This is a genomic window from Arthrobacter sp. NPDC090010 (assembly GCF_044748305.1).
Lineage (GTDB): Bacteria > Actinomycetota > Actinomycetes > Actinomycetales > Micrococcaceae > Arthrobacter_E.
The window spans coordinates 1-56,350 of sequence record NZ_JBIVFT010000012.1; the positions used below are offsets into that span (position 1 = coordinate 1).

49 protein-coding genes and 3 tRNA genes (1 of these 52 cut by a window edge) are annotated in these 56,350 nt (G+C 65.9%); 26 read left to right on the forward strand and 26 right to left on the reverse strand.

Going from position 1 to position 56,350, the window contains the following annotated elements:
* Positions 1 to 205 precede the first annotated feature (205 nt).
* Positions 206 to 1,138, reverse strand: coding sequence for a LysR family transcriptional regulator (locus ACIPXZ_RS15395; RefSeq protein ID WP_400595879.1), 933 nt, complete (start codon positions 1,136 to 1,138; stop codon positions 206 to 208).
* Between the two features lie 72 nt (positions 1,139 to 1,210).
* Here ACIPXZ_RS15395 and ACIPXZ_RS15400 point away from each other — a divergent pair, with 72 nt between their 5' ends.
* Positions 1,211 to 2,191 carry an EamA family transporter gene (locus ACIPXZ_RS15400; protein WP_400595881.1) on the forward strand — a complete coding sequence of 327 codons (981 nt, stop codon included), beginning with the start codon at positions 1,211 to 1,213 and terminating at the stop codon, positions 2,189 to 2,191.
* 349 nt (positions 2,192 to 2,540) lie between these two features.
* Here ACIPXZ_RS15400 and ACIPXZ_RS15405 read toward each other — a convergent pair whose 3' ends face one another.
* Positions 2,541 to 3,137, reverse strand: coding sequence for a TetR/AcrR family transcriptional regulator (locus ACIPXZ_RS15405; protein WP_400595883.1), 597 nt, complete (start codon positions 3,135 to 3,137; stop codon positions 2,541 to 2,543).
* A gap of 148 nt (positions 3,138 to 3,285) precedes the next feature.
* Here ACIPXZ_RS15405 and poxB point away from each other — a divergent pair, with 148 nt between their 5' ends.
* Positions 3,286 to 5,010, forward strand: a complete 1,725-nt coding sequence (gene poxB / locus ACIPXZ_RS15410) for a ubiquinone-dependent pyruvate dehydrogenase (RefSeq protein WP_400595885.1) — start codon at positions 3,286 to 3,288, stop codon at positions 5,008 to 5,010.
* 15 nt (positions 5,011 to 5,025) lie between these two features.
* Here poxB and ACIPXZ_RS15415 read toward each other — a convergent pair whose 3' ends face one another.
* Positions 5,026 to 5,568: a CGNR zinc finger domain-containing protein gene (locus ACIPXZ_RS15415; protein ID WP_400595887.1), complete on the reverse strand. Its 543-nt coding sequence runs from the start codon at positions 5,566 to 5,568 to the stop codon at positions 5,026 to 5,028.
* A gap of 25 nt (positions 5,569 to 5,593) precedes the next feature.
* On the opposite strand from ACIPXZ_RS15415, the gene ACIPXZ_RS15420 reads away from it, so the two are divergent.
* Positions 5,594 to 5,794, forward strand: coding sequence for a hypothetical protein (locus ACIPXZ_RS15420; protein ID WP_400595889.1), 201 nt, complete (start codon positions 5,594 to 5,596; stop codon positions 5,792 to 5,794).
* Positions 5,795 to 5,848: 54 nt separating this feature from the next.
* Here the strand turns inward: ACIPXZ_RS15420 and ACIPXZ_RS15425 are convergent, their stop codons facing one another.
* Positions 5,849 to 6,457: an NAD(P)-dependent oxidoreductase gene (locus ACIPXZ_RS15425; protein ID WP_400595891.1), complete on the reverse strand. Its 609-nt coding sequence runs from the start codon at positions 6,455 to 6,457 to the stop codon at positions 5,849 to 5,851.
* An 89-nt stretch (positions 6,458 to 6,546) separates the two neighbouring features.
* On the opposite strand from ACIPXZ_RS15425, the gene ACIPXZ_RS15430 reads away from it, so the two are divergent.
* Positions 6,547 to 6,924, forward strand: a complete 378-nt coding sequence (locus tag ACIPXZ_RS15430) for a winged helix-turn-helix transcriptional regulator (protein WP_400595893.1) — start codon at positions 6,547 to 6,549, stop codon at positions 6,922 to 6,924.
* A 100-nt stretch (positions 6,925 to 7,024) separates the two neighbouring features.
* Here ACIPXZ_RS15430 and ACIPXZ_RS15435 read toward each other — a convergent pair whose 3' ends face one another.
* The 5 genes from ACIPXZ_RS15435 to ACIPXZ_RS15455 form a co-directional block, all read right to left on the reverse strand.
* The gene (locus ACIPXZ_RS15435) at positions 7,025 to 7,639 is read right to left on the reverse strand and encodes a dihydrofolate reductase family protein (RefSeq protein WP_400595895.1); all 615 of its coding nucleotides are present in this window, start codon (positions 7,637 to 7,639) and stop codon (positions 7,025 to 7,027) included.
* Between the two features lie 48 nt (positions 7,640 to 7,687).
* Entirely contained in the window at positions 7,688 to 8,875 is a 1,188-nt protein-coding gene (locus ACIPXZ_RS15440; protein WP_400595897.1) for a globin domain-containing protein, read from the reverse strand.
* A 208-nt stretch (positions 8,876 to 9,083) separates the two neighbouring features.
* The gene (locus ACIPXZ_RS15445) at positions 9,084 to 10,538 is read right to left on the reverse strand and encodes an amino acid permease (protein ID WP_400595899.1); all 1,455 of its coding nucleotides are present in this window, start codon (positions 10,536 to 10,538) and stop codon (positions 9,084 to 9,086) included.
* A 190-nt stretch (positions 10,539 to 10,728) separates the two neighbouring features.
* Positions 10,729 to 11,190 carry an RrF2 family transcriptional regulator gene (locus ACIPXZ_RS15450; RefSeq protein WP_400595901.1) on the reverse strand — a complete coding sequence of 154 codons (462 nt, stop codon included), beginning with the start codon at positions 11,188 to 11,190 and terminating at the stop codon, positions 10,729 to 10,731.
* A 9-nt stretch (positions 11,191 to 11,199) separates the two neighbouring features.
* Entirely contained in the window at positions 11,200 to 12,615 is a 1,416-nt protein-coding gene (locus tag ACIPXZ_RS15455; protein ID WP_400595903.1) for a phosphomannomutase/phosphoglucomutase, read from the reverse strand.
* Positions 12,616 to 12,745: 130 nt separating this feature from the next.
* Here ACIPXZ_RS15455 and ACIPXZ_RS15460 point away from each other — a divergent pair, with 130 nt between their 5' ends.
* Both ACIPXZ_RS15460 and ACIPXZ_RS15465 read left to right on the forward strand, forming a co-directional pair.
* Positions 12,746 to 14,908, forward strand: a complete 2,163-nt coding sequence (locus ACIPXZ_RS15460; protein WP_400595905.1) for a RecQ family ATP-dependent DNA helicase — start codon at positions 12,746 to 12,748, stop codon at positions 14,906 to 14,908.
* 64 nt (positions 14,909 to 14,972) lie between these two features.
* On the forward strand, positions 14,973 to 16,454 hold the full coding sequence (locus tag ACIPXZ_RS15465) for an alpha-L-fucosidase (protein ID WP_400595907.1): 1,482 nt from the start codon (positions 14,973 to 14,975) through the stop codon (positions 16,452 to 16,454).
* A gap of 21 nt (positions 16,455 to 16,475) precedes the next feature.
* Here ACIPXZ_RS15465 and ACIPXZ_RS15470 read toward each other — a convergent pair whose 3' ends face one another.
* Complete coding sequence (locus tag ACIPXZ_RS15470; RefSeq protein ID WP_400595909.1) at positions 16,476 to 16,868, reverse strand: ImmA/IrrE family metallo-endopeptidase; 393 nt, start codon at positions 16,866 to 16,868, stop codon at positions 16,476 to 16,478.
* A 63-nt stretch (positions 16,869 to 16,931) separates the two neighbouring features.
* A complete protein-coding gene (locus tag ACIPXZ_RS15475) occupies positions 16,932 to 17,351 on the reverse strand; it encodes a helix-turn-helix domain-containing protein (RefSeq protein WP_400595911.1) in 420 nt (139 codons plus the stop codon).
* A gap of 240 nt (positions 17,352 to 17,591) precedes the next feature.
* Between ACIPXZ_RS15475 and ACIPXZ_RS15480 the strand changes: the two genes are divergently transcribed.
* From ACIPXZ_RS15480 to ACIPXZ_RS15490, 3 genes are all read left to right on the forward strand, one after another.
* On the forward strand, positions 17,592 to 17,882 hold the full coding sequence (locus tag ACIPXZ_RS15480) for a hypothetical protein (RefSeq protein ID WP_400595913.1): 291 nt from the start codon (positions 17,592 to 17,594) through the stop codon (positions 17,880 to 17,882).
* A complete protein-coding gene (locus ACIPXZ_RS15485; protein WP_400595915.1) occupies positions 17,875 to 19,704 on the forward strand; it encodes a heparin lyase I family protein in 1,830 nt (609 codons plus the stop codon). Before ACIPXZ_RS15480 ends, ACIPXZ_RS15485 begins: the two co-directional genes overlap by 8 nt.
* A gap of 113 nt (positions 19,705 to 19,817) precedes the next feature.
* On the forward strand, positions 19,818 to 20,630 hold the full coding sequence (locus ACIPXZ_RS15490) for a GH25 family lysozyme (RefSeq protein WP_400595917.1): 813 nt from the start codon (positions 19,818 to 19,820) through the stop codon (positions 20,628 to 20,630).
* A 71-nt stretch (positions 20,631 to 20,701) separates the two neighbouring features.
* Here ACIPXZ_RS15490 and ACIPXZ_RS15495 read toward each other — a convergent pair.
* Together ACIPXZ_RS15495 and ACIPXZ_RS15500 are read right to left on the reverse strand one after the other, a co-directional pair.
* Positions 20,702 to 20,793: transfer RNA gene (locus ACIPXZ_RS15495), tRNA-Ser, on the reverse strand.
* Positions 20,794 to 20,940: 147 nt separating this feature from the next.
* Positions 20,941 to 23,016: a prolyl oligopeptidase family protein gene (locus ACIPXZ_RS15500; RefSeq protein WP_400595919.1), complete on the reverse strand. Its 2,076-nt coding sequence runs from the start codon at positions 23,014 to 23,016 to the stop codon at positions 20,941 to 20,943.
* Positions 23,017 to 23,134: 118 nt separating this feature from the next.
* Here ACIPXZ_RS15500 and ACIPXZ_RS15505 point away from each other — a divergent pair, with 118 nt between their 5' ends.
* Positions 23,135 to 25,114, forward strand: a complete 1,980-nt coding sequence (locus tag ACIPXZ_RS15505; RefSeq protein WP_400595921.1) for an FAD/NAD(P)-binding protein — start codon at positions 23,135 to 23,137, stop codon at positions 25,112 to 25,114.
* A 98-nt stretch (positions 25,115 to 25,212) separates the two neighbouring features.
* On the opposite strand, the gene ACIPXZ_RS15510 is transcribed toward ACIPXZ_RS15505, so the two are convergent.
* From ACIPXZ_RS15510 to ACIPXZ_RS15520, 3 genes are all read right to left on the reverse strand, one after another.
* The gene (locus ACIPXZ_RS15510) at positions 25,213 to 29,763 is read right to left on the reverse strand and encodes an ExeM/NucH family extracellular endonuclease (RefSeq protein WP_400595923.1); all 4,551 of its coding nucleotides are present in this window, start codon (positions 29,761 to 29,763) and stop codon (positions 25,213 to 25,215) included.
* Positions 29,764 to 30,012: 249 nt separating this feature from the next.
* Complete coding sequence (locus ACIPXZ_RS15515; protein WP_400595925.1) at positions 30,013 to 30,795, reverse strand: VOC family protein; 783 nt, start codon at positions 30,793 to 30,795, stop codon at positions 30,013 to 30,015.
* Between the two features lie 239 nt (positions 30,796 to 31,034).
* Positions 31,035 to 31,122 (reverse strand) — tRNA-Ser (locus tag ACIPXZ_RS15520).
* Between the two features lie 196 nt (positions 31,123 to 31,318).
* On the opposite strand from ACIPXZ_RS15520, the gene ACIPXZ_RS15525 reads away from it, so the two are divergent.
* The 7 genes from ACIPXZ_RS15525 to ACIPXZ_RS15555 all read left to right on the forward strand — a co-directional run bounded on the left by ACIPXZ_RS15525 (position 31,319) and on the right by ACIPXZ_RS15555 (position 38,324).
* Complete coding sequence (locus ACIPXZ_RS15525) at positions 31,319 to 32,512, forward strand: alpha-lytic protease prodomain-containing protein (RefSeq protein ID WP_400595927.1); 1,194 nt, start codon at positions 31,319 to 31,321, stop codon at positions 32,510 to 32,512.
* 191 nt (positions 32,513 to 32,703) lie between these two features.
* Positions 32,704 to 33,687, forward strand: a complete 984-nt coding sequence (locus tag ACIPXZ_RS15530; RefSeq protein ID WP_400595929.1) for an NAD(P)H-quinone oxidoreductase — start codon at positions 32,704 to 32,706, stop codon at positions 33,685 to 33,687.
* An 87-nt stretch (positions 33,688 to 33,774) separates the two neighbouring features.
* Entirely contained in the window at positions 33,775 to 36,042 is a 2,268-nt protein-coding gene (locus ACIPXZ_RS15535) for a carbon starvation CstA family protein (RefSeq protein WP_400595931.1), read from the forward strand.
* Positions 36,039 to 36,296, forward strand: coding sequence for a YbdD/YjiX family protein (locus ACIPXZ_RS15540; protein ID WP_400595933.1), 258 nt, complete (start codon positions 36,039 to 36,041; stop codon positions 36,294 to 36,296). The genes ACIPXZ_RS15535 and ACIPXZ_RS15540 overlap by 4 nt, the downstream gene beginning before the upstream one ends.
* A gap of 20 nt (positions 36,297 to 36,316) precedes the next feature.
* Positions 36,317 to 36,958, forward strand: a complete 642-nt coding sequence (locus tag ACIPXZ_RS15545) for a bacterial proteasome activator family protein (RefSeq protein ID WP_400595935.1) — start codon at positions 36,317 to 36,319, stop codon at positions 36,956 to 36,958.
* A 3-nt stretch (positions 36,959 to 36,961) separates the two neighbouring features.
* Positions 36,962 to 37,387: a hypothetical protein gene (locus tag ACIPXZ_RS15550; RefSeq protein ID WP_400595937.1), complete on the forward strand. Its 426-nt coding sequence runs from the start codon at positions 36,962 to 36,964 to the stop codon at positions 37,385 to 37,387.
* A gap of 97 nt (positions 37,388 to 37,484) precedes the next feature.
* On the forward strand, positions 37,485 to 38,324 hold the full coding sequence (locus ACIPXZ_RS15555) for an aldo/keto reductase (RefSeq protein WP_400595939.1): 840 nt from the start codon (positions 37,485 to 37,487) through the stop codon (positions 38,322 to 38,324).
* A gap of 72 nt (positions 38,325 to 38,396) precedes the next feature.
* On the opposite strand, the gene ACIPXZ_RS15560 is transcribed toward ACIPXZ_RS15555, so the two are convergent.
* Positions 38,397 to 38,469, reverse strand: a tRNA-Thr gene (locus ACIPXZ_RS15560).
* A 237-nt stretch (positions 38,470 to 38,706) separates the two neighbouring features.
* Here ACIPXZ_RS15560 and ACIPXZ_RS15565 point away from each other — a divergent pair.
* The gene (locus tag ACIPXZ_RS15565; protein WP_400595941.1) at positions 38,707 to 39,465 is read left to right on the forward strand and encodes an HAD-IA family hydrolase; all 759 of its coding nucleotides are present in this window, start codon (positions 38,707 to 38,709) and stop codon (positions 39,463 to 39,465) included.
* A 6-nt stretch (positions 39,466 to 39,471) separates the two neighbouring features.
* On the opposite strand, the gene ACIPXZ_RS15570 is transcribed toward ACIPXZ_RS15565, so the two are convergent.
* The 3 genes from ACIPXZ_RS15570 to tmk form a co-directional block, all read right to left on the reverse strand.
* Positions 39,472 to 41,070, reverse strand: a complete 1,599-nt coding sequence (locus tag ACIPXZ_RS15570) for an alpha/beta hydrolase (RefSeq protein WP_400595943.1) — start codon at positions 41,068 to 41,070, stop codon at positions 39,472 to 39,474.
* Positions 41,071 to 41,142: 72 nt separating this feature from the next.
* Positions 41,143 to 42,285, reverse strand: coding sequence for a DNA polymerase III subunit delta' (locus ACIPXZ_RS15575; protein ID WP_400595945.1), 1,143 nt, complete (start codon positions 42,283 to 42,285; stop codon positions 41,143 to 41,145).
* Entirely contained in the window at positions 42,282 to 42,953 is a 672-nt protein-coding gene (gene tmk, locus ACIPXZ_RS15580; protein ID WP_400596029.1) for a dTMP kinase, read from the reverse strand. The genes ACIPXZ_RS15575 and tmk overlap by 4 nt, the downstream gene beginning before the upstream one ends.
* Positions 42,954 to 43,086: 133 nt before the next feature.
* Between tmk and ACIPXZ_RS15585 the strand changes: the two genes are divergently transcribed.
* Positions 43,087 to 44,274, forward strand: a complete 1,188-nt coding sequence (locus ACIPXZ_RS15585; RefSeq protein ID WP_400595947.1) for a trans-sulfuration enzyme family protein — start codon at positions 43,087 to 43,089, stop codon at positions 44,272 to 44,274.
* A 9-nt stretch (positions 44,275 to 44,283) separates the two neighbouring features.
* A complete protein-coding gene (locus tag ACIPXZ_RS15590; RefSeq protein ID WP_400595949.1) occupies positions 44,284 to 44,607 on the forward strand; it encodes a DUF2516 family protein in 324 nt (107 codons plus the stop codon).
* Here the strand turns inward: ACIPXZ_RS15590 and ACIPXZ_RS15595 are convergent.
* On the reverse strand, positions 44,592 to 45,452 hold the full coding sequence (locus ACIPXZ_RS15595) for a class I SAM-dependent methyltransferase (RefSeq protein WP_400595951.1): 861 nt from the start codon (positions 45,450 to 45,452) through the stop codon (positions 44,592 to 44,594). The two genes, ACIPXZ_RS15590 and ACIPXZ_RS15595, sit on opposite strands and share 16 nt — an antisense overlap.
* A gap of 73 nt (positions 45,453 to 45,525) precedes the next feature.
* On the opposite strand from ACIPXZ_RS15595, the gene ACIPXZ_RS15600 reads away from it, so the two are divergent.
* Complete coding sequence (locus tag ACIPXZ_RS15600) at positions 45,526 to 46,272, forward strand: phosphoglyceromutase (protein WP_400595953.1); 747 nt, start codon at positions 45,526 to 45,528, stop codon at positions 46,270 to 46,272.
* Positions 46,273 to 46,368: 96 nt separating this feature from the next.
* Here the strand turns inward: ACIPXZ_RS15600 and phoU are convergent, their stop codons facing one another.
* The gene (gene phoU / locus ACIPXZ_RS15605; RefSeq protein ID WP_400595955.1) at positions 46,369 to 47,031 is read right to left on the reverse strand and encodes a phosphate signaling complex protein PhoU; all 663 of its coding nucleotides are present in this window, start codon (positions 47,029 to 47,031) and stop codon (positions 46,369 to 46,371) included.
* Between the two features lie 202 nt (positions 47,032 to 47,233).
* On the opposite strand from phoU, the gene ACIPXZ_RS15610 reads away from it, so the two are divergent.
* Positions 47,234 to 48,463 carry a sensor histidine kinase gene (locus tag ACIPXZ_RS15610; RefSeq protein ID WP_400595957.1) on the forward strand — a complete coding sequence of 410 codons (1,230 nt, stop codon included), beginning with the start codon at positions 47,234 to 47,236 and terminating at the stop codon, positions 48,461 to 48,463.
* Complete coding sequence (locus ACIPXZ_RS15615) at positions 48,460 to 49,140, forward strand: winged helix-turn-helix domain-containing protein (RefSeq protein WP_400595959.1); 681 nt, start codon at positions 48,460 to 48,462, stop codon at positions 49,138 to 49,140. The genes ACIPXZ_RS15610 and ACIPXZ_RS15615 overlap by 4 nt, the downstream gene beginning before the upstream one ends.
* 115 nt (positions 49,141 to 49,255) lie before the next feature.
* Here ACIPXZ_RS15615 and ACIPXZ_RS15620 read toward each other — a convergent pair whose 3' ends face one another.
* Entirely contained in the window at positions 49,256 to 49,525 is a 270-nt protein-coding gene (locus tag ACIPXZ_RS15620; RefSeq protein WP_400595961.1) for a hypothetical protein, read from the reverse strand.
* 215 nt (positions 49,526 to 49,740) lie between these two features.
* Complete coding sequence (locus ACIPXZ_RS15625) at positions 49,741 to 50,316, reverse strand: hypothetical protein (protein WP_400595963.1); 576 nt, start codon at positions 50,314 to 50,316, stop codon at positions 49,741 to 49,743.
* A 267-nt stretch (positions 50,317 to 50,583) separates the two neighbouring features.
* Between ACIPXZ_RS15625 and ACIPXZ_RS15630 the strand changes: the two genes are divergently transcribed.
* Positions 50,584 to 51,078 carry a CarD family transcriptional regulator gene (locus ACIPXZ_RS15630; RefSeq protein WP_400595965.1) on the forward strand — a complete coding sequence of 165 codons (495 nt, stop codon included), beginning with the start codon at positions 50,584 to 50,586 and terminating at the stop codon, positions 51,076 to 51,078.
* A 467-nt stretch (positions 51,079 to 51,545) separates the two neighbouring features.
* Positions 51,546 to 54,779, forward strand: a complete 3,234-nt coding sequence (locus ACIPXZ_RS15635; RefSeq protein WP_400595967.1) for a BNR repeat-containing protein — start codon at positions 51,546 to 51,548, stop codon at positions 54,777 to 54,779.
* On the opposite strand, the gene ACIPXZ_RS15640 is transcribed toward ACIPXZ_RS15635, so the two are convergent.
* Together ACIPXZ_RS15640 and ACIPXZ_RS15645 are read right to left on the reverse strand one after the other, a co-directional pair.
* Complete coding sequence (locus ACIPXZ_RS15640) at positions 54,764 to 55,468, reverse strand: VOC family protein (RefSeq protein ID WP_400595969.1); 705 nt, start codon at positions 55,466 to 55,468, stop codon at positions 54,764 to 54,766. The two genes, ACIPXZ_RS15635 and ACIPXZ_RS15640, sit on opposite strands and share 16 nt — an antisense overlap.
* 120 nt (positions 55,469 to 55,588) lie before the next feature.
* Positions 55,589 to 55,810: a hypothetical protein gene (locus ACIPXZ_RS15645; protein ID WP_400595971.1), complete on the reverse strand. Its 222-nt coding sequence runs from the start codon at positions 55,808 to 55,810 to the stop codon at positions 55,589 to 55,591.
* 103 nt (positions 55,811 to 55,913) lie between these two features.
* On the opposite strand from ACIPXZ_RS15645, the gene ACIPXZ_RS15650 reads away from it, so the two are divergent.
* Positions 55,914 to 56,350, forward strand: the 5' portion of a protein-coding gene (locus ACIPXZ_RS15650; RefSeq protein WP_400595973.1) for a TetR/AcrR family transcriptional regulator. Its footprint extends 160 nt past the window's final position; only the first 437 of its 597 coding nucleotides appear in the window; its start codon is at positions 55,914 to 55,916; the stop codon falls past the right edge of the window.

The window sequence follows — 56,350 nt, forward strand, 5'->3', positions numbered from 1 at the left end:
AGCCCTCGGACCAACCGCCCCGCCCGCGCGTCGCGGTGACGGATGTTCCCGTCGCCCCCCCCCCCCCCGGGGGCGCCCCCCCCCCCCCCCCCGAACAGCGGACTCGGCCCGAGTGGATGCCCTGGGTAGCGGACTCGGCCGGGCCGGGCGGAGCCAGTGGGGCGTGACGGCGTCGCCCGTCGCCGGGTGGCGGCCGGCGGGTGGTCTAGGCCAGCTCCGTCGCGATCCTCTCCAGCTCCCGCACCGCCAGGCGGACCCCGGGATTCGCCGCGAAGGTCTTCCGGTATGCCACGGAGATGTGGCGCGCCGGGAGATCTTCGGGGGAGACGTCGGCGGCGGACCGCCCAGGGATCAGGGTGCGGGCGACGACGCCGGCCGGCAGCTCGGGCCGTCCGAGGCGCGGGACCAGAGCCAGTGCGGCCCCTTCGTCCACGAGGGCGATGTGGGTGGCGAACTCGGGGTCGGTGAACAGGATTCGCGGGGCCGTGTCCTGCGTGGCGAAGAGACGCAGCAGTGCTTCGTGGCAGATGGCACCCGGGGGAGTGGCGCACCAGGGCTCGTCCTGGACGTCAAGGACGGTCAGCTCCCGGCGTGCGGCCAGTGGATGCGCGGCGGGGAGCAGCACGTCGGCCACGTCGTGCAGCAACGGCGAGGTCTCCACGGACGGGTTCACCTCCAACCGCACGGAATTCCAGTTGTGGACAATGGCCAGATCGACTTCACCCGCGGCCACCTTCCGTGCTCCTTCCTCGGGTTCGGCCGCGGCGACCTGCAGCGCCAGATCCGGCGCGAGCCGACGCAGGGAGGTGGCCAGGTTTCCCAGGAAGGCTCGGTTGGCACTCGAGAAGGAGGCCAGTCGGAGGACGCCCGAGGGGGTCTCCTCCTCGGTCAATTCGGACTCGAGTTCCTCCAGGCTGGCGAGGAGGGCCGCACCGCGAAGAGCCAGGACGCGGCCACGTTCGGTGAGGAGGACCCCTCGCCCCTGGCGCTCCAGCAGGGTGGCGCGGGCCTGGCGTTCCAGTTTCTTCACTTGCTGGGAGACCGCCGAAGGCGTGAAGCCCAACGAGGCGGCCGCCGCGGCGACGCTGCCCGTGCGTTCGATGGCCACCAGGGCTTGCAGGGCCTGAGGATCAATCATGAAGTAACTCTACCGAATTCGCAGTGAAAATCATTGCTGGATCTTTATGGTTTATGGCGGGAAGCTGAAGTGGTGAAAAGCCGCCATGTTCTCTGTGCCCTGCTCGTCGCCCTCATCTGGGGCGTCAACTTCGTCGCGATCGAAGTGGGCCTGCATGACGTGCCGCCGCTGGTCCTGGCCGCCCTGCGCTTCGCGCTGGTCGCGTTCCCGCTCATTCTCGTCGTCCGTCGCCCGGCAGTGTCGTGGCGGGTGATCGCGGGGGTCGGGCTCTTCATGAGTGCCGGGCACCTGGGCTTCATCTACCTCGCCATGCATCTCGGTCTCCCTTCGGGGCTCGCCCCGCTCATCCTGCAGAGCCAGGTCCTCTTCACCGTCCTGCTGGCGGCGCTCCTGCTCGGCGAACGGCCCTCGCGTCCTCAGTTGGCGGGCGTCCTGCTGGGGCTTGTCGGTCTCGGGATCGTGGTGCTGGGCCGTGGAGTGTCGGCCGATGTCCTGCCCCTTTTCCTGGGCCTTGCCGGTGGGCTGTCCTGGGGCCTGGGCAATGTGGTCTCCCGCTCGGCCCGTGGCGCGGATCCGTTCGCTCTGGTGGTCTGGTCCGCCGCCGTGGTCCCCGTTCCGCTCCTGGCCCTCGAAGTGCTGCTCGACGGCCCGGCGGTCCCGGTCCAGGCGGTGCTCAGCATGACGCCCCTGGCATGGGGTTCCACCCTCTTCACGGTCCTGGTGTCCACGCTTCTGGCGTTCACGCTCTGGAACGGGCTCCTGCAGAAGTACCCCGCTGCACGCGTGGCGCCGTTCACCTTGCTCGTCCCGCCGGTCGCGATGCTGGCCGGCTGGCTGGTCTTCGGCGAGGTGCCGGGCACCTGGGAACTGCTGGGTGGCGCAGTCCTGCTGGGTGGCGTGGCCCTCTCGCAATTCGGCGCGCTCCTGGGCCGTCGTGCGCGCACGGTCCGCGGGACGACGGACGTGCCGGCTGCTGTTGACGATGTTGACGGTGAATCCACCGCCGTCGAACGCGCCGTACCCGGTGCGCCGTCGCTTGTCCGGGAAGGCTGAGAGGCTTTGTGCGGCTGCGCTTCTCATGGATGGCGATCCGCCTCCGCGTGACGAGCGGACGAGCGTCGACATGGAAATACCTAACAGTGTTAAGTTATGGTGGAAATTGCAATGCCACCGAATGGTCGTTTCAGACGCGCCTTCCGGTGGGGCCGAGTGCGGGGCCGGATTTTTCCTGGAGAGAGAGCGGTGCCCGCGATGGCTTGGGTGCGGCGATGCGGGGGACGCTCGACGCCCAAGGCGTGGGTTTTCGACTCTCGTGCTGAGAAACGAGCTCACGCGTGGTCGTGCCCCTTCATCAATTAGGAGTGAGAAGGGGCGCGACCCGAAAACATCGGGTGTCCGCGGGTCATGACGGTTCGCTCGAGGGGTTTCCTGAGATCGGTTCGTAAAGACTGCGGCCGGCCTTGAGTACCAGTTCTTTCATGGACCGGGACTTGTCGACCTGCCACTGGACTTGGATTCCGTCCATGACTGCGATGAGAATGCTGGCTGCTTCGTCATCATTGAGACCGGCCCGGGGTCTGAGCCCCTGGGCGCGGACGGCGTGGGTTATCAGTTCTCGGGCTTGAGGAAAGCGGGACGCGAAATATGTCGCGGCCGGGTGCTCTGGCGCCCCGGCGTCCCCGGCCAGGACCAAGTAGAGGGATATGAGCCCGGGCACGGTTTCGTTGTGATCCAGAAGTTTCATCAGGGCCTCGATGGCATCCGGCTCGCCGGCGAAGAACGTCTGTGAGTTGAAGGCGGCCCGGGCCTGGAGCACCTCGGTCAGAAGGTTCTCCCGGGACCCGAAATAGTGCAACAGTCCCGGACCGCTCAAGCCGCATCGTCGGGCAATCTCCCGGATGCTGGTGCCGTGGTAGCCCTCCGAGGCGAACACCTCGAGTGCTGTCCGGAGGATCTCTTCGCGCTTGGCTTCTCCTTTGGCATACCGTCCGGCTCTCACGCCTACACCCTACCGCCGATGCCGTCGTCGTCCGCTGCGGACGGCGCTCCGGTCCCGAGGTGATGTCTTTTGCGCCACAGGAGGCTGTGAGCAATGAGCCATCCGGAAGGGGTTCCGTGGCACGGAGGCGGGCCGTAGGGTCGGAAGCATGGCAACCATCGCGCGGAACATTGTCGACACTCTTGCCGCGAACGGCGTTCACCGCGTCTACGGCATTCCCGGTGATTCGCTGAACGGCTTCACCGACGCGCTGCGTGAGACCCCCTCCATCGAGTGGGTCCATGTGCGCCACGAGGAGGCCGCGGCGTTCGCGGCCGCTGCGGAAGCCGCCCTGACAGGGGAACTCGCGGTCTGCGCCGGATCCTGCGGACCGGGCAATCTTCATCTGATCAACGGGCTGTATGACGCCAACCGCTCGCGGGTGCCGGTACTGGCGATCGCAGCGCACATCCCGTCCAGCGAGATCGGCTCCACCTACTTCCAGGAGACCCACCCTCAGGAGGTCTTCCGGGAGTGCAGCGTCTACGCGGAACAGGTCACGGACCCGGCCCAGATGCCCCGGATTCTTGACATCGCGATGCGGACCGCCGTGGAGAAGCGCGGAGTGGCCGTCGTCGTCATCTCCGGCGACGTCGCCCTCGCCCAGGCCGCCAGCGACGCTCTCGCCGTGATCCGCAAGACCGAGCCGAGAATCGTTCCTTCGGAGACCGAACTGCACGAGGCCGCGGCCCTGCTGAACCAGGCCTCCAGGGTCACCATCCTGGCCGGTGCCGGTGTGCAGGGGGCGCATGCCGAGGTGCTCGGCCTCGCTGAAGCGCTGGGTGCCCCGATCGTGCACGCTCTACGGGGTAAGGAGTTCATCGAGTATGAGAACCCTTATGACGTCGGCATGACCGGCCTGCTCGGCTTCGCCTCGGGTTACAAGGCCATGGAGGACTGCGACGCTCTGCTCATGCTCGGCACCGATTTCCCCTATCAGCAGTTCTACCCCTCGCACGCGAAGGTGATCCAGGTGGACATCCGGGGCGAACAGCTCGGGCGGCGGGCCCGCTTGGACCTCGGGCTCGTCGGGACCGTGAGGGACACCGCCCAAGCCCTCGCGCCGTTGCTGGAACGCAAGAAGGACCGCTCCCACTTGGAGTCGTCCCGCAAGCACTACGCCAAGACGCGGGCCAAGCTTGACGATCTGGCGAGCCCGACCAAGAAGGGCCAGCCTCTGCACCCGCAGTATGTGGCGCGTGTCGTCGACCGGCTCGCGGCTGATGACGCCGTGTTCACCGCCGACGTCGGATCGCCCGTGGTGTGGGCGGCACGCTACCTGAGCATGAACGGCAAGCGACGGCTGCTGGGGTCGTTCAATCACGGCAGCATGGCGAACGCCCTGCTGCACGGCATCGGGGCGGCGGCGTTGGATCCGGAGCGGCAGGTCGTGGCCCTGGCCGGGGACGGTGGCCTGGCCATGATGTTGGGAGAGCTCATCACGCTGACGCAGAACAAGCTGCCCGTGAAGCTCGTGGTCTTCAACAACTCGTCCCTGAATTTCGTGGAGCTGGAGATGAAGGCGGCCGGGTTTGTGAACTTCGGGACCGGCCTGTCCAATCCGGACTTCGCCCAGGTGGCCGAGGCGCTCGGCATCAAGGGGATCCGGGTGGAGGACGCCTCGCAGCTGGAGGGCGCGCTCGCCGAAGCGTTGGCTCATGACGGTCCGGCTCTCGTGGACGTGGTCACGGCGCGTCAGGAGCTTTCGGTGCCGCCCGCCGTCACGGTCGAGCAGGCCAAGGGATTCGCCTTGTACGCCCTGCGGACGGTCATGTCCGGTCGGGGTGATGAACTTCTCGACCTCGCCCGGACGAACTGGCGGCAGTTGTTCTGAGCCGTCTTTCGTGAGCTAGCTGTCCTGATGCTGTGCCGCGCGGTGGCGGCGGACGGCCGCGCGGTTCGCGCAGCGGACGGAACAGTACTTCTGCGTGCCGTTGCGCGAGACGTCGACGACGACGTTGCGGCAGTCTCCCGGGGTCTCGGCCCCTGCCGCGCAGCGGGAGAGCCGGTGCATGCCGCGGGTGGTCAGGTGCAGGGCGGTGCCGACGGCGAAGACTGCTCGTAGAGTGTTGACCAGGCCCTTGCCGTCGTCGCGGTAGTGGAGGTGCCAGCCTTCCTCGTCGTGGTCCGTCAGATGGGGGTAGGCGGCCTCATCGGCCATGATGCGGTTCAGCAGACGTGCTCGGGCGCGAGGCTCGGAGGCGTCGACCACCGCGAGCCATTCCTCGACGACGTCGCTCAGCCTCTCATGCTCCCGGGCCTCTTCGGCGAAGACCATGGTCATGCCGAAATCCCTGGTGCGGGCGACGATTCCGTCCCGGTCCGCCGGCCAGTCGTTGGCGAGAGACTGGGCGAGGAGTACCGCATATTCGCCGTAAGGGTTGAGATGCATAAGGGCATTACATCACTCTTGAATCATGGACACCAGAACCCTTCCCGTCATCGCCTCCCCGTCCGCCCGGCACGAGCACCTCTGGGGTGTGCGCTCCCGTCATCCGAGCTCTGAGGGAACCGTGGTGTACGAGCGCTGCGACGGGTGCGGTTCCTGGCGAGTGGAGCTTCTGCCGGATCGCTACGTCCTGCCGGAGGTGCTTCACGCCCCGCGAGGTGACAGGTGAAGCCCCTTCCCGAACCGGGAAGGGGCTTCACCTGTCACCTCGCGGGGCGTGTGCTCAGTTGGCGGCGTTGAACCGCGCGCGGCGGAACTGCGGGTTCTCGAGTTCATCCAGTGCTGCCACGGCGAAGTCCTGGGTGGAGATGAACGGGCCGGCGATCGAGTCGCGCTCCACGTGATACTTCCCGGTGCGCTCGCCGGGAGCGATCTCCGGTGCGGGCGACTGCATGGTCCAGTCGAGGCCTTCCGGGGCGGCTTCGTAGAGGCCGAGGATGGCTGTGAAGCTGAGGGCCTCGGCTCGGTACGCTTCCGGGAAACCCATGGCGTCGACAAGGCGCGTGGTGGGGTCCGCCATGAGGGAGCCGGCGCCGCCGACCACGAAGACGCGGGCCGCGGGCTGGGCGGCGATCAGGTCCTTGTGGGCCTGGAGGATCGGTTCGTGCGCGTCGCCATTGCGCGGCGTCGGGATCGAGATGGCGACGACGTCGTGCTCCTGGGCGAGGCGGCTCAGAGTGGCGGTGTCGGCGAACTCGGCTGCCACGGCAGTGGTGCCGTCCACCTCCAGGCCCTGACGGGTCACCGCCGTTACCTGATGTCCGCGGCTGAGGGCTTCGTTCACGAGCTGGCTTCCGACCATGCCGGTGGCTCCGTAGACGGCGATCTTCATGACTTCCTCATTTCAGTGGCTGGGATCGTGCTTGATGCTTCAACAGTATCTATTGGATAGCAAGTACTTCAACGTCATATAGTTACCTTATGGAAAGCCTGCCATTCGACGTCATGGATCAGAACTGTCCCTCCCGGCTCGTCCTGCAACGGATCGGGGACAAATGGACCCCACTGATCTTCCAGGCGCTCAAGGACGGCTCCCGGCGATTCGGCGAGATCCGGCTGGTGGTCCAGGGGGTCAGCCCCAAAGTACTGACCCAATCATTGCGCGCACTGGAACGGGACGGCCTGGTGAGCCGGGAGATCTTCGCCGAGGTGCCCGTGCGCGTGGAGTATCGGCTCACCCCACTCGGGGACAGCCTGCTGCAACCGCTCGACGCGGTGCGGGTCTGGGCTGAAGCCCATGCGGCGAGCATCCTTGCCTCGCGGGACGCGTACGACGACGCCGGCCTGGAAAGCGCCTGAATGCGGCGGCGGCGCGGGCGATGTCACCCGCGCCGCCGCCGTCGTCCGTCCGCTGTTCTGGTGGTTCCGCTTGTTCTGGCGTCTCAGCTGTTCTGGCGATTCAGCGCAGGACGCGGTAGCGGATGTGAGTGGCCAGAGGGGAGACGCCCGTCTCGATGATCTCCAGGCGCGGGGCGGCTTCGCCGGCCGGGAAGATGGACTCCCCGCCGCCGAGCACCACGGGCGCGATGTCCAGCGTCAGCTCGTCCAGTTCCCCGGCTTCGAACGCCTGGCGCACGGCCGAGGCTCCGCCGGCGATGTCGACGTCGCCGTCGCCCGCCTCCCGGGCCAGTTCGAGAGCCTTGGCGAAGCCTTCCGTGACGAAGTGGAAGGTGGTGCCACCGTCCATCTCGATCGGCTCATGAGCGTGATGCGTGAGGACGAAGACCGGTGCGTGATAGGGCGGCTCGTCGCCCCACCAGCCCTTCCAGTCCGGCATGGTGTCCCAGGAACCCCGTACCGGGCCGAACATATTGCGGCCCATCACATAGGCGCCGCGTGGCCGCAGCAGGCTCCGGGTCCACTCCGCGTCGACCTCGTCCCGTTCTGATTCCGGGCCCATGTGCCAGCGGTGCAACAAGGGACCGCCCTTGCCGAGAGGGTTCTCCAGGCTCTGTTCGGGGCCGGCCACGAAGCCATCCAGGGATGCGGACATGTGCGCTGTGGTGAACGTCATGAGTCCATGGCACCACATGGTGTGCCGGGCCGGAAGAGGGTGGCAGGTTCAGGCGCCCGTGGCGAGCCAGACATCGGGGCCGAAGATCTCGTAGTGAACTCGTTCCGCCGGGATGCCGCCCGCGATCACGGCGGAGCGGACGGCGCTCATGAACGGCGTCGGGCCACACAACAGGACATTGGCGTCGGCGGGAAGGTCGACCGTGCTGATGTCCATGAAGCCTCGGTGGCAGTGCCCTTCAGACAGTGGTTCCCCCGGAGTCTCGAACCAGAATTCGGCGCGGGCCCGCGGGAGCCTGGCCAGATCGGCCAGCATCTGAGCGCGGAGTGACCAGGCCTCGGGAGAGCGGTCCGCGTGCAGGAGGATCACCTCGCGCTGAGAGCCTGTCTCTGCGAGGGAGCGGAGGATGGAGGCTGACGGCGTGGATCCGATGCCGGCGGTTGCAAGGACGAGTGGGCGGTCCGTCTCTTCCAGGACGATATCGCCATAGGGATTTGAGAGTTCCACGATGTCGCCGAGCCGCAGGAAGTCGTGAAGACGCGGAGAGATGTCGCCATCGGCGTCCCGTTTGACGGTGATCGTCCGATGCGTGGTGGCCGCGGCATCCACGGAGAGCGTGTACTGGCGGGCCTGGAGAATCCCATCATCCGCGGCCATGCGGAGACTGATGTAACCGCCGGGCTCTCCCGGGGTGGCCGGGGTGTCGTCGGCGGGCACGAAAGTCAGTCGAATGGTCTCGGACGGCAGCTCGGTCCGCTCGTGCAGCCTCCAGTGGCTCCACATGACGTCGTTGGCCCGGCGCTCGTAGAGGCCCTTTTCCAGGCGGATGAGACTCTGGGCCATGAGCCAGTAGACCTCGGTCCATGCTTCTGCGATCTCGGGCGTGATGACCTCGGCCAGATCCTCGGCGATGGCTTCGAAGAGGTACTGGTAGACCACCTGGTACTGAGACTCGGTGATTCCGAGCGAGGCGTGTTTGTGGGCGATCCTGCCCAGCATGGTTTCGGGGAGTGTTCCCGGACTGTTCACCAGGTGGCTGGCGAAGCCCGCGATGGAAGACGCCAACGCCTTCTGCTGTTCGCCGTTGCGTTGATTCGCGCGGCTGAAGGTGCCGTTGAGGAGTTCGGGATGCGCGGTGAACAGCTTGGCGTAGAAGACGGGCGTGATGTCGCCGATCCTGCTCCCGATCAGAGGGAGGGTCGCCTCGATGATGGGCCGGGCGGTTGCTGAAAGCATGGGGTTCTCCTTCGCTGAGGGTAATTACGTATATAAAATACGTAATTAACTCCAGTTTTCTACGGCTTGTAGAAGAAGGCAAATCGGGAGCTTCGGAGGCGGGGCGGATGAGGGGCTGGTGGAGCAAGTCGGGGGCCAATGCCGTAGCCCTCCCGGCTCGGAGAGAGCGGGAGGGCTACTGGGTGACTGCCGGGTGGGGTCGATGTGCCTAGGAGGTGGCGCCGCTGCTTGCGGAGGCGGGCTCCTCGTCTGCATGCACCACGGGGATGGTGCCCGTCTCATCAACGAGCTCGATCCGGGTCCTTCCGGATCCCTTGATGCAGAAGAAGTAGACCACGGTGAGGATGGCGATCCAGAGTGCGCCGATTATCAGGGCGGGCTGCGAGTCCGGCTGTACGCCGATCATCACGATGACGAACACGATGAAGGCGATGGCGAGGTAGCTGCCCAGGGGCCAGAGCGGGATGGGGAACTCGGATGGGAGCTTGTTGTCCCGCTTGATCTCCGCCTTCATCCGGACGTGGGAGAGGAGGATGACCAGCCAGACCACGACGGTGGCGAAGGTGGCCAGCGCTGCGATGAGGAAGAAGATCTGGTCGTGGAACCAGACGTTCAGAAGGACGCCCATCAGCAGGGACGCGACCATGGTCAGCACGGTCATGAACGGCACCCCGCTCTTGCTGGTCTTCATGAAAGCCTTGGGTGCCTGTCCCTGCTGGGCGAGTCCGTGCAGCATGCGACCCGCGCCGAAGATGTCCGCGTTGATGGCGGAGAGTGCTGAAGTGATCACGACGGCGTTGAGCACGTGAGCGGCTCCGGTGAGACCCAGCGAGCTGAAGATGGAGACGAAGGGGCTGGCCTCGCCGTCGATGGTATTCCATGGCTGCAGGGTCATGATGATGCCGAGAGTCAGGATGTAGAAGAAGAGGATGCGGACGGGGACGGAGTTGATGGCCTTGGGGATGACCTTCTTGGGGTCCTGGGCCTCGCCGGCCGTGATGCCGATGACCTCGGTGCCGCCGAAGGCGAACATGACGATGGTGAACGAGCTGATCAAGCCCATGATCCCGGTGGGGGTGAATCCTCCGTGGTCCCAGAGGTTGTGCAGCCCCGCGGCATTCTCGTGCTGATTGTTCAATCCGAAGATGATGATGGCGATGCCGCCGGCGATCATGGCGACGATGGCCGTGATCTTGATGATGGAGAACCAGAACTCCAGCTCCCCGAAGACCTTCACGCTTACGAGGTTCACTGCGGCGATGATGAAGACGGCCGAGAGGATCCAGACCCAGCGTTCGACATTCGGGAACCAGAAGCCCATGTAGACGCCGAAGGCGGTGACATCCGCAAGGGCTACGACGAACATCTCGAAAACGTAGGTCCACCCGGTCAGAAAGCCCGAGAACGGGCCAAGATAGCGGGATGCGTACTGGCCGAAGGAGCCGGAGACGGGGTGGCGGACGGCCATCTCACCGAGGGCGCGCATCACCATGAACACGACGGCGCCGCCGACGATGTAGGCGAGGAGGACGGCCGGGCCCGCGGCCTGGATGGCTCCGGACGAACCGTAGAAGAGGCCGGTGCCGATGGCGGACCCGAGACCGATGAAGCGGATGTGGCGGGCTGAAAGGCCTCGGCGCAGTCCGGTGTTGGGTGAAGTCATGGACACGATCTCCTTTGAACGTGAGCTGGTGTGATCCCTGACATAAGCAAATCGCAGACGTGGCGGCACGAAGCCCGTGTGACGGTGGGCACTGTCCGGTATCCCGGAAGCTCTGGCACGGTATGCCATCCAAAGACTCGTTCGGAAGTTACTGTCCGGAGTGCCGGACGCGATACGGGCCTCGGCCGGGCTACGTTCCGGGGGTTTGGGGAGGGCCGAATCCGAGCTGGACCAGTACAGGCCCTATCTGCCGCGGGGTCGGCAGCGTGGCGATCACGAGCTCGTCCAGGGCTGCGTAGAAGGCCTCCCGGGCTCGGAAAAGAGCCGATCGCAGGCCGCAGTCGCCCGCGAGTGGGCAGTCCCCATTGGGACTGTGGCAGGCGGCCGGCTCCTCGTCCTGATCCAGGGCCCGAAGGACGCTTCCTACCGTGACCGTGCGCCCTGCGGAGCTGATTTGAATTCCGCCGGCACGGCCGCGTGTAGCATCCAGCAGCCCCATGTCCCGGAGCCGTTGGACGACCTTGCCGACATGGTTGAAGGGGACCCCGATGCCTTCGGCGATGCTCCGGGTGGACAGCGGTCCGGTGCTGTCCACCCCGTTCAGGAGCATCAGGACGCGCAGGCTCGCGTCCGCGAAGGCGGTGATCCGCACTGCTGCCGATTACTGGCGGACGAGCGCCAGCACCCTGTCGCGGACTTCCGCCATGGTGGCGTGGTCCTTGGCCTCGGCGTTCAGGCGAAGGAAGGGCTCCGTGTTGGACGGGCGCAGGTTGAACCACCACGAGCCGTCGGCCGCGCTGAAGGTGCTGCCGTCCATGGTGTCTTCCGAGACGCCCTCGCCGGAGAAATTGGCCCGGACCCGGGCCACGGCGCCGGCCTTGTCCTCGATCTCAGAGTTGATCTCACCGGATGACACATAGGGCTCGTACTCGGCGCCCAGCTCAGACAGTGGTGCGTTCTGTTCTCCGAGCGCTGCCAGGACGTGCATTGCCGCCAGCATCCCGGTGTCGGCGTTGAAGAAATCACGGAAGTAGAAGTGCGCTGAGTGCTCCCCGCCGAAGACCGCACCTTCCTCGGCCATGACGGCCTTGATGAAGGAGTGGCCCACACGTGTGCGGACAGCCCGTCCGCCGTCGTGTTCGATCAGTTCGGGAACGGCGAGCGAGGTGAGGAGATTGTGGATGATGACCGGACGGTCCTCACCCAGTGCCTTGGCGCGGGCGATCTCCCGGCGGGCCACCATCCCGGTGATGGCGGAAGGGGACACCGGCTGGCCCTTCTCATCCACCACGAAGCAACGGTCGGCGTCGCCGTCGAACGCCAGACCGAGATCCGCGCCATGGGCGACGACCGCGGCCTGCAGATCACGCAGGTTCTCCGGCTCCAACGGATTCGCCGGGTGGTTGGGGAAGGTTCCGTCCAGTTCGAAATAGAGCGGGGTGATGTCCAGCGGAAGGCCGGGCAGGAGTTCGGAGCCCAGGACGGCGGGGGTGGTGAGACCGGCCATGCCGTTGCCGGCGTCCACCACGACCTTCAGCGGGCGGATGCCGGAGAGGTCCACCAGCTTGCGGAGGTACTCCGAGTAGTCCTTGAGGACGTCGCGCTCGGAGATGGTGCCGGTGGCTTCGACGGACGGGATGGCGCCTGCAGCCAGGTAGCTCTCTGCGACCTGCTGGATCTCCTTCAGACCGGTCTCCGAGGAGATCGGAACCGCCCCGGCTTTGGCCATCTTGATGCCGTTGTACGCCGCAGGATTGTGGCTTGCGGTGAAAGTGGCGCCAGCGGCATTCAAGGCACCGCAGGCGAAGTAGAGCTCATCAGTGGAGATGAGGCCGAGCAACTGCGGATGAGCGCCGCGAGAAGCGGCGCCGTCCGCGAATGCCTGAGCGAATTCCGGCGAAGAGGGGCGCATGTCGCCACCCACCAGGACGACCTGGCCCGCAAGGCCCAGGACATCGACGAAGGCGGCCCCCACGGCCTTGACGATTTCTGCCGTGATGGTCTCGCCCACCAGGCCACGGACATCGTAGGCCTTGAAGGACGGAGAGAGATCGACGGTCTGCTGTTGTTCAGTCACCCGATCAGTCTACGTAGCACGGGGTGCTTTTTCCTGCCAGGCCACGGTATGTGGATGCCGGAACTGTGGCATTGTCCACATGCGATGCCGCCATGCTCATCCTGTCGGACCGCGCTGGAATACTGAGGGCATGGCCCAGACGAATCCAGCACACCCCGCCACCGAGAGCTACCAGGAGGCTGTCCAGGTCCTGAGGGAACTGGTTGGAAACTCCCAGGCGGAGTTCCATGACGGGCAGTTCGAGGCCATCGAGGCGCTGGTGGATCAGGGGCGGCGGGCCCTTGTCGTCCAGCGGACCGGCTGGGGGAAGTCCGCCGTGTACTTCGTGGCCTCGCTCCTCCTGCGCCGCAGAGGAGCCGGTCCCACGCTCATCGTCTCGCCGCTTCTGGCTCTCATGCGGGATCAGGTCGAGGCGGCCGCCCGCGCCGGTGTGCGTGCCGTGGCCATCAACTCAGCCAACCAACTGGACTGGGACGAGGTGTCCCGGAAGCTGGCCGCGGATGAGGTGGACGTCCTCCTTGTCTCCCCGGAGCGGCTGGTCAACCCTGTTTTCCGGGAACGTGAACTGCCGGAACTGATCCGCAGGACCGGGCTGCTCGTGGTGGATGAGGCGCACTGCATCTCGGATTGGGGCCACGATTTCAGACCGGACTACCGGCGCATCGCCGATCTGATCCGTCAATTGCCTGGTTCGGTCCCGGTCCTCGCCACCACCGCCACGGCCAACTCCCGTGTGGTCCAGGACATCGAGGAGCAATTGGGCACGGATGTCCTGACCATCAGAGGCGCGCTCGGACGGGACTCTTTGCGTCTCGGGGTGCTGAAGCTCCCGAACAACACCACACGTCTGGCATGGCTCGCGGAACATCTCAAGGACCTGCCAGGCAGCGGCATCATCTACACCCTGACGGTCTCGGCGGCGGAGGAGACCGCGAGGATGCTGGGGGAGCGGGGCTATGAGGTTCTGTCGTACAGCGGCAAGACGGATACCGCGGAGCGTGAGCTGGCTGAGCAACGTCTCAAAGACAACCAGGTGAAGGCACTTGTGGCCACCTCGGCTCTGGGCATGGGGTTCGACAAACCGGATCTCGGTTTCGTGGTGCACCTTGGTGCCCCGAGCTCTCCGGTCGCGTACTACCAGCAGGTGGGTCGTGCCGGTCGTGGCGGCGCGAACGCAGACGTTCTTCTCCTGCCGGGGGCCGAGGACCGGGACATCTGGAAATACTTCGCTACGGCGTCCATGCCGGAACGGGACAAGGCGCTGGCCGTGCTGGAGGCGTTGGAGTCGTCTCCTAAACCCCTCTCCAGCCCGGCGCTGGAACCACGGGTCGACCTCGGCCGGTCACGGCTGGAGCTGCTGCTCAAAGTGCTCGCAGTGGACGGTGCGGTCGAGCGGGTCCAGGGCGGATGGCGAGCCACCGGCCAGGGCTGGGACTACGACGCCGAGCGTTATGCGCGCATCGCTGAAGCCCGCGTGCAGGAGCAGGACCTCATGGTGATCTACCAGGACACGGCGGGCTGCCGAATGGAATTCGTGACCAGCGTGCTGGACGATCCTGAGGCCCACCCTTGCGGACGATGCGACAACTGCGCCGGCCCTTGGTACCCGAGCGGGGTCAGCGCTGAAGCCCTGCAGACCGCGTCGGCTGAACTCGACAAAGCCGGCGTGAGCGTCGAAACCCGTTCGTTGTGGCCAACCGGTATGGACCGCCTGGGGGTACCCGTCAAAGGGCGCATCCCGGCGGATGAAGCCAACGCGGAAGGCCGGGCCCTGGCTCGGCTCAGCGATCTCGGCTGGGGTGGACCATTGCGTGAGGCGCTCGCTGACGGCGCGCCCGATGCTCCCATTCAGGACGCCATGCTTCGGGCTTGTGTCGACGTGCTCCGAGACTGGGGCAGGCCACCGGTTGAAGGCACTCCGCCGTGGAGCGGAGAGCCACGCCCCGCAGCGGTGGTCTCGGTGCCTTCGCAGCGCCGGCCTAAACTCGTAGAGACCCTGGCCCAGGGCCTTGCCGGGATCGGAAGGATGCCGTACCTGGGAAGCATGGACCTGGCCTCGTTCCATGAGACCACCGGCAGGCGTGGCAATAGCGCGTACCGACTCGCCGAGGTGTGGGAACGCTTCGCACCGTCCGGGGCGGTGCAGGATTTTCTGGCCCAGAATCCAGGTGCGTCAGTGCTGTTGGTGGATGACTCCGTGGATACCCGTTGGAGCCTCGTGGTGGCCGGCAGGGCGCTCCGTCAGGCCGGTGCGGGAGCTGTGCTTCCGTTCGTCCTGGCCGTGGCGGGGTGATCGGACGCGTTCATTCTCAGCCGCACTCGTGACGTGACGCCTCGCAGAGGGAAGGATGAGAGACGTGACTGAGCACGAAGCCCTTCCCGCGGCAGCCGAGAATCCAGCATTCGACAATCTCAAGCCGAGCCCGGTCCTCAAGCCGAGCCTGGCTGCCGGTGCCGTGGTCGACTCGCATGATCCCGGATACAGCCTGCCTTCCGATCCGCTCAGCAGAGCCCGTCTGGAGGACTGGCAGGATCATAAGTTCGGCATCATCATGCATTGGGGGATCTACACCTCCCAGGGCTTGGGCGACAGCTGGACGCTCTGCCGTTCGCGAGATGAGGAGATGATGCTCCTGCCCGCGGATTTCAGCGGTGGTGATGACGAATGGGAGGCGCATTACAAGGCTGCCCGGACGTCATTCACCGGGCAGGACTACCGTCCGGAGGACTGGGCGGACCTTGCCCGTCGTGCTGGGGCGAAGTATCTGGTCTTCACGTCCAAGCACCACGACGGTTTCAACCTTTTCGACACGAAGCATTCGGACTTCAAGGTCTCTGCAGCCGATGTTCCGATGGGCAGGGATGTGCTCGCCGAGACTTTCGAGGCTTTCCGCGGCCAAGGACTGGAAACCGGGGTCTACTTCTCCAAGGCGGACTGGAACCACCCCGGTTACTGGTCCCCGGACGGGACCACGGTGGATCGTTTCCACAACTATGACGCCTCCGCCGATCCGCAGCGCTGGCAGTCGTTCGTGGACTTCACCCATGCTCAGATCGACGAGCTCCTCAGCGGCTACGGGCCGCTGAACGTCCTGTGGCTGGATGCCGGTTGGGTGTTCGGGCCCTATGAATCCATCGATATCGACCGCCTTGCGGCAAGGGCGCGGGAACTTCAGCCCGGCATCCTTGTCGTGGACCGAGAGGTCCATGGACCCAATGAGGACTACCGGACCCCGGAGCAGCAGATCCCGGACCACCGGCCCGAGTACCCGTGGGAGTCCTGCGTCACGCTCTCCGAGCACTGGACATCACTGTCGCCGGATGAACAGGCGAAAGACCCGCGTGAGGTCGTCGACATGCTCGTGAAGGTCGTGGCCCGGGGCGGCAATCTCCTGCTTGGCGTCGGCCCGGACGCGAGTGGAGCGATTCCGCCGTCCATCAGGGAGGCTCTGGAGGTCATCGGCCGCTGGCTCGAGGTCTTCGGTCAGGCGTTGTACGGCACCCGCGCCGTCACGGAAGGGCTCGTGGCGGGGAACGGTCTTGCGGAGAGTTGGGAGGACCAGGGCACCACCTGGTGGCTGACCGAGACCCCGTCCCGCGAGGGTCTGCCCGGCCGGCTCAATCTTCTCGAACAGGCCGGCTCCGCGACGGGACTCCGTGTCCCGCTTTCGCGTCGAGTCGCCTCGCTCGAGGTCCTCGGAAACGCCACCCTCGGGCGCTGGGACCAGAACGACGACGGCGAGCTGACGGTCACCCTGCTGCCTGCGGGGAACCTCACGCCAGGGGGTCGTGAGGACCCCGCACTGGGCACGATCGCCGTCGTCGTGCATTTCGCCTGAAGCCGGTCCTGAACGCTTTTCTCACAGCAACTTCTCCAGCATCACTTTCTCAGCTGCACTCAGTGACGAGGTGTAAGCCTCGACGTCCCTGGGCAGGACGTCGAGACGGTGTGCGATCGACTGGGCATTCGCGTCGAGCCTGGCGGCTTCGATGAACTGGTCGAGGCTGATGAGCCGATGCGCCGCCCACACCGTGGCCTGGCGTTCATTGCGTGCCGTGCGGCCGACATGGTCATGGACGGCATGGCCGAGTTCATGCCACAAGGTCGAGCGTGCCTGGACGGGCCCGAGATCAGACCTGAGGGTGATCAGCCGGCGATCCGGGTCCCAGCATCCCCACCAGCCGAAGGGCGGGTCGCCGGTGACGACCGTGACGTTGAGCGTGTGCGCGAATTCCTCTGCCTCCCCTAGCATGCCCTCCACTGTAAGAAGAGGCACTGACGATTATTTCCAGGGGTGCGCAGTTGGCGGGATCACTCAACTTTCGTGAGGAAGGTCTCCGGGGGCGATGTTCTCCTGCCCTCGATCGGCAGCAAGACGAAGGTGCCGCTGAGCGACTGGCCCTGCGTGGTGTTCTTCCTCCGAATCGTGTGACGACAGCCGAGAACCTGAAACCGACTGCTCGGGAACCACGCTGACGGAACGTCCGAGCAAGCGCCGCGAGAGCTCGCTGAGCAGCTGTTCGTCCGTCGCGCCCAGAAGGGTCACCCTTTCGGGTGGACCGGCCGGATCGATCTGCAGAATCTCGAGGAGCTGGGTCTCTCGCCGCACCGGAACATGTTTCCCGGTCTCCCAATTGCTCACAGTTCGCTCGGTCACGCCAAGGAGCACTGCCAGGTCGCTCTGCTTCAGCCGGGCGCGTTCTCGCGCGGTCCGGATCTGCTCACCACTGATCACGGTTCAACTTTCGTGGGACGGGCCGGGAACTCAGTACAGGGTATCCGCTTCTGGCGGGTAGGGAGAGGGGGCTTGGTCGAACAGCACCGAGAAGGCGTCTCGAGAAACTTCTGGTTTTTCTGGAGACTGCTTGACTCGACTTCTTAAAACTTCTAGTGTCTTCATGTCACCAGAAGTTACACGAAGGAGTTGGTGTTGTGAAGCTTCATCGGCACCGTTGCAGTCGGTGGAACGGTGGTCATGAGCGATCGGGGGTGCCCGGTGGCTGATCATCGAGCGGATCCGACGCAGATCAGGTATCCGTGGCGGACCGTGGTCCGCTCGATCCTCACGTTCACGGTGGCGCTGGCCAGTGCGTTGCCGTTGATCTATACCGCGATCACCGAAAGCAGCCCCGAAGTGGCTACTGGCGCGGCAGCTCAGGCGCTGCTCATCTCAGGTGCCATCACGCGGGTGATGGCACTGCCCCTCGTCAATGAATTGCTCGAGACCATCGGTCTCGGCGCAGAACCCAAGGAGAAAAATGTCTGAAAACACCAATGCTGCGACCGCCCTGCTCGCAGCGCAGAACCCCGTCCTGGACAAGCTCGTCGCCGGCGGCGCTGTGGTCGAGGGAAAGTTCGAGCCGCTCAGGGGCGACGTCAGCACCATGCTCTTCTCGAACCGAAAAATCCGCGTGGATGAGGCAGGCCTGATCAGGCAGACCCGCGCAGCGACGAATCTGTTCAGCAATCCCCTTCTGAGGGGTGGGGCGCCCGGAATCATCGGCTCCGGGGGAGTGCTTCCGAACAACATCACGTCTCAGGGCGCGTTCACCACGGAGCTGCTCTCTGCTCCCGGTGACGGGACCATGATCCTCAGGGTCAGCAAGACCGCTGCCCAGACCGCGACCCGGACCGGGATCTTCTTCGACGGCCCATCGGCGGCAGGAGCATCTGTGGCGGGGCAGGTCCTCAGCAGTATGGAGGTCGAGATCCTGTCCGTCACGGAGAGCACGGGCAAGCTGCACGTCATCAGCCTGGACTCCGTCGCCAGTGACAGCGGCTCCTCGGTGGCCAAAACCAATCATCAGACCATCGGTGTCTTCTACACGTCCAAGGCGGACATCGGGGCGAACCCCGTGCCGCTCATGACGTACGGTCCGCTCGCCGTAGGCGAATATGCCCGCCCGGCACTCCGTATCGAGAACAACGGCGGGTCGAACGGCAACGTCTGGTCGGTCACCTTCCGGGTGTCCAAGGTGCAGGTCGATTATTCGCTTGGCGCCCTGGACCGAGCCGAGCACACGACAAAACCCCTTGACGCGGACAAGCTCACCTTCGCGGTTCCCGCGGACGGCAGCTACGACGTCCTGATTGCCGGGCGGCCGGGTGCCCGATGGGTGACCCTGGCGAGTGTGAACCGTATCCTGAGCCTGCCGGATGCGGTGCTGGGCGGGGAGTCGGTCTCCGGTGTCTACGCATTCGAGCAGGGCCTCACAGCACGCGAGAAGAACGACGCACTGGAAGCGGTCGACCCTGCCCAATGGCAGCAGGGCACTCAGGTTCTCGCAGGGAAGTTCTTCCTGGCCGACGACGGACGTCTTCAGCTCGGTAAGACCGAACGCCGATACATCACCTCGGCGCCGATGTATGGCTACTCTCCTGACGGCGACTGGAATGACAACATCCCCGTGGGCTGGGCCTTCGCCCACCCGAGCAATCGTCGGCGGATGGAGCGGTATGAGGTTCGTCCGGGTGATCAGTCAGACAAGGTGGTAACCAATCCAACGCGCTCCGAGATGGGCTCCGCTTGGGCGAATTCGCCTAACCTCATCCCGACTGGCACGACCTGCTGGATCTCCTATTGGATCAACGTGGAGAAACCGGTGACACCGAATCAGTGGGCCATCCTGGGGCAGTATCACCAGAATGATGCGGAGACGAGCGGCGCCACGGGGCACACCTATCCGCTCATGACGGTGGGCTTCGAAGGATGGGGTTCTACGACCAAGTTCCGCTACTCATATCGGTATATCGGCGCCAGCACTCCACCGGGGCAGACGGAATGGGCCTCCTTGGAGGACCCTGCCGCCTACGAATTCGGGACCTGGACACACTTCGTTGCGAAGATCACGACGAAAGAAGACCGAAGCGGCACGGTCTCGCTGTGGCGTGATGGCGGTCAGATCATGAATGGCCTTGGCCCGATCGGCTACATCAATTCCGGGGGAAACATGTTCCAGCACGGGATCTACACCGGGGTACAGGACAATACGGTCTTCTCGAACTCCCTGGTGGCCACTTACGGCAATGTCCAGTGGGGCACCACCGATCTTTCCGCCCACATCACCAACCCGCCGCCCATCGTCTGAGCCGTCGGCGGAGGGTGAGATGAGTTCTCGTCTCGCCCTCCGCCGCCGTCGCTTGAGTTCGCAGTGTGTGGCTGGATCGTGTATCGCTCGTCATTCAGAGAAAGGAATTCTTCATGGTTCTTCAGGGCATCGACATCAGCGGCTGGCAGCGCGGCATCGATCTGGCCGCCGTCCCCGCGGATTTCGTGATCATCAAGGCCACCGGCGGCACGGGTTTCACCTCGTCCGCCTGCGAGGCGCAGTACCAGGCTGCGAAGGGGGCGGGAAAGCTCCGTGGTGTCTACCATTTCGCCCGGGAACAGGGCTATGCGGGGTCGGCTGTCGAGGAAGCCGACTACTTCGTCTCGGAGACCTCGGGCTATCTCAGGGATCCGGAAACCTTGCTGGTCCTGGACTGGGAAGGGGACAACGTCGCAGACACCGTCTGGGCCAAGTCGTGGCTGGACCGGGTCAGGCTCCGCACCGGGAAAGTCCCGCTGATCTACATGAGCCATTCCACCGCAACGCGCTACGACTGGTCGGATGTGGCACGGGCGGGCTATGGACTGTGGATCTCTGCATACGTGCTCGGAGACCAGCGGATCAATGGATACGCGGTGCCCGAAGGGCTTCTGCCGGTCCATGCCTGGCCCTTCATCGCCATGCATCAGTTCACCGCGAGCGGGCGCCTGCCAGGCTGGAATGGGGACCTGGACCTCGACGTCTTCTTCGGGGACCGTGCCGCATGGCTGAAGTACGCCGCCGGGGACCGGAAGCCGGCCTCGGTGCCGCCTTCGGTCGTACCGAGGAGCTATACGGTCCGTGCCGGCGACACCCTGGATGGGATCGCTCGTGGCTCCGGCACGGACTGGCCGACTCTGGCACGTCTCAATGGGTTGGCGAATCCCGATCTGATCCACCCCGGTCAGGTCCTCAGGCTGCCGTGAGGCGCCGTCCAGGCCGCTGACCGGATTAAACACAACAGCCCCGGAAACTTCGTTGAGTTTCCGGGGCTGATTGGCGGAGACGGGGGGATTTGAACCCCCGGTCGAGTTTAACCCCGACCCTTCATTAGCAGTGAAGTCCATTCGGCCGCTCTGGCACGTCTCCTTGCTATTTGCTAGCCATGCAAGAGTACCGAAGGGCCCGCCGCAACGCAAAACGGAACGGCCCTCTCCGCGAGATGCCAGTTGAGCACAGTGTCGCCCAGCCGGACTGTGCTCAACTGGCATCTCGCGAGGAGAGCGGGGCGTCCGCTCAGCCGGGCAGTTCGCCGGTCAGGGCCTTCCACAGGAAGTGATGGTTCCGGGCCTGGAGCGCCGCTGCCTGCCGGTTGTCCGAGGCGCCCGCGTGGCCGCCCTCGATCGTCTCGTGGTACCAGACATTGGGGACGCCCATCGCCTGCATCCGGGCCGCCATCTTCCGCGCCTGGACGGGACCCACGCGGTCATCGGAGGTGCTGGACCAGATGAACGAATACGGATAGTCCACCCCGTCCTTGAGCAGGTGATACGGGGAGAACGTCTTGATGAACTCCCATTGCTCCGGATCGTCGGGGTCGCCGTATTCGGCGATCCAGGAGGCCCCCGCCGAGAGCTGGGTGTAGCGGCGCATGTCCAGGAGCGGGACGCCACAGGAGACCGCGCCGAACAGCTCCGGGAACTGCGTGAGCATATTGCCCACCAGCAGGCCCCCGTTCGACCCTCCGGCACAACCGAGCAGCTTCGGCACGGTCACGTCACGGGAGACGAGGTCACGCGCGACGGCCGCGAAGTCCTCATAGGCCCGGTGACGGTTCGCCTGCAAGGCTGCCGTGTGCCAGGACGGCCCGTACTCGCCGCCGCCCCGGATGTTCGCCACCACATAGACCCCGCCTCGCTCCAGCCAGGCCCGGCCCACCGTGCCGCTGTACGCGGGCGTGCGGGACACCTCGAAGCCGCCGTAGCCGCTCAGCAGGGTGACGTTGCCGCCGTCGAGCACCAAGTCCTTGCGCGAGACCTGGAAATACGGCACCCGGGTGCCGTCGGCCGAGGTCGCGAAGTGCTGCTCCACGCGATAATCGGCTTCGCTGAAGAACGACGGCGCGCTCTTGAGCTCCGTGTGAGCCCCGCCCACGGTGCCGCGGGTCAGAGTCGACGGTGTGAGGAAGCCTGTCGCGACCAGCCAGTAGTCGTCGCCGTCCTGCTCATCCTCGTCATCCACGGCATAGGCATTGACGTCGTGCAGCGGCGGGCAGGCGTCGAGAACCTCGGAAGGCCAGGCCGTCCGGCCGTCCTCCTCGCCCGGCGTGAGCACCAGGATCCGTGAGGAGACATCCTCCAGGAGGTTCAGCAGCAGATGGTTCCGTGTCCAGCTGTAGGACTGGAGAGAGGTCCGGGAGTCAGGTTCGAAGAGGACCGTGAGAGACCGGTCGCCATCCAGCCAGGCATCCAGACGGGTGACCAGGAGTGAACCGGCCGCATAGTCCGCCCCGCCGACGTTCCAGGCATCGCGGGGCCGGAACAACAGCCACTCGCGGTGCCAGGAGGCGTGCACGGTGCCCGGCTTCTCGATCCGGGCCCAGGCCCCGTCCCGCCAGAGGGAGACCTCATCGGAGAAGAAATCCACGTAGTCCACGGCGACGAGGCGCTCGAAACCAGGGGTGGAGTCGAAAGCCAGGGAGGCCACCATGTGCTCCTGCGGAACCGCGAACAGAAGGTCCGCCTCGGTGATGGAGGTTCCGCGGCGCCAGCGCACGCCGGTCCGAGGGTAGGAGGACTGCGTGGCGGGCAGCCCCTCCGCCGTGGTGCTGACCAGCAAGGTGTCCAGGTTCTCCCAGCTCACACTGCCTTTGGCTGTCGGCAGGATGAACCCGTCCGTCACGAAGGAACGGCTCTCCAGATCGAATTCGCGGTACGTGACGGCATCGCCGCCGTCCGGGGACAGGCCGATCATGGCGTGCCGCCACGGCTCGCCCGGTGCGGGACGGAGGAAACTGGCACCGTGCCACACCCACTCGGCATCCTCTTCCGCGGCCAAGGCGTCGAGGTCCAGCAGCAGATCCCACTGCGGGGTTTCACTGAGGTAGCTCTCCCAATCGGTCCGGCGCCACAGCCCCTTGGGATGCTCGGCGTCCCGCCAGAAGTTGTAATACCACTCGCCGCGTTTGCCCACCATGGGAATCCGGTCCGTCGAGTCCAGCACCTCCAGGATGCGGTCCTGGAGGCCGCGGAATTCCCCGTCGTCCAGAGCGTCCTCGGTCCGGGCGTTCTGCTCCCGGACCCAGGCCAGCTGCTCCTCCCCGTGGATGTCCTCAAGCCAGATGTTCTCGTCCACCGCGTCATGAGCCGTCATGGCACCCAGCCTAAAGGACGCAGTCCGGCCCGGTTCGCCGGGTCCGTCCTGTGGTCTTCTCCACGGCCTCAGCAGGACGCCCGCTGCCGTCCGGATCCGCGGCGATAAGCTTGGGGCCATGGCAGGGGATACGGTGCAACGTGTGGCGGTGATCGGTGCCGGGCCGCGCGGAAGCAGCGTCCTGGAGCGATTGGCGTCCAATTGGAGGGCGCGGCGCGACGCCGGCGAACTGAGCCGCGGGCGTCTGGAGATCCACCTGGTGGACCCTTATCCCGCCGGTTCAGGGCATGTCTGGCAGCCCGGCCAGTCCCGGCTCTTCCTGATGAACACCCAGAGTTTCTTCCCCACCGTGATCTCTCAGGATCCTGCCCTGGCGCCGCCGGTGGCCGGGGGCAGTTTCAACCAGTGGCGCGCCGCGATGGCGGGGGAGGGCGACGTCGCGCGGCTCAGCCCGGAGGAACAGCGCGAAATCGCCGCGCTCGCAGCGGACGACTTCCCCAGCCGGGCGCTTTACGGTCGCTATCTCGAAGAGACGATGGCCGCCGTCGTGCATCAGATCGAGAGCGATCCGCTTCTCGCCGGACTGAGCGTGCATGCCCACCGCACGGAGGCCACGGCCATCCGACGGCTGCCGGGGGACCGTTTCGGCGTCGAGCTGCGCGATGGCTCGCTGACGGCGGACCGGGTGGTGCTGGCGCTCGGGCACATCCCGGCACAGCTGAACCCGGAACAGCGGGAACTGTACCGGGCCGCGCTCGAACTCGGTCTCAGCTACTTCCCGCCCGCCTGCCCGGCCGACGTCGACTGGGACCTGGTGCCCGGCGGGGAACCGGTCCTGGTCAGGGGGATGGGGCTGAACTTCTTCGACGTCATGGCGCGCCTCAGCGAGGGGCGTGGCGGCACGTTCCACCGGGACGACGCCGGTGTGCTCGGTTACCGTCCCAGTGGCCAGGAGCCCATCATCCACGCGGCGAGCCGTCGCGGTGGGCCTTATCAGGCGAAGGCCCGCATCTCCAGCTACTACGCCCAGACCAGATCTCTGCGATACCTGACGGCGGCAGCCATCGAGCGTTTCCGGCGTTCGGGAGTGCAGCCAGGCTTCGGCCACGATCTCTGGCCGCTCCTGCAGCGCGACGTCCTGTGGGCGTACTACGAGACTTTGGTGACCCAGGACCCCAACGCCATCCGGGACGCCGCCGAGTTCCTGGACGCCCTGACGGAGTTGCTCCGGCCTCACGCCCACAGTCCCGAGGATTGGATGGCGCCGGTCACGGAGTTGCTGGAGCAGAGAGTGCCGGAGCAGTTGCGCCTGAATCTGCGGTCCCTGGCGGCTCCTTTCGCGGGCCGGCGCTTCGCCTCCGCCGCCGAGTTCGATCGGGCCGTACTCGAAACCCTCGACGCCGATGTGCGGCGGTGCGCCGCAGGCGAGGCGGATCCGGTCAAGGCGGCCGTCCTGACCCTGCACGGCGGCCGTTCGCTGCTGAAGGACGCGGTGGCCGACGGCGGCATCACCGACGAGTCCTGGGTCACTGAGTTGCGAGGCCGCTTCGAATCCCTCGTGGAAGGCCTGGCCAGCGGACCTCCTGCGCTGCGGATTGAGCAACTGGGCGCCCTGGTACGGGCCGGAGTGGTGCATTTCGTCGGGCCGGAACCACGTTTCGGCGTCGACCGGAGGGGCACCGCTTTCCGGGCCTCCTCGCCGTGGGTCGAGGGCAGCGACGTGAAAGCACGGGTTCTTGTGGAGGCGTTGGCCCCGGCCAACAAGGTGTCTTTCGCCGGTTCGCCACTGCTGCGCCAGCTCCTGGACGACGGGCTGGTCCGCAGCAAGCTCATGATGCGGCCCGAGGGCGGCCCCATCGAGACCTCGGGCCTGGACGTGGCCGCCCACCCGTATCGCGCGGTCGCGGCGAACGGTGAGATCCAGGAAGGGCTGTACGTCCTCGGACTCCAGCTGTCCGCGACCCAATGGGGTGTCGCCATCGCGGCCGAGGCCTACTCACCCGATGCGGAGGGGAAGGGCCGTGAACTGTTCCGCAGCGGCCAGCGCACACTCCGTGACGCCGACGAGATCGCCCGGACCATCCTCGACGCCCTCTGACGGCTCCGCATGAAGGCCGTCGCTTAAAGGCCGTTGGCCCCTGGATGTCTCCAGGGGCCAACGGCCTTTTCAGGGTCTGGAGCGTTTGCCCCGAAGGATCAGCCCTTCACCTGGCAGGCCAGGTATCCGATCCAGGCCAGGGTGTAGCGGGCCCAGCCCACGACGTCCCACCAGTTCTTCGGGGGAACCGGCTTGGTGCACTGCGGCTGCGTCGGCGTGGTCTTGCCGACCTCGACGGCGAGCTTCACCGTGGTGCCGGACTCCGCGGCCTTGAGCACCAGCGCGCCCGTACCCGCTGCGGCACCGGCCGGAACGGGGAAGGAGACGGTCGCTGCGCCGGAGCTGACCGGCGCCGTGCCCAAGGTGGTGACCTTGCCGGCGGCGTCCGTGAAGGTGGCCGTCAGCGAGGTGTTCACCGGGCTGCCGAGGGACGTGAGGTCCAGCTTGGACACCGCCGTCTGGAGCTTCTCACCCGGCTTGACGCCCGCGGGAGTGGAGTTGACCACGGCCACGCTGCGGCGGGCGAAGTCGGGGGACAGCGGGGAGTTGGCCTTCAGGTAGGCCATCCACGCATCCCGGTCCACCAGACCGGAGTCACGGGTGTTCGTGCCCTGGGTGAAGACGCGGAAGTTGTCGCCACCGGTGGCGAGGAAGCTGAACGTCCCCACCCGGTACGACTTCGCCGGGTCGATCGGCTGGCCGTTGACCACGATGGAGGTCACACGGTCACCGGCCGCCCGGGAGGCGTCATAGGTGTAGTTGACGTTCTTGGACAGGCCCAGCTGCAGGTACGGACGGCTCGGGACCGTGCCGTCCGGGTTGGTCTGCCACTGCTGTTCCAGGAGCGTCTTGACCTGTGCGCCCGTCAGGCTGGTGGTCCAGAGGTTGTTCACGAAGGGCAGCACCGCGTTCGCCTGAGCGTAGGTGATGGTGCCGTCCGTGCCGTAGTACAGTTCGTTGCGCAGACCGCCCGGGTTGACGACGCCGATCTCGGCACCGCCCACGGACGGATCCTTGAGCGAAGCGACGAGGGAGTCCGCCACCAGATTGCCCAGGGTGGATTCGCTGGAACGGTCATCGCGCACCGGAGTCCCCGTGCTCGGGTCCTTGGTGAAGGCGGTGGTGATGTCCTTGGTCACCTTGCCCACCGGCTGAGCCCCGACCACCTGTGCGTCGGCGAGGGCCTTCTTCACGATGGTGTCCACGGCCTTGACCCGGGGGTAGGCGGCGATGAGATCCGCCGGAGCGTCCTTGGTGCGGGCGACGTTCCGCGCGGTGTAGGAGGAGACCTGCTTCCTGGTCAGGTCGACCGTCAGTTCGATCTGACCGACGTTCTCACCGTAGCTGCCGGTCTGGACCACGGGACGGGTCTTCCCGTCCTGGCCGGGAACGGGGCCGTCCCAGGCGTACTCCTTGTGGGTGTGACCGGTGAAGATCGCGTTCACGTCCGGGCTCGTCTCGGTGACGATCTTGGCGAAAGCACCACCCGCGGCGATCTCCTGCTGGAGCGTGGCGCCGTCCGGCGTGCCGGCCCCGGCGCCCTCGTGGTACTCGGCCACGATGACGTCTGCGAGCTTGCCGGCCTTGATCTTGGCCGCGACGCGGTTCACGGCATCCACCGGATCACCGAAGTCGAGATCGGCGATGCCGGCGGGAGTGACCAGGGAGGGCACCTCCTGGGTCACGGCGCCGACGACGGCGACCTTGACACCGTTCAGGTCCAGCACCTGGTACTCGGGCAGAGCCGGATCCTGGGTGCCCTTCTTGTAGACGTTCGCACCCAGGTACGGGAACTTGGCGTTGTTGCCGCCCGCGATCACACGATCGCGCAGATCGGCCCAGCCGCCGTCGAACTCATGGTTGCCGACTGCGGAGGCGGTCAATCCCAAGGTGTTGAGCACATCGATGGTCGGCTGGTCCTTCGCCATGGAGGAGGCGAAGAGCGAGGCGCCGATGTTGTCGCCGGCGGAGACGAAAGCGGTGCCGCCGGGGGTGGCGGCCGCGCGCAGCTTCTCCAGGGTGCCGGCCACGTTGACCGTGTTGGTGTCGATGCGGCCGTGGAAGTCGTTCACCCCGAGCAGGTTCAGGGTTGCGGTGGTCTCCTTGGGCTTGGTGTTCACGCCGACGATCACGGGGTCGTGGTCGCTGGTGCGGAACTGGTTCGGCTCGTAGAAGTTGGTGACGTTGTAGTTCCACCGGCTGTACTCGTGGGCGATGGACTCCACCGAGTTGATGTTCCAGATGTCGGCGCCGTTGACCATCGCATCAGCGGTGGGCGAGGCCAGGATGTGATCCAGGGATCCGACCAGACCGCTGAACAGGTAGGAGTGCTTCTGGCTGCCGTCCGCGTTCTTGGCCTTGCCGTCCTGATCGACGAAGCCCGCGTCCGTCAGGACGTTGATCGGGTCTTCCTTGCTGTACGCGTTGAAGTCGCCGATCAGGAAGACCTTGTCCGTCCCCTTGGACTTCTCCAGGGAGTCCACGAAGCCCAGGAGCGACTTGGACTGGGCCACGCGGGCGAGGTTGGAAGCGCCCTGGCCCTTGTCGGTGTCGTCCGGGGTCGCCGCGGAGCTCTTGGACTTGAAGTGGTTGGCGACGGCGATGAACTCCTGCGCCGCCGTGCCGCCGACCGGCTTGAACACCTGGGCCAGCGGCTTGCGGGCCAGAGCGAAGGCGGTGGTGTCGTTGTGGATGATCGACTCGCCGACAGGTTCCGCGACAGCCTTCTTGTAGATGAAGGCCGTCCGGATGACGTCCTCGTCCGCCAGAGGCGGCAGCGTCGAGGGGCTGCGGACGTAGTCCCAGGTGCCCGGTGCGGCCGCGTTGAGTGCCGTCACCAGCTTGGAGAGCGCGTCGTCACGGTTCTTGCCGAACTTGGCGGAGTTCTCCATCTCCATGAGCGTCACGATGTCCGCGCCGGAGCCGTTGATGGCCGCCACGGTCTTGTCCAGCTGACGCTTGTAGTTGGCCGCGTCGGCCGCACCGCGGGCATCGCAGCCGCCCTTGACGGTGACGGGGGCGCCGTCGCGGTCGGTGTAGTAGGTGCAGCCGGTGAGCTGGTCGCCGGTGGTGGGGAAGAAGTTCAGCACGTTGAAGGAGGCGAGCTTGAGATCGCCGCCCACCGCGTTGGGCACGTCGGCACGGGTGTTGCCGAAGCTTGCGGGCTGGACCGTGTCCGCGTTGGCCGGGGTGAGCTGATCCAGCGGCTCGAAGCGCCAGTCATTGTTGCCGTAGCCGAGGATCACATTGGTCTTGAAGGTGACCGGGGAGCCGACGCGCACCGGATCTGCCGCCGTCAGGTACGGGATCGGCAGCGCCTTGGTGGTGGCGTTGGAGAGGAAGTTCGTGGTGGCACCGTCGTCCAGCTTGATGCTGCGGGCGGCGTTGTCCGCGGCCACGGCCTGGTTCTCGGCGGTTCCGTACGGCGCGACCGCGTTGGGCTGCGTCGCAGGGGTCTTGCCCGAGGTCAGGCTCAGCTCGCCGTACTGGTTGACGTAGTAATTGTCCGAGACCGTGAAGTCGCCCTCGGGAGCCAGGAGCATGCCTTCCAGGGACTCCTTGAACGCGGGGCTGGCGGGCAGGGTGAAGTGCGTGGCCTTGACCTCGGGAGCCGCCTCGTTGAGCTTGCTCAGGCCGGAGGCGCTGGTGACGTTCAGCTGGGTCTGGCCGAAGTACTCGCTGACGGTGCCGTTGAGCTGCACGTAGTCGCCGATGGCGACCGATCCGACGGTGCTGGGCGAGTAGACGAAGACCGCATCGGAGGCCTTGTGGTTCTGTTCGGTGAGGTCTCCACCGGTGCCCGGCGTCTGAACGTAGTAGCCGTTCAATCCGCCGGAGGCGTAGCGGGCCGTGACCTTGCCCTTGGTGGTGACGTTCTGCCCGACCAGGGGGCTGGCGTCACCGGCGCCCTGGATGTCGGCGATGGTGACATCACCGCCGGGGGTCGGCGTCGGGGTGGGCTCGGGGTCAGGGGTTCCCGTGCCGCCGGACGGCGTCGGGGTGATGTTTGAGCTGAGGCTGAAATCGGCGGAGTTGTCGTTGCTGTCCGCATGGTTGCTGCGGTTCAGGGACTTCACGTCCGTGTTCGACGACGGTGCGGTGGCGGCCTTCACCTCGTAGGTGTTGCTGCTGCCGTAGCCGAGGAGATCGGCCACATTGGCGGGCTCCACCTGGCTGCCGGTGCCGAGCCCGCTGATCGCGGTGGCCTGCTTGGCCAGGACGATCGTGCCGCTGGTTCCGGACGGATTGAACGACGGCGCGTCCAGGTCTGCGGACGGGAGTTCCGGTGCGGTCGAGGTCGCGCTGTTGCTGGCGCCCTTGATCAGGAAGGTTCCCTTCGCAGGGATGCTGCCTTTCAGGGCGGTGACGGAGTTCGGGGCCGCAGTGCCGGTGGCCGAACGGTACTGGAGGGACCAGCCGTCCAGGGTGATGGCGGCGTCCGAGGAGTTGTACAGCTCCACGAACTTGTTCTTGAACGCGGCACCGGCGCTTCCGCCGCTGAGATATGCCTCATCGATGACGACGGCGGAGGTACCCGGGGCGGCGACGGTGTTCACGAGCGCGAACGCCGGTGTCGTCGCCAACGGTGCCGCCAGCAAGGCGGCGGTCAGGGCACTCCCCAAGGTTGCTTTCGCAAGCGAGTGATTCATGGGGTTCTTTCTTGTCCAATTGTCTGGCGGTGGACCGCGTCCCGGGTGGTGATCCGGGAGCGCACAGGAGGTCCGTCAGGCCCTCGATGGCGAGGGCGTGTCAGCTGACCAAAGGGCGGAGCCAGCTGGACCAGTCCACCAAGAGAGAGTTAACCCCGGGTTGACAGGAAAAGAAACTGTTCTTTCATGAATCGGGCGAAAAAGGGCCGCGTCGCCGTCACAAGCGTGACGGCGACGCGGCGAGGTGTCTCAGCCCTGGGGCAGCGACTGGTGCAGCATGAACGGCGCGCCCTGAGGGTCGGCGACATGGGCATGACGGCCATGGGGATCGTTCCATGGCTCGCGGAGCACGGAACCACCGTTGTCGACGATCTGCTTCACCGCGGCGTCGGCGTCATCCACCACAAGGAAGATCTGCCAGTGGGAGGGCACGCCCTCCGGCAGGAAGGCGTCGGCGTCGAAGATTCCCGCGCGGGCGGACTCGCCTTCGCCCAGAGTGGTGTAGCGGAATTCAGGGGTGTCCTCCATGACGGAGGTCTCCCAGCCGAAGGCCTTGCGGTAGAACTCGACTGCGGCGTCGTAGCCGCGGCTGTTGAGCTCGTGCCAGCCCACGGAACCGGTCTCGTTGACCAGCTGGTAGCCGGTGTGGCCCAACGGCTCCCAGACGCCGATCACGGCGCCGGAAGGATCCTCCGCGATGGCCATGACGCCCATTTCCGGAACGGTCATGGGCGGAACGAAGACATTGCCGCCGGCCTCGGTGATGGCGGCGGAGGTGGCTTCGGCGTCCGTGCTCTGCAGATAGATGCTCCAGGTGCTCGGCATCTGGGCCTGGTCCGGCTGCTTGGCCATGATCCCGGCCACCTGCTTGCCGTCCTTGTAGGCGGTGACATAGCCGCCATAGGTCTCTTCGTCCGAGCCTTCGAAGGTCCAGCCCAGGAGTTCACCATAGAACTTCTTGGCACCCTCGACGTCGTCGGTCATCAGATCTGCCCAGCAGGGGTCGCCGGGGACAAAAGTTGGGGTGGGCATGATGTTGCTCTCTTTCCGATGAAGGTTCCGTCGTGATGAGACGGGTCGCGTGCCCGGAGGAGAACGACAGGGCGACGCTGACAATCCTGACGCTATGCCCGGGGTCTGACATTATTCAACGGTTCTCGCCTGGGGATTCGATGAACAGCAGCTGAGAGCCTCGGACGCCACGAGTGGTGCCGGAGAGTGGAGAAAACACAGGAGGCGGCGCCGTCATGGCGCCGCCTCCTGTGTTCACGCGGAAGGTATGGGATTTGAACCCATGAGACGGGGTTACCGCCTACTGGTTTTCAAGACCAGCTCCTTCGGCCGCTCGGACAACCTTCCCTGCATCAAAGTGTTCCACAGCGCGGAGGTGGCTTCCAAACCTGGATGGAGGACACTATTCGGAGCCCCATGTCTACATAATATGACCCTTGACTTAACTAATTTTGTCAATAATGCTGAGCGGGCGCGCTCTTCGCCGAGCCGTTCCCGGCCGGTCACCGTCGATCGGCGGGTCACTGAGAAAGGTCAACGCAAGATGTCTCGATACAGAAAGTCCGTACTTCATGCTGCCCTGGTGGCGTGCACCGCAGGTCTCGTGATGACTCAGCTCGCCGGAGGACCGGCCTTCGCCGCGACTCCCGCGCCCGCGACCGATGGCTTCTCCGCAGTGGATGAGGCGCTGGCCGAGCACCTGAACGTCACGCCGGCCAGAGCCCACGAGATCTTCGCCCATGAAGCGGGACTCAGCGCCAAGGCCGACGAGCTCCAGAAGACCCTGTCCCATGCCGCTTCCGCGGGTGCGTGGATCGAGAAGGATCAGCTGGTGGTCGCGGTCACGAACGAGGCCGCCGCGCAGCGCGTCCGCGCCGCGGGAGCCGTGGCCAGGACCGTGGCGAAGAGCGCGGAGAACCTGGATGCGCTGAACGGCAAGGTCGCCACCTTGGCAAAGAGCGCGCCGGGCTTCGCGAGCTGGGGCGTGGACGTCGAGAAGAACACGGTCACCGTCTCCGTGCTGGCAGGCAGCAAGGACGCTGCGACCAGGAAGGCCGTGGCCCAGGCGAAGAAGCTCGGTGCCACCGTCACACAGACCGACGGGGTTCCTCATGCCACGGCATCCATGGTGGGTGGCGAGGAGTATGGCTTCGTGGAGAACGGCGGCAACTACGTGTGCTCGGTCGGCTTCGTGGCCCGGGACAGCTCGGGTCGCAATGCCATGGTCTCGGCCGGTCACTGCGCGGTGGACTCCAGCAACTTCACTTTCAAAGGTGCTCCCCTCGGCTCTGTGATCGGAGCGAGGTACCCGGGTAACGACTACTCCGCGTTCCGACTGGATTCGTCGGTGACTCCCACGGCGTCGGTGAGCACCTGGAACGGATCCACCGTGGCCGTGAGCGGGTCTCAGGAAGGTGCGGTGGGAGCCCAGGTCTGCAAGAGCGGCCGCACGACGGGCTGGACCTGCGGAACCATCACCGCGAAGAACCGTTCGGTGAGCTACGGCAGCGATTCGATTTCCGGCCTGACCGTGCACAACGCCTGCGTCGAACAGGGTGATTCGGGCGGGTCCAACATCTCCGGCACTCAGGCTCAGGGCGTCACGAGCGGTGCCAATCTGTACTCCTCCGGCGGCCGTCTGGTGTGTGGGGCATCCGTCGGACGGGCGAATGAGTCGTTCTACCAGCCGGTGGCACCGATCCTTTCGGCCTATGGTCTGACGCTGCTCACCCGCTGATCGCGACGTCCGTCACTCTGGAGTCGAGGGTTCTTCAGAACGCGGGCTGAGAACGACGGCGCGTGCCCACCCGGGCACGCGCCGTCGTCGTGTGCCGTCGCAGCCGGTCGCACTCCGCGGTGAACGGATCGGGCGTCGGTCCCCGTGCACAATAGACAGGGGGCCAGGAGTCCACCAAGGAGAGGGAAAGCATGCGAGCCGTTCAGATCAGCGAGCCCGGAGGGCCGGAAGTCCTGCACCTGAATGAGGTGCCGGATCCCGTGCCAGGGCCCGGTGACGTACTGATCGACGTCGTCGCAGCAGGCCTCAACCGCGCCGATGTGCAGCAGCGCCGTGGCCACTACCCGCCGCCGCCCGGTGCCTCGGAGCTGCCCGGCCTCGAGGTCTCTGGCCGGATCTCCGGCTTCGGCCCGGGCGTCACCAAACCGTTCTCGGTGGGGGACAAGGTCGTGGCTCTGCTCTCGGGCGGTGGTTACGCGGAGAAAGTCGCGGTGCCGGCAGGGCAAGTGCTGCGCGTGCCCGAGGGTGTGGACCTGGTGACCGCAGCGGGTCTGCCGGAGGTGGCGGCCACGGTCTATTCCAATCTCTACATGACCGCAGGCCTGCAGCCGGGGGAGACGGTTCTGGTCCACGGAGCCACGGGCGGCATCGGGACCTTCGCCATCCAATTGGCGAAGGCGCTCGGCTCCACCGTGGCGACCACCGCCGGGAGCGCTGAGAAGGTGGCCACGGCTCGCGGCTTCCTCGGAGCGGACGTCGCGATCGACTACACCCGTCAGGAGTTTCCGCAGGCCCTGCGCGAGGCGAACGGCGGACGCGGCGCGGATGTGATCCTGGATGTCGTCGGAGCGAAGTACCTGACCCAGAACATCGAGGCCCTCAACACGCACGGACGCCTCGTGGTGATCGGTCTGCAGGGCGGGGCCAAGGGTGAACTGGATCTCGGCCAGCTGCTCACCAAGCGGGCGGCGGTCATCGGCACCACGCTGAGGGCGCGGCCCGTGGAGGAGAAGACCGCCATCATGGACGCCGTCCGGGACGTGGTCTGGCCCCTGCTCGTGGACGGTTCCGTGCGCCCGCTCGTCGCGAAGACCTTCCCGCTGGCCGAAGTCGCCGAGGCCCACCGCTACTTCGATTCCGGTCAACATACCGGGAAAGTCTTGTTGACCATGTGACTCACTTCTCCACTAGGGTGCGTAGAGGGGGCCGGGAGCGTTGCGCTCCCGGAGCATTCACCGTCGCATGCACCCGAAGGAGGTCCCATGAGTGGGACAAACAGCATCACCGAGCACGACGGCGCCCTGCCGCCTGCCGCCGTCGACCCTGAAGTCCTGGAAGCGGAAGGCAAGCGCTGGACGCCTCTGAGGATCGGCGTCTGGGTGGCGATCGCCCTGCTGGGCGGCCTGGCCTGGGTGATGTTGGCCCTGGTGCGCGGCGAGACCGTCAACGCCATCTGGTTCGTCTTCGCGGCGGTCTGCACCTATCTGATCGCCTACCGCTTCTATTCGAAGTACCTGGAGAGGAAACTCACCAGACCGGATGATCTGCGCGCGACCCCCGCCGAGTACAAGGCTGACGGCAAGGACCACGTGCGGACGGACCGCAACGTCCTGTTCGGGCATCACTTCGCTGCGATCGCCGGCGCCGGTCCTCTGGTGGGCCCGGTCATTGCAGCACAGATGGGTTATCTCCCCGGCACGCTGTGGATCATCGTGGGCGTGGTGCTGGCCGGTGCCGTCCAGGACTATCTCGTGCTGTTCTTCTCGATGCGGCGTGGCGGGCGCTCCCTGGGCCAGATGGCCCGCGAGGAACTCGGCGTGATCGGCGGCACCGCCGCCCTGGTGGCGACCCTGCTCATCATGGCGATCATCGTCGCCATCCTGGCGCTCGTGGTGGTCAATGCCCTCGGTGAAAGTCCGTGGGGCGTCTTCAGTGTGGCCATGACCATTCCGATCGCTCTGTTCATGGGCGTCTATCTGCGGTTCATCCGGCCGGGCAAGGTCCTGGAGATCTCGATCATCGGTTTCGTGCTCCTCATGGGTGCGATCATCGGCGGCGGCTGGGTCTCTCATACCGAATGGGGTGCGGCGTTCTTCCACCTCGACAAGAGCACCATCGCCTGGGGGATCATCGTCTACGGTTTCGTCGCGGCGATTCTGCCGGTCTGGCTGCTCCTGGCACCGCGTGATTACCTGTCGACCTTCATGAAGATCGGCGTGATCGGGCTCCTCGCGATCGCGATCGTGGTGGTCCGTCCTGAGATCACCGTCCCGGCCTTCAGCGAGTTCGCGAGCAAGGACAACGGGCCCGTCTTCTCCGGTGCGTTGTTCCCCTTCCTGTTCGTCACCATCGCCTGCGGCGCACTCTCCGGATTCCACGCCCTCATCGCCTCGGGAACCACCCCCAAACTGGTGGAGAAGGAACGCCAGACCCGATATATCGGGTACGGCGGCATGCTGATGGAGTCGTTCGTGGCGATCATGGCCCTGGTGGCCGCGGTGTCCATCGACCGCGGGCTCTACTTCGTCATGAACGCGCCGGTCGCCCTGACCGGCGGAACAGTCGAACAGGCCGCTCAATGGGTGAACTCGCTGGGGCTGAGCGGGGTGAACGTCACGCCGTCGGAACTGAGCGGCGCCGCCGCGACGGTGGGGGAGCAGACCATCATCTCCCGTTCCGGAGGCGCTCCGACCCTCGCCGTCGGACTGGCTCACATCATGCAACAGTTCATCGGCGGACCCGGGCTGGCGGCTTTCTGGTACCACTTCGCCATCATGTTCGAGGCTCTCTTCATCCTCACCGCCGTCGACGCCGGGACGCGCGTGGCACGCTTCATGCTGCAGGACTCGATCGGCAACTTCCTGCCTCGGTTCAAGGATGCCTCCTGGCGCCCCGGGGCCTGGCTCTGCACGGCGATCATGGTCGCGGCCTGGGGTGCGGTGCTGATCATGGGGGTCACGGACCCGTTGGGCGGCATCAACACCCTCTTCCCGCTCTTCGGCATCGCCAACCAGCTTCTTGCAGCCATCGCACTTGCAGTCTGTCTGGCGATCGTGGCCAAGAAGGGACGTTTCGGCGCGCTGTGGATGGTGGCTCTTCCACTCGCGTTTACCGCGGTGGTCACCATCACGGCCAGTGCGCAGAAGATCTTCTCGCCCGTCCCGGCAGTGGGGTACTTCGCCAACAATGCGGCGTTCAGCGCGGCTTTGGCACAGGGGAAGACCTCCTTCGGCACCGCCAAATCCGTGGCGGCGATGGAAGCCGTGGTCCGCAACACCATGGTCCAAGGCGTTCTCTCAGTGATCTTCGTGGTGCTCTCCATCGTGGTGATCATCGCCTCCCTGGTGGCCACGGTGCGTGCCTTCCAGGCCCATCGCGCCGGTGAGGCCGTCACCGATCACGAGGATCCGGCGGTCCCTTCCCGGGTTTACGCCCCGGCGGGGATCGTGCCCACGGCCGCTGAGAAGGAACTTCTCGCACGCTGGGCCGAGGTGCCATCCGGCCGGCGCTCCGATGCGGGGCACCCTTGATCGCGGAGCGGACGACGACGGCCCTCCCGTCGTCGTCCGGGCGGGCAGTCGCGCGGGGCGCCTGGCGCAGGGTGCGCGCCGGCGCTTCGGCGTTCCGCCGGGGCATCAGAGGGGTCTTCGGGGCCGATGCCTATGAGAAGTACCTGGAGTATCACCGCCAGCACCATCCGCACCACGCCCCGATGTCCGAGCCGGAATTCTGGCGGGACCGCTGTGACCGTCAGGAGGGGAATCCGCAGGGCCGTTGCTGCTGAGGGCGTGAGAGTATGGGGCCATGAATGAGGAATCCCAGCAGCACGCCTCGGAACAGCCCCGCGACGCCGGCACGGCGGGACCTCATGGCGACCCGGTCGAAGGAACCCCGCTCGAGACGGACTCCGGGAAGCCGGATGAACACGCCGAGGAGCGTCGTCCCCGCAATCTCCTGGAACTGGTGGACGAACCGGCCAAGGTCATGCGCATCGGGACCATGATCCGCCAGCTGCTTGAGGAAGTGAAGGCCGCACCACTGGACGAAGCAGCCCGCGGGCGTCTGGCGGAGATCCACGAACGGTCCATCAAGGAACTTGAGGACGGACTGGCTCCGGAACTGGTGGAGGAGCTGGACCGGCTGTCCCTGCCGTTCCCGGAGGATTCCTCGCCTTCCGACGGCGAACTGCGCATTGCACAGGCCCAGCTGGTCGGCTGGCTCGAAGGACTGTTCCACGGCATCCAGACCGCGATCGCCGCGCAGCAGGCGGCCCGTGAGCAGATGGCTTCACAGCTTCGCCAGCTTCCGCCGGGGACCATGATCGCCCCGGGCGTGGTGATCGGCGCCAACGGCGAACCGCAGCGGGCAGCTGCGGCGCAGCACCCTCAGGACCCCCGCCAGGGGAGCCGCCCGGAAACGGACTCCGGTCCGGGGCAGTACCTCTGATCGATGGGCCTGTTCTCCGAACTGCGGCAGGCCCGGCGCGATGACGCGGATCTCGGCAAGGGCCTGTGGCGCCGTGCCCATGATCGTTTCCGCCGGGGTCTGGATCGTTTTCATCAGGTGCTCGACGGCGTGAACGACGATGCGCTCTACGCCCAATTGCTTCCGGTGGCCGACGAATTGGCGGCATTGCTGCCGAGGGTCCGTGCCATCTGCGTCGCGGCCCAGGAACTCGCTCCGAGTGAGGGTCTGGACATCCCGCCGGAGCAGGCGGCCTTGCACCGCGCGCTGTCGCGTGCCGGCAACGATCTGGCGACGGCGGCCCAGGCGGCCACCATGGCGAGGCTCGGCAGCGGCGACGTCCCGAGCGTGCGCCGTCGGGCCGAGGTCGTCACCGCACTCATCGAGGACGCAGAGCGCCTGCTGAACTGACCGCAAGCCCGGTGCCCGGCTTATTCCCGGATTCGCTGAAAGAGAACCAGTATGACGTTCTCTGGTGGCAGGGCTGTGCCTTTGGGAGGATGACGTAATGAGTGCTAACCCTGATCTCACGTTCAACGATGGCAACACCATCCCCCAGCTCGGTTACGGCGTCTGGCAGGTTGCCGACGACGTCGCCGAGACCGTTGTCGGCCAGGCCTTCGAAGCCGGGTACCGCCATATCGACACCGCCAAGATCTACGGGAACGAGGCCGGTGTGGGCCGCGCGATCGCCGCCTCCGGTCTGGACCCGAAGGACCTGTTCATCACCACCAAGCTGTGGAATGCGGACCAGGGCTACGAGCAGACCCTGGCCGCTTTCGAGGAGTCCATGGGACGTCTCGGCCTGGAAAAGCTGGACCTCTACCTGATCCACTGGCTGCAGCCCAAGCAGGGCACCTACGTGGACACCTGGAAGGCTCTCGTGGAGCTCCAGAAGCGTGGCCGTGTGACCTCCATCGGCGTTTGCAACTTCACTGGCGAGGCCATCGATGAACTCATCGAGGCCACCGGGGTGACCCCGGCGATCCATCAGATCGAGCTCCACCCGTACTTCAACCAGTCCGGTCTGCGCGAGTACAACACGAGCCGTGGCATCCTCACCCAGGCCTGGTCGCCGCTCGGCCAGGGTGGTGAACTGCTGAACGATCCCGAGGTGCTGCGCATCGCGGAGAAGCACGGCGCCACCGCCGCCCAGGTGGTCATCGCCTGGCACCTGGCCATCGGCAACGTGGTGATCCCGAAGTCGGTGACCCAGAGCCGCATCGTGGAGAACCTGGCAGCCCTGGACGTTTCGCTCGACGCGGACGACGTCCGTGTCCTGAGCTCGCTGGACCGTGGCGCAGAAGGCCGCATCGGCCCGGACCCCGCAGTGTCCGACTTCGCCTGATTCCAAGTGCCCGGCGACCCGCCGGGAACGACGAAGGCCCCCAGGATCTCCTGGGGGCCTTCGTCGTATCCGAGCTTCCTATCAGAATCGAACTGATGACCTTTTCATTACGAGTGAAACGCTCTACCGACTGAGCTAAGGAAGCACATGCCGCGTCTGGCCTGCTGGCCTGACCGCACAGGAAACAAGTCTAGAGTGCACTCCCGGCGCGGGTCAAAACGGACTCCCGGGATGTCCACCGGTGCTGTTCATGTGGGCGTTCTGAACGGTTCAGCTTGCCGTTGACAGGAACTGTCACGCTGAGTCGAACGACGCCGACGAAGGCTTCGTAGCGCGGTCTCGGACCTCCCGCAGGCCACCGGCACAGATGAGGAGTCGATCGATGACTGTGAACCCCGTGGGCGTCCCCGGAGCCACCCTGAGCGGTCCGGCGCGGAGCTCCCGGCTGAGGCTGGCCGTGGTGGACATGTCGGGCACCACCGTCACGGACGGCGGATTGATCGACGAAGCCCTCCAGCGGGCCTTCCGGGAGAGCGGGGAGGCGGTCGGCAGCGCCCGTTTCGACTCGATGATGGACTTCGCGCGACAGGCGATGGGGCTGTCCAAACTCAGCGTCTTCCGGCAGCTCTACGAAGGGGAACCGGAACGGGCCCGCCTGGCCAACAAGGTGTTCGAACAGGCTTATGACGAGCTGGTTGCGCGGGGCGGTGTCCAGGCCATCCCCGGCGCGCAATCGGCCATGCAGTGGCTGCTCGACGCCGGGCTGCAACTCTGCCTCGTGACCGGCTTCGGCCGGCACACCCAGAACACCATCCTCGAATCACTCGGCTGGATGGGTCTGGCGGATCTAAGTCTCTGCCCGGCCGATGCCGGACGCGGCCGGCCGTACCCGGACATGATCCTGACGGCCGTTCTTGCGCTGGACCTCGATGATGTGCGGGAGGTCCTGGTGGTGGGGGACACGACGGCGGACATCCAGTCGGGGCTGCGCGCCGGAGCGGGACTGGTGGCCGGCGTGCTCACCGGGGCCCACTCGGAGTTCGCCTTGCGGGCGGCCGGCGCCGACGCCGTCGTCCCGTCCATCCGGGAGGTACCGCGGCTGCTGGAAGAGCGCGTCCAGCTGCCGGCGGCCCTGAACTGAAGCGGCTCAGCTGCAGCGCATCCCGTCGTCGGGGACGGTGCCCTTGACGAAGTAGTCGTCCACCGCGTTCGTGATGCAGTCGCCGGCACGACCGTAGGCCGTGTGCCCCTCGCCCTCCCAGGTCAGAAGTGAGGCGTTGCCCAGCTGCTTGCGCAGATTGCCGGCCCACTCGTACGGGGTGGCCGGATCGCCGGTGGTGCCGATGACCACGATCGGCGCCTTGCCACTGTAGCTGGCCGGGGCGACCTTGCGGATGCCCGTGGTCTTCAGGCCTTCACAGGCGATGCCGCCGTACGCCATGTACTTGCCCAGCGTGGGGGAGACCTTCTCCAGCTCGGTGGCCTCTTTCTTCATGGCCTCGGGGTTGGAGTCCACGGAGTAGTCGAGGCAGTTGATGGCGTTGAAGGCGAAGGTGCTGTTGGAGGTGTACTTGCCCTGTGAGTCCCGGTCGGCACCGAAGTCGGCGAGCTGCATCATGGGGGAAGGGTCGCCGACCAGGGCGGATGCCAGGGCCTGCCGCAGGTTCGGCCAGCTGGAGCTGCTGTACAGCGGGACGATGAGGCCTGAGACGAAGCTCGCCACCGTCACCACTCGCCCGTCATTGGCCTGGGGCGGGTTTTCGGCGTAGCTGTCCATGAGCCGCTGGATACGTGAGATCCCTGCGTCGACCCCGTCGCTGAGCGGGCAGCCGGAGTTCCGCTGGCACCATTCGACGAAGACCCGCAGGCTGCGTTCGAATGCCTTGGCCTGGCCGATGGTCAGCTGGGACTGGGTGAGGGTGGCATCGAGGGCCCCGTCGAGGACCATGCGTCCCACCCGGTCCGGGAAGAGCGTGGCGTAGGTGGAGCCAAGGAAGGTCCCGTAGGAGTAGCCGAGGTAGTCGAGCTTGGTGTTGCCCAGGGCAGCCCGCATGATGTCCAGGTCCCGTGCGGCGCTCTCGGTGTCCACATGGGCCAGCACGGGCCCGGTCTTCTGCTGGCAGGCCTCGTTGGTGTCGCGTTGCTCCTGGATCGACTTCGCGAGCCCGTCGGCAGTGCTGGGATCGAAGTACTCGGCACGCTGCGCGTCGCGTTGCTGGTCCGTCAGACAGCTCACGGGAGCCGAGCGCTTCACCCCGCGGGGGTCGAAGCCGATCAGATCGTAGTTGGAGCGCATGGTGTCACTCAGAATCCACTGTGCGGATTCGTTGACGAAGTCGTAGCCGGAGCCACCCGGGCCACCCGGATTGATGAACAGGGAGCCTTTGGAACGCCCGGTGGCAGGGATCTTGATCAGGGCGAGCTCGATGCTGCCGCCGCCGGGATTCGCGTAGTCGGTGGGGACCCGGACCGAAGCGCAGCTGGCGCCGTGTTCACAGGAACTCCACTTGACGCTCTGACCGTAGTAGTCCTTCAGCGCGGCAGGAGCCTCTGAGCTGAGCCCACCGGGCTGATTCTGCGAGTTCGGCGAAGATCCGCCGGAGGGAAGCGTCACGGTGACACATCCGCTGAGCCCGAGGGCCAGCGCGCAGAGACCCGCGACGACGGCGAGCAGCCGTGCCGTACGCCGCCTCGTGCGGCCCGTTCCCGGGCCGTTCCCTGCGCCTGCGTGCGCGTTCCGTGTCATCTCCCCGGTCACCTTTCCGTGTCCTGTCATCTGTCCTTGCCCATTCCCGCGCCCCATCTCAGCCGGCCCCACTCAGACCAGCCCCGCGGCCATGCCTTCGAGGGCCAATAGAGGGGCCACATTGCTGCTCACCAGACGCCGCCTGGTGACGTTGATCGCGTCGATCCTGGTCAGGGTCTGTTCCGGACTGCCCTCTGCGGCGAAGGCCTCGATGTCCGGCCGCAGTTCTTCGTTGACCAGTACGTCCGCGGCCCCGACCTGAACCAGCAGCACATCCCGGTAAAAGGAGATCAGATCGGTCAGCGTGCGGTCCAGAGAGTCCGCCACGGACCGCTTGGCCCGCCGTTTCTGGTCCTCTTCGAGCCGCTTGATCTGGCCTCGCAGCGCCGGGGGCACGGGGGACCCGTCCTCCAGACCCAGGGAGGAGAGCAGCGCGCTGCGTTCGGCGGTGTCCCGCTCCGCATTGGAGCTCTCCGCCTCGTCGTTGGCGATCGCCATGAGCCGTTCGGCCATCAGGACCGCAGAGGTGATCCCCTTCAGACTCAGGGGGAAACGCACTGTTTCGAGGCGGCGCTCCCGAGCGCCGGGATCACGGGCCAGCCGTCGGGCGATCCCCACGTGGCTCTGGGCCATCCTCGCTGCGCTCATGGCCAGTTCAGGCGCTACGCCGTCGCGTGCCACGAGCAGCTGGGCCACGTGCTCAGGCGACGGCAGCCGCAGGCCGACGCCGCGGCAGCGTGAGCGGATGGTCACGAGGACGTCGGCGGGGGACGGTGCACAGAGCATCCAGACGGTGCGAGCGGTGGGTTCCTCGATGGCTTTGAGCAGCACATTCGTGGTGCGCTCGGCCATCCGGTCGGCATCCTCGACGATGATGATGCGCCAGCGCCCCGAGGCCGGGTGGTTACCGGCGGTGGCGACGAGTTCACGGGCTTCTTCGATGGTGATGGTCACCTTCTCGGTCCGCACGTGCCGGACATCCGGGTGGGTCTCGCCGAGGACGGTGCGGCACGCGTGGCACTCGCCGCACCCGCGCAGGGCGGGATCCGGCTGTTCGCAGTTCAGGGCGGCGGCGAACGCCTTGGCCGCATTGGACCGCCCGGAACCGGGCGGGCCGGTGAACAGCCAGGCGTGGGTCATGCCGTCCCCTGCGGAGGCCCTGCGCAATTGCGTGACGACGGCTTCCTGGCCGCGGAGCTCGTCGAAGACACTCATCCTTGTCCTCCGGGTACTGCCGCGGCGCGCTGCCGGCGCGCGGCGAATACCTCGTCGACCCGGCGCAGGATGGCCTCGGAGATGGTCTCCACGTCCTGACGGGCGTCGATCACCAGGTATCGTTCCGGGGCTGCCTCAGCCGCGTCAAGGAAGGCCTGGCGGACCTGAGCGTGGAAAGTGTCGGGTTCGGATTCCAGACGGTCCTCCCCGCCGGGAGCGCGACGGGCGCGGCCCTCGACGGGATCCACGTCCAGGATGACCGTGAAGTCCGGCCACAATGAGGCCGTGGCCCAGGAGTTGAGCTGCCGGATCTCCTCGGTGCCCAGATCCCGGCCGATGCCCTGGTAGGCGACGGAGGAGTCGATGTAACGGTCGGTGATGACGGCCTCGCCCCGGGCCAGGGCTGGCCGGATCAGCTGTTCGACGTGGGCCGCCCGGGCTGCCGCGTACATGAGGGCCTCGGTCCGGGCGTCGATTTCGCCGTGCCCGTGATCCAGTACGAGGGAACGCAGTTTCTCACCGATCTCGGTACCGCCGGGCTCACGTGTCTGGACGACTGTCAGCCCCCGCTTCCGGAGGGCTTCGGCCAGCAGGGCGCTCTGTGTCGACTTTCCGGCGCCGTCGCCGCCTTCGAAGGCGATGAACAGACCGGTACCCTCTGCGCTGATAGTCACCCTCATAAGCCTAATGGCCCAAGCTGAGTGTCGGCGGAGCGGTGCGTGACGGTGGATGACGGACCCGGGGCCCACATGCCGGGCCTGTCTTGCCGTGTCCCCGCCTCGCGGTCCTAGGGTGTGATCCATGCACGATTCCCTGGACCTCAGCCCCGATTCCCTCGTGGTGGCCGGAGGCCGCCCTGAGCGTGGGCGAGATGCCTCCGTCAACCCTCCCGTGGTTCTGTCGTCCACTTTCCTCGGAACAGGCCCGCTCGGTCCGGGGGACCGGGGATACGGCCGCTATGCCAACCCGAGCTGGGAACCTTTCGAGGAGGTTCTGGGACAGCTCGAGCACGCCGGGGAACCCGCCCTGCTGTTCTCTTCCGGACTGGCGGCGGTCAGCGCGGCCCTTTCCCTGGTGCCGCTCGGTGGGACCGTCGTGATGCCGGGCCACTCCTACGCGGGCACTGTGCAGATGGCCAGTGAGCTCGCGGAGAAAGGCCTCTTCTCCCTTCAATTGGTGGACGTCACGGACACCCGGGAGGTACTGGCCGCGCTGCACCGTGAGTCCGGGCCCATCGACCTCCTGTGGCTGGAGAGCCCCACGAACCCGATGCTCGGCGTCGCTGAGCTGCCCGCGCTCCTGGACGCCGCCCGCTCGGCGGGCATTCTGACCGTGGTGGACAACACCTTCTGCACTCCGCTGGTGCAGCGGCCGCTGCTCCTCGGTGCCGATCTGGTGCTGCACTCGGTCACGAAGTACCTTGCGGGCCACTCGGACGTGGTGCTCGGCGCCCTTGTGACGAGCGACGCCGAACTGCGGGCCCGTCTCCTGCACCACCGCGCACTGCACGGTGCTATCGCCGGTCCGTGGGAGGCGTGGCTGGCGCTGCGGGGCGTCCGTACGCTCGCCCTGAGGATCGAGCGCTCGCAGGCCAGCGCCCAGCTGCTGGCAGAACGCCTGGCCAGACATCCCGCCGTCGAACGTGTCCGGTTCCCCGGGTTGCCGTCGGACCCGGGGCACCGGCGAGCGAAGGAGCAACTGGACGGCTTCGGCTCGATCCTGTGTCTTCAACTTGCCGCGGCAGGGGGACGGAGCGGGGCGCAGAATGCAGATTCCCTCGTGGAGGCGTTGCGGCTCTGGGTGCCGGCCACGTCCTTGGGCGGGGTGGAGTCGCTCATCGAACGACGGCGGCGGCACCTCGCGGAACCGGAGAGCGTCCCGGAGAATCTGGTGCGGCTCAGCGTCGGAATCGAGAGCGTGGAGGATCTCTGGGAGGACCTCCGGCAGGCCCTCGATGCGCTCCCGGCGGCGGAGTCGTCCGCGGGTTAGGCTAGGACGGTGAGCGGAAAGCTGCTGATCTACTTCGTCACCAACGCCGTCTACCTGATCATGGGCCTCGTGGCCTTCGGTCTGGAGGCGTGGGCCTTCATCGACGCCTTGAGCCGGAAGGGCGGCGACTACGACGCTGCGATGAAGCGCAGCAAAACCTTCTGGCTCGCGCTGACCGGTGGTGCCGCCCTGGTCGGGCTGCTCTCGCTCCTCAGCGGCGCCGGTGGTCTGGGCCTCTTCGGGCTCGCCGCCGTGATCGCAGCGTGTGTCTACCTGGCCGACGTCCGTCCGGCCATCAAAGACCTCCGGAGCGGCGGCTACAACAGCTGGTGATCGGAACGGCCCAGGCCATCCGGGGCGACAGCGTCCCAGGCGACGGAGAGTTCTCCCAGCCGGAAGCGTGAGACACCGTCCAGGACCGGCCAGCCGACGGCCCGGAGAGCCGTGCACATGGCGATCCAGCGTTGCCGTTTGCCGAAGCCGGCCAGTGGGGCGGCTGCCAGCCAGGCCTGTTCCGCGGCCGCCAGCAGGGAGTGCACCTTTTCGCCGGGGACGTTCCGGTGGATGAGCGCCTTCGGCAACCGTTCCGCCAGCTGCGCAGGACTCTCCAGCGCCGCGAGATTCACCGAGAGATGCAGGCTCAGCGGACCGCCGTCGTCGAGGGCCACCCAGGCCGCCGTCCTGCCCAGTTCATCGCAGGTGCCCTCCACCAGGAGGCCGCCGGGAGCGAGCCGGGCGGTGAGGGCGGACCAGATTCCGGCCACATCCGCCTCGTCGTACTGCCTCAGAACATTGAACGCCCGGATGAGCACCGGGGCATCGGGCACCGGGATCTCGAACCCGCCCAGCTGGAAATCCAGTCCGCTGCGCGCCTCCAGCAGGGCACGGGCCACCCGGCCCGGTTCGATCTCCAGGCCGGTGAGCCGCAGCCGGTGGTTCACCACGCGCAAGCGCTCGAAGAGCTCGATCGCGGTGCGAGGATTCGCGCCGTATCCCAGGTCCACGGCCAGAGGAGCCGCAAGATGACGGAACCGCCAGGCCTGAGTTCCGGTGACCCAGCGGTCCACCCGGCGCATCCGATTCGGGTTGGTGGTCCCGCGCGTCACATTACCCAATGGCCGGGCACCGCGGGCCGCGGTTCGGCCGGGGATGCGCAGGCGCTCGGATTTCTGGACCACCGCACAAGTTTAAGGGCTGTAAGCGTTAAGACTCACAGGGCGGGGCCGGGGGCCGAATCGCTAGGATTGAGCCATGACGTACACGTTGATCCTGCTGCGCCACGGCCACAGCGAATGGAATGCCAAGAACCTCTTCACCGGTTGGGTGGATGTGGACCTCAACGACCAGGGCCGTGCCGAGGCCGCGCGCGGCGGTGAGCTGCTGGTGGAGAACGACGTCCTGCCGGACATCCTCTACACCTCGCGCCTCAAGCGGGCCATCAACACCGCCAACATCGCTCTCGCCGCAGCGGACCGTGGCTGGATCGACGTCAAGCGCGATTGGCGTCTCAACGAACGCCACTACGGTGCGCTGCAGGGCAAGGACAAGGCGCAGACCCTGGCCGAGTTCGGTGAAGAGCAGTTCATGGAATGGCGCCGCAGCTACGACACCCCGCCGCCCGCCCTGGCCGACGATTCCGAGTTCTCCCAGGTGGGCGACCCGCGATACGCCGACCTCGGCGACGAGGTGCCGCGCACCGAGTGCCTCAAGGACGTCCTGGAGCGCCTGCTGCCGTACTGGGAGTCGGATATCAAGGCAGATCTCACGGCCGGCAAGACCGTCCTGGTCACTGCACACGGCAACTCCCTGCGGGCCCTGGTGAAGCACCTGGACGGCATCTCCGATGAGGACATCGCCGGGCTGAACATCCCCACCGGCATCCCGCTCGTGTACGAACTGGATGAGGATTTCCAGCCCGTCACCCGTGGCGGCCGTTACCTTGACCCCGAAGCAGCCGCCGAGTCCATCAAGGCCGTGGCCAATCAGGGCAAGAAGTAAGGCTCGAACCGCTCCCGAAGTTACAGATGATGCCGCTTCCCGTGCTGGGAAGCGGCATCATCTGTAACCTCGCGTGATTGAACGACGACGGCGGGGTCAGGCGCCGCCGATGTCCTCCGGCTGCCACTCACCGTTGACGAGGTAGCTGACCTTGCGGGCCACGGAAACGCCGTGGTCGGCGAAGCGCTCGAAGTAGCGGCTGGCCAGGGCCACATCCACCGAGGTGGAGGCGCTCTCGGCCCATTCGCCCGAGGCCACCGTCTTGAAGACGCCGGCGTGCAGTTCGTCGACCTCGAGGTTGAGCTTGACGATTTCTCGGGCCACGTTCAGATCACGGGACTCCAGAAGTTCAGCGACCTTGCGGGCGATCTGAACGTCGAGTTCGGCGAACTTCCGGAAGGTGTCCGCGAGCGGGGCCGGGATCACCTGGGACGGGTAGCGCAGGCGGGTCAGCTGGGCGATGTGACGGGCCAGATCGCCCATCCGCTCCAGTGAGGCGCTCATGCGCAGCGAGCTGACGATCATCCGCAGATCGCTGGCGACCGGTCCCTGAAGTGCGAGGATGTCGATCGCCCGCTCGTCCAGAGCGTTCTGCAGGAAGTCGATCCTGGCGTCGGCCGCGATCACATCCTGAGCGAGGTCCACATCGGCGCTTTCGAATGCGGTGGAGGCGTTCTCGATGGCCGAGGCCACCAACTTCGAGATCTCGACGAGTTCCTCGCCTACCTGGGCGAGCTCGTCCTGGAAAACCTTGCGCACTGACGGCGTCCTTTCTTGCGGCTGCGTGTCACGGAGAATACGCGCCCCTTCGCGGGGCACCCGGCACGCTGATGGTCCAGCTACCTACGCTGGCAGTGAGCCATGAATACTTCACGTACTGAAAGTGAACGTTAGTTGAACCGCCCGTCGCGGGCCAGCAATCTGACTCAGAGCCCTGACGCCGGAACGTAAGCTGGGGGATGTGGATCCTCTGTTCGTCGGTGTCATCGCCGGCCTCGTCGGGCTGTGCCTGGGGGTCTTCGGCGTGCTCGCCTTCCGGGTCAGCGAGCAGCAGCGGGCCCTGGTGGACGACGAACTGGACGAGCCCCAGCTGCCGGAAGGCGCCGCCGAGGTGCTCAGCGTCCTCGGCCGGGCGTTCGTGATCGTGGACGACATCGACGGCGTCGTGCGGGCGAGTCCCGCCGCCTACGCCTACGGTCTGGTGCGTGGGCACACTGTGGTCCATCACCAGCTGCTGAACATGACCGCCCGTGTGCGGCGCGACGGCGTCGTGCTGGAGGAGGAATTCGAACTCCCGCGCGGGCCACTGGGAGCAGGCTCGATCATCGTCCAGGTGCGCGCGGCGGTGCTGGGCGACGAATACGTCCTGCTGCTGGCCGACGACCGCACGGAGATCACCAGGACCGAGGAGATCCGCAACGACTTCGTCGCGAACGTCTCCCACGAACTGAAGACCCCCGTCGGAGCGATTTCGCTGCTGGCCGAGGCGCTTGAGGATTCCTCCGATGACGAGGTCGCCGTGCGCCGCTTCGCGCAGCGCATGCACAAGGAGGCATCCCGGCTGGCGGTTCTGGTCCAGGACATCATCGAATTGTCCCGGCTGCAGGGCGCCAACATCGCCCAGCAGGGCACCACGGTCGACATCCAGCACGTCATCGCCGACGCCGTCGACCGTTCGAAGCTTCCCGCCGAGAGCAAGAACATCACCTTGGTCGTGGGAGGCACCGGCACCGATGCCAGAGTCTTTGGAGACCCGGACCTGCTGACCACGGCCTTCCGTAATCTGATCGACAATGCGATCCGCTATTCGCCCGAGAACACGAGGGTGGGCATCGGCATCCGCTCCCGGGAGGGCCTCGTGGCGGTGTCGGTCACGGATCAGGGCGATGGGATCTCACCGGAGGATCAGGAACGCGTCTTCGAGCGTTTCTACCGGGTGGACGCCGCGCGGTCCCGTGCGACGGGTGGTACCGGGCTCGGCCTGAGCATCGTCAAGCACGTGGTGACCAACCACGGCGGTGAGGTCTCGGTGTGGTCCCAGCCCGGCCAGGGTTCCACGTTCACCGTCCGTCTGCCGGAGATGGAAGACCGCGAACCCGCTGAGGGTGCGGAGACGTCCGGGGGTGCGCCCGCTGTGGGCCGCTCCGTGGAGAGCAGTGCGATTGTTCATGAAGAAGGAGTTCAGGCGTGAGCCGCATTCTGATTGTTGAGGACGAAGAGTCCTTCAGCGACCCCCTGTCCTATTTGCTCGGCAAAGAGGGCTTTGAGGTGGAGGTCGTGGACAACGGCCTCGACGCCATCACGGAGTTCGACCGCAACGGTGCCGATCTGGTCCTGCTGGACCTTCAGCTGCCCGGGCAGTCGGGGACCGAGGTGTGCCGTCAGCTCCGGCAGCGATCGTCCGTGCCCGTGATCATGCTGACGGCCAAGGACTCGGAGATCGACAAGGTGGTGGGTCTGGAGCTCGGTGCCGACGACTACGTCACCAAGCCGTATTCGTCCCGCGAACTGGTGGCCCGCGTGCGCGCTGTGCTGAGGCGGCAGGGCGAACCGGAGGAGCTCATCACCACGACGGTTCACGCGGGCCCGGTCCGCATGGACATCGAGCGTCACGTGGTCAGCGTGAGCGGTGAACAGGTGTCCCTTCCTCTGAAGGAGTTCGAACTCCTGGAGATGCTGTTGCGCAACTCCGGCCGTGTTCTCACCCGGGGGCAGCTGATCGACCGGGTCTGGGGCTCCGACTACGTCGGGGACACGAAGACCCTGGACGTGCACGTCAAGCGTCTGCGCAGCAAGATCGAGCCGGACCCCTCGGCACCGCGCTATCTCGTCACGGTGCGGGGTTTGGGCTACAAGTTCGAGCCGTAAGCCGTCGTAGACCGCAGCCCTGACCTGGATTTCCAGTCCGGATATGTCGAAGGCGGCCTCCTGTCAGGGAGGCCGCCTTCGACATATCCGGGTTTCCGGGTGAAGCCGGTGGGCCTCAGGCCCGGCGTCGGCCGCTCCAGTAGACGGGGCCACCGAGGGCGACCGCCAGGAAGGCCACCGTGAGCAACAGTTCGGCGCTCAGCAGCAGGAAGACGGCGGTCACGCCGAGCTCCAGAGCCAGGCCGCCCAGAGCTCCCAGGCCGATCATGAGGATCGCCAATGCGGCCAGCGCGAGCAGGTACGTGCCGAAGAAACGCCCCGGGGTGTCCAGGCGTTCCAGGGCGCGACGGATGGATCGCGGCTGGACCATATTCAGGATCGTCATGGCAGTCCTCACAACTGAAAATCCGGCAGGGAAAGAAAAGGGGAGGGCGGCGAATGCCGCTCTCCCATTTTCCCTTATCCGAAGGGCCGGTGGTCTCTGTCCAGGCGTTCTGCCGCTGTGCAGTTGCTCACAGTGCAACGACGACGGCTGTGTCGGCAAGAGGAACATCTTGCCGGCACAGCCGCCGTCGTCATTGCCTCCGAGGAGGAGGGAGGTCAGTGACCGCTTTCGCTCGGGGTTGGAGTGGCGGACTCGCTCGATTGCGGGGTGGCCTCGCCGGCGGACTTCGTCGCGGTCGGAGAGGGGGAGGGGAGGTACTGGCGGTACTCGGACAGGGTGCCGTCCAGGACCGGGACCTCGATGGAGGTGCTCTGGCCTTCGCCGCTGAACTTCAGCTGCACGAGAGCGCCTGCTGCGGCACCGGTGGTGCTGAGGATCGCGGGGTCGCTCGCGGCGTCGAGGGAGACCTCGTTGTTGGCCTTCACGCGGACCTCGGTCTGAGAACCTTCGGCACCGTTGACCGTCACCAGAACGTCCTGGCTGCTGCCGTTGAAGAAGGTGCCCAGGAGGCGGCCCGGGTGCTTCTCGCCGTCGCTGATGACCACGGCGTTGCGGATCTTGATGTCCGCGAACTGGGCGTTCACGCCATCCGACGCGGCGTACTGGTGCGTGGTCTGCTGCGGCGAGGTGGCGGAGCAGGCGGTGGTGGCGGCGAGGAGTCCGACGCCCAACGCTGCGGCGGCCAGGGCACGCTTGCCGGGCTTGACGGTCTTGAGGCCAGTGGAACGCACTTTACGTAACTCCTTGCACGAAGATGAGAGCTCTTTGCCGACAGTTTATCGGCAAAACATCAGGGTCCGGGCCCACGGGTCTCCGCAGCCTGTCTCAAGTTTGTCGCATAGGGTGCGCAATGCATCTTTCAGATCGCTCGTCAAGTCACATGACAGGGGGCCGTATGCCCCTGGATCCTTGTCATTTCAAGGGTTGAGCCCCCGAGCACCCGAGAGTAGCCCCGCTCACACGTGGTAAACTGGAAGCCGGGAAAGGGGAAAATCCACATGGTTTTTGAAGTCGGCGAGACGGTTGTTTACCCTCACCACGGTGCAGCGAAGATCGAAGAGATCAAGATGCGCACCATCAAGGGCGTCGAGAAGATGTACCTCAAGCTCCGCGTAGCGCAGGGTGACCTCACCATTGAGGTCCCGGCCGAGAACGTCGACCTGGTGGGTGTGCGTGACGTCGTAGGCAAGGAAGGCCTCGAGCACGTTTTCGACGTCCTCCGCGCGGAATTCACGGAGGAGCCCACCAACTGGTCCCGCCGTTACAAGGCGAACCTGGAGAAGCTGGCATCCGGCGATGTCATCAAGGTCGCTGAAGTGGTCCGCGATCTGTGGCGTCGTGATCAGGACCGCGGCCTCTCGGCAGGTGAGAAGCGCATGCTGTCCAAGGCTCGTCAGATCCTGATCTCGGAGCTGGCTCTGGCCGAGAAGACGGACGAGGAACACGCGACGAACGTTCTGGACGAGGTCCTGGCCTCGGACGTGAAGGCCTAGAAGACCTGAAGGTCTAGAACAGGCTCCATTGACACGAAGAACCCCCGGCATCTAGATGCCGGGGGTTCTTTTGCATACCTTGGTCGGACAGGACATGCATCGACAAGGGGGATGGCATGCGGAGTTCGACGTTCACTCGCTTCTCACGACGAGGGGCCTGGGCGGTGGTCGTGGCCATCGTAGCGACGAGTCTTTTCACTGGTTCGCAGGCAGGTGCCCAGACCGCCGAGGCAGTGACGGATGGTTTCGACGTTCCTGGGCCGACTGTTCCAGGCTGGACGCAGGCACGCAGGAACTGGTTGGTTGATTCAGGAGGAACGGTCCAGCCCGCGACGCTGGACCCTTCTGCCTCCCAGGGGACCGATGCCGGGCTCCTGCTTCGCACGACGGGCCCGCTCTCTGACCACTTCGCCATCGCTGCGACGGTCGGAACGCGCGACGCTTCGGTCAATGACTGGAACGGAATCGTGGCGAATGCCAGCGAGGACCATGGTGGTGGCGTCTACGACTATCTCTCGCTCCGGGTGAAGCAAGGTCCGCAGGGTGGGTGGTGGCAGTTTCTCCATGTGCGGAACGGAGCCGCAGATGAGGTCCCCTTCGCCAGCGGCAGCATTCCGGGAGTGACCGGTACCGAAACGCTACGACTCGGGCTCGACGGTGGGCTTGATGGTGAATTCAAGGTGCAGATCTCCAGGGCGGGCAGTTCGCAGAATCTTGTGGAAAAGACGGTGTCGGTGCCTCTTGACCGATTGACGGTTGGGGGACGGCCGGGCCTGGCCAGCATGAGGGGCACGATCAGCGCTGATGACTTCACGGTCGACTCCAGAGGGGACTCCGAGACCGATTCGTTCACCGCGCCCCGCGGTCTCAGCCCGTCGAAGTGGACGCTGAAAGGGACGTGGACGGAAAGCGCTGGAACGTTGCGGTCCCAATGGGAGACCGGCGGTAGCCCCCGCACTGCCGAACTTCAGTCACTTCACCTTGGGACCGACACGGTGTTCAGTGCGTCGGTCCTTCCTGCGGCGTCTCCATATCGGCGCTGGCATGGAGTCGGGTTGCGTCCTGCGGGCGGCGGAGACAGCATCATTCTTCGCGTGACACCTCCGGCAAGCGGGTACAGTTCCCCGTCCCCGGCGATGTGGGACCTGGTGAGGATGACCCCGGGTTCAGAACCTCAACGAATCACCGACGCTGCAAACATGCCCTTGACCGGCGAACTTGCGAACTTCGATGCATCTCGTGCGGTGGTTTTAGCCCTCCGGAACCACGGCGATGGACTGCTTGAACTGTCAGTCGTTCAAGGTGGAGTTCCTCTGTTGTCGCGGAACGTGGTTCCGTCAGGAACGTTGCCCAAGGCGACTCCCGGTGGTCGCGGCCTGCTGTTTTCACAAGGTTCTGACGCCGCTTTCGATGAGATCCGGATCGCCACGGATGGCACCGTGTTCACCGACGATTTCGGCAGGACTGCGGCCGATGCAGGGGCGGAGGGGCCGGACGCAGCCCTACCGGAACAGGAACTCGCCGGGAACTGGCAGGAGTTCCGTGGGGACTGGGCCATTCGCGACGGGGTTGCAAAAGTCGCGACGACCGAGGAGATCTACCCGGGCCGTGGCCGTGGCCTTTTGACCGCGTTGCCGGGGCGGTGGGCCGGCGATGCTGATTTCCGCTTCTCGGCAAAGCTGAGGCCATCGCCAGGAAGTCGGTGGAGTGGCATTTTTCTCTACGGAATGTCAGGAACGCAAAAGAGTTGGTATGAGCAGTATTTCGCCTTCCAGATCGCACCCGGGGCCGGGTGGCGCTGGATAGAGAATCGCGAAGACGGTGCGGACAGCGCCGCAGTGATGAAAGAAGAGCCTGCATGCGAAGGCGGTTCTGCTTGCGCTGACCCGTCCTTCACAGTTGCCGCAGATACGAGTTATGAACTGACCGTCTGGCGGAAAGCTGCTGATCCTCCGCGGACGATTCACTTTGCCGTTGCACGGGACGGAACTCCCGTCCTGCCCGAACAGACCGTGATTCTCAAGGGAAGCCGCCCTCTGGAAGGCGCCACAGGGCTCATCGCCCAGAGCCCGGATGTGGCCTTTGACGGTGTGGCGTTGACTTCGCCGGAATCGAGTCGTCCCGCAGATCCGCCGGTCATTCGTCAGATTCCCGACTCTGCGAATCCCGCACGGTCCACGTGGACCGTGGACCCGGTCTCAAATGGCCGCTTTCTGAGCAGCTACACGGGATCGCCTGCGACTCCGACAGCGTCGACCCCTCCAGGAGGATGGAGGCTGCCCGAGAACAACGAATCGATGTCCCCCGTCCCTCAGGCGCTGTACACGGTCAAAGACGCGAGCGGGCAGGCACAGGACCAATACATCGCGTACTACAACGAAAACCGGCGGCTGGCACTTGCCAAGCGGACCATGGTGGGAACTGCCTGGGGTCCGTTTGATCATGTCGAAGTCGATTCCGCCCAGCTGGACCACTATGACTCCCACAACAACATCGCGCTTGCCGTCAGTGGTGACGGAGTCATCCATCTGGCGGGATCCATGCATGCCACTCCCATGTACTACTTCGCTTCACGGCTGCCGGGGGACATTCACTCAATGACGAGAACTACCCCGATGGTCACAGGCGCTCCCGAATCCCAAGTGACATACCCCGTGTTTTTCGAGATGGCCGGAGCGCTCTACTTCGGATACCGGAGCGGTGTCAGTGGGGCCGGCGAATGGCGGTACAACCGGTACGTGAGCGGACACTGGTCCCCGCCCCAGGGTCCGCTCTTCGATTCCACAGGAGGAAGTGCCTACCCAGCGAACCACGGACGGCCGCTTCTTGGTCCGGACGGGCGTTGGCACATGGCATGGACATGGCGCTCGGAGATGAAAGCGGGTGCCAACGGCTTTGTCTCTTATGCGGTGAGTGATGACTTCGTGACCTGGTACGGGGCAGACGGGACCAAAGTCGCCGGCCCTCGCGCCGATGGCACTGTCGATCCGCTCTCGGTGAATGACACTGCGGCGATCGTCGATCAGAGCGGGTCCTTCAACGGGGTGGCGACCGGCCTCGTGTCCATTGGGTTCGACCGCCAGAAGAAGCCGGTCCTGGGGTACACCCGTTTCGACATCACGGACTCGGCCGCACGAGAAGAAAATTTCGAGGCAGGCCCGGGAAGCACTCAGTTCTTTGCCGCGAGACCACGCCCAGGCGGGGGCTGGCAACATGTTCAACTCACGAACCAGTATGGCCGCTGGGCCCCGGTCGGGCCGGGCACCATGGTCTTTCCGGTCGACGTCGGTTCAACGTCCGCTGACGCGCCGGCAGGCCTGCTGGCGATGCCCTATAGCTATGGATGGAAGAGCGGCACCTTTCTGCTCGACGAGTCGACCCTCGAAGTCAGGAATGAAGCCTCGACGACGGCGAAGTACGGTGGCTTCACGAGGCGGCCGGGGGAGCCCGCGGCTGCGCCGTCCGGCATGGCCTGGCAGATCACCGAGGACGGCTCGGATTTCCGCGTGGCGTCCGGCACTGATACCGGTGCCCGGTATGTCATGCGCTATGCGACGTTTCCCACGGCTTCCTGCAAAGCTGATGCGGCAGGAAACACCGACAGCGACAACACGGGGCCTTGCGATCCCACTGGTGAATGGATCCCGAAAGCTCAACAGGCCCAGCTTCGGCAGCCGATGGATGTCTACCTTGTGAAATAGCCGACTCGCGGCTTTGGCTGCCCTGCTGCGCGGATCGTGATGCCCGGCCCCGGGCTGATGCTGCCAATCGCCTCGGCCCTGATCTCGACGTCGAGGCTCGGGATGGCGTTCGAGCGATCGGTGGGGAACCACGCCCGCCCCGGCTTGGTCAGGATGAGAAGACCGCCGGGAGTCCCGACCGGCAGAAAAGTGGCGGAGTCGTCCCCGAAGCGAGGAAGTCCGAATGCGGACTCGAGCTGAGTCGCACCGCCGGAGACGTCGTGTACGGGAATGCCGACCTCGCTGATACCCAGGATGTCCTCGCTGCTGAAGGGGTGGTCCTGATCATCCGGGATATCCCGGTGGATGATGAATTCCAGGATGTTGCCATCGGGGTCGTCGAAGTAGACGGACCGGGCGTTCCACCGGGCCGGCCCCTCGAACTCGTCGCTGCCGTCTGTCGCACGAAGGAGTGGAGTCCGCTCGGAGATCCAGGCCTTCGCCTCGCCCAACTGACGGCGAGGAATTCTGAAGGCGAGATGCTGCGCTCCCGGGCCGACAGGGCCTTCGCGCAGCAGCAGCCGGGAGCCACCGATCCGGATCGCGAGTTCGCCGTCCCGGCGTTGTACCGGAAGCCCGAGGAGTTCGCCGTAGAAGGCTTCGGCTCGGGTGATGTCAGTAGTGTCGAACGTAACTGAGGTGATCTGCATACGGCCAGCCAATCGCCTCAACCATGGTTGAGGTCAAATCCGGTGCGGCGTATCCATCGGGCCGGGTGCTGACCGGTGTCTGCGACGTCGCCTCACTGTTGCCGCTTCATTGTCGTGGCATCACTGTTTCGGGCCGGGGCGGTCGACTCTACGGCTGCCCCAGGCCGCCAGGCCGACCCCGATGGCCGTGACGAGCACATAGCAGAGCAGTTGGACGACGAATCCGCCTGGAAGCCAGCCGAGCAGCCCGGCGTCGCCATGGTTGAACAGCAGCCTGATGCCTCCCTGTGCCCCGAGAACCAGCAAAGCCACTCCCGCGATCTGGGCGATGACATTCCGCATGAGGGTGGTCCTTTCCGTAGCGCGCTTTTTATGTATCGATCGAACCATAACATGTTTTGTTACGATCGCACCATGATGTGGGCAGAGCTGATGGGTCACGAGGGTGCCACGACAGGTTGATCATGCCGAGCGGCGCCACCAGATCGCCGAAGCGGTGTGGGAGCTGGCGATGCGCGGCGGGCTGGAGCAGGTCTCGTTGCGCCAGGTGGCCGCGGAGGCGGGGGTCTCCACTCGACTGCTGCAGTACTACTTCGGTACCCGGGAGCAGATGCTGCTCGGTGCTCTGGAGATCCTGAACGCGGAAGCCGAACAGCATGCGGCGGAGCGTATGGCGGGCCTCGGGGACACGCCGGACATGCGTGCGATCGTGCGCGGCGTCCTCCTGGAGATGCTTCCGTTGGACGAGGAGCGCAGGCAGCGATACGTCGTGTATGCGGCGTACTTCGTCCGGTTCCTCACGGAGCCCGCCCTTGCCGCAGTGGCCGGCGCGGCGGAACCCGAGCTGGAGAACCTCGTGAGTGGCCTGCTCGCGCAAGCGCA

What these genes read in the sequence shown, in the direction of transcription:
- ACIPXZ_RS15395 (WP_400595879.1), bottom strand. Translation starts at nt 1,138, where the DNA reads ATGATTGATCCTCAGGCCCTGCAAGCCCTGGTGGCCATCGAACGCACG.
- poxB (WP_400595885.1), top strand. Translation starts at nt 3,286, where the DNA reads ATGGCAACCATCGCGCGGAACATTGTCGACACTCTTGCCGCGAACGGC.
- ACIPXZ_RS15415 (WP_400595887.1), bottom strand. Translation starts at nt 5,568, where the DNA reads ATGCATCTCAACCCTTACGGCGAATATGCGGTACTCCTCGCCCAGTCT.
- ACIPXZ_RS15420 (WP_400595889.1), top strand. Translation starts at nt 5,594, where the DNA reads ATGGACACCAGAACCCTTCCCGTCATCGCCTCCCCGTCCGCCCGGCAC.
- ACIPXZ_RS15425 (WP_400595891.1), bottom strand. Translation starts at nt 6,457, where the DNA reads ATGAAGATCGCCGTCTACGGAGCCACCGGCATGGTCGGAAGCCAGCTC.
- ACIPXZ_RS15430 (WP_400595893.1), top strand. Translation starts at nt 6,547, where the DNA reads ATGGAAAGCCTGCCATTCGACGTCATGGATCAGAACTGTCCCTCCCGG.
- ACIPXZ_RS15435 (WP_400595895.1), bottom strand. Translation starts at nt 7,639, where the DNA reads ATGACGTTCACCACAGCGCACATGTCCGCATCCCTGGATGGCTTCGTG.
- ACIPXZ_RS15440 (WP_400595897.1), bottom strand. Translation starts at nt 8,875, where the DNA reads ATGCTTTCAGCAACCGCCCGGCCCATCATCGAGGCGACCCTCCCTCTG.
- ACIPXZ_RS15445 (WP_400595899.1), bottom strand. Translation starts at nt 10,538, where the DNA reads ATGACTTCACCCAACACCGGACTGCGCCGAGGCCTTTCAGCCCGCCAC.
- ACIPXZ_RS15460 (WP_400595905.1), top strand. Translation starts at nt 12,746, where the DNA reads ATGGCCCAGACGAATCCAGCACACCCCGCCACCGAGAGCTACCAGGAG.
- ACIPXZ_RS15470 (WP_400595909.1), bottom strand. Translation starts at nt 16,868, where the DNA reads ATGCTAGGGGAGGCAGAGGAATTCGCGCACACGCTCAACGTCACGGTC.
- ACIPXZ_RS15480 (WP_400595913.1), top strand. Translation starts at nt 17,592, where the DNA reads ATGAGCGATCGGGGGTGCCCGGTGGCTGATCATCGAGCGGATCCGACG.
- ACIPXZ_RS15485 (WP_400595915.1), top strand. Translation starts at nt 17,875, where the DNA reads ATGTCTGAAAACACCAATGCTGCGACCGCCCTGCTCGCAGCGCAGAAC.
- ACIPXZ_RS15490 (WP_400595917.1), top strand. Translation starts at nt 19,818, where the DNA reads ATGGTTCTTCAGGGCATCGACATCAGCGGCTGGCAGCGCGGCATCGAT.
- ACIPXZ_RS15500 (WP_400595919.1), bottom strand. Translation starts at nt 23,016, where the DNA reads ATGACGGCTCATGACGCGGTGGACGAGAACATCTGGCTTGAGGACATC.
- ACIPXZ_RS15505 (WP_400595921.1), top strand. Translation starts at nt 23,135, where the DNA reads ATGGCAGGGGATACGGTGCAACGTGTGGCGGTGATCGGTGCCGGGCCG.
- ACIPXZ_RS15510 (WP_400595923.1), bottom strand. Translation starts at nt 29,763, where the DNA reads ATGAATCACTCGCTTGCGAAAGCAACCTTGGGGAGTGCCCTGACCGCC.
- ACIPXZ_RS15515 (WP_400595925.1), bottom strand. Translation starts at nt 30,795, where the DNA reads ATGCCCACCCCAACTTTTGTCCCCGGCGACCCCTGCTGGGCAGATCTG.
- ACIPXZ_RS15525 (WP_400595927.1), top strand. Translation starts at nt 31,319, where the DNA reads ATGTCTCGATACAGAAAGTCCGTACTTCATGCTGCCCTGGTGGCGTGC.
- ACIPXZ_RS15530 (WP_400595929.1), top strand. Translation starts at nt 32,704, where the DNA reads ATGCGAGCCGTTCAGATCAGCGAGCCCGGAGGGCCGGAAGTCCTGCAC.
- ACIPXZ_RS15535 (WP_400595931.1), top strand. Translation starts at nt 33,775, where the DNA reads ATGAGTGGGACAAACAGCATCACCGAGCACGACGGCGCCCTGCCGCCT.
- ACIPXZ_RS15545 (WP_400595935.1), top strand. Translation starts at nt 36,317, where the DNA reads ATGAATGAGGAATCCCAGCAGCACGCCTCGGAACAGCCCCGCGACGCC.
- ACIPXZ_RS15550 (WP_400595937.1), top strand. Translation starts at nt 36,962, where the DNA reads ATGGGCCTGTTCTCCGAACTGCGGCAGGCCCGGCGCGATGACGCGGAT.
- ACIPXZ_RS15555 (WP_400595939.1), top strand. Translation starts at nt 37,485, where the DNA reads ATGAGTGCTAACCCTGATCTCACGTTCAACGATGGCAACACCATCCCC.
- ACIPXZ_RS15565 (WP_400595941.1), top strand. Translation starts at nt 38,707, where the DNA reads ATGACTGTGAACCCCGTGGGCGTCCCCGGAGCCACCCTGAGCGGTCCG.
- ACIPXZ_RS15570 (WP_400595943.1), bottom strand. Translation starts at nt 41,070, where the DNA reads ATGACACGGAACGCGCACGCAGGCGCAGGGAACGGCCCGGGAACGGGC.
- ACIPXZ_RS15575 (WP_400595945.1), bottom strand. Translation starts at nt 42,285, where the DNA reads ATGAGTGTCTTCGACGAGCTCCGCGGCCAGGAAGCCGTCGTCACGCAA.
- ACIPXZ_RS15585 (WP_400595947.1), top strand. Translation starts at nt 43,087, where the DNA reads ATGCACGATTCCCTGGACCTCAGCCCCGATTCCCTCGTGGTGGCCGGA.
- ACIPXZ_RS15600 (WP_400595953.1), top strand. Translation starts at nt 45,526, where the DNA reads ATGACGTACACGTTGATCCTGCTGCGCCACGGCCACAGCGAATGGAAT.
- ACIPXZ_RS15620 (WP_400595961.1), bottom strand. Translation starts at nt 49,525, where the DNA reads ATGACGATCCTGAATATGGTCCAGCCGCGATCCATCCGTCGCGCCCTG.
- ACIPXZ_RS15630 (WP_400595965.1), top strand. Translation starts at nt 50,584, where the DNA reads ATGGTTTTTGAAGTCGGCGAGACGGTTGTTTACCCTCACCACGGTGCA.
- ACIPXZ_RS15640 (WP_400595969.1), bottom strand. Translation starts at nt 55,468, where the DNA reads ATGCAGATCACCTCAGTTACGTTCGACACTACTGACATCACCCGAGCC.
- ACIPXZ_RS15645 (WP_400595971.1), bottom strand. Translation starts at nt 55,810, where the DNA reads ATGCGGAATGTCATCGCCCAGATCGCGGGAGTGGCTTTGCTGGTTCTC.